At 36.0% G+C, this 57,671-nt stretch carries 48 protein-coding genes (2 of these 48 running past the window's edge); 13 read left to right on the top strand and 35 right to left on the bottom strand.

Annotated elements, in window-relative coordinates:
* From HFC68_RS01120 to HFC68_RS01095, 6 genes are all read left to right on the top strand, one after another.
* Positions 1-1,322, top strand: the 3' portion of a protein-coding gene (locus tag HFC68_RS01120; protein WP_011673357.1) for a formate--tetrahydrofolate ligase. 340 nt of this gene lie to the left of the window's left edge; only the last 1,322 of its 1,662 coding nucleotides appear in the window; its start codon lies beyond the left edge, outside the window; its stop codon occupies positions 1,320-1,322.
* Between the two features lie 13 nt (positions 1,323-1,335).
* Positions 1,336-1,788, top strand: coding sequence for a signal peptidase II (gene lspA / locus HFC68_RS01115; RefSeq protein ID WP_011673358.1), 453 nt, complete (start codon positions 1,336-1,338; stop codon positions 1,786-1,788).
* Between the two features lie 9 nt (positions 1,789-1,797).
* Positions 1,798-2,700, top strand: coding sequence for an RluA family pseudouridine synthase (locus HFC68_RS01110; protein ID WP_011673359.1), 903 nt, complete (start codon positions 1,798-1,800; stop codon positions 2,698-2,700).
* Between the two features lie 160 nt (positions 2,701-2,860).
* The gene (gene pyrR, locus HFC68_RS01105) at positions 2,861-3,394 is read left to right on the top strand and encodes a bifunctional pyr operon transcriptional regulator/uracil phosphoribosyltransferase PyrR (RefSeq protein ID WP_002833058.1); all 534 of its coding nucleotides are present in this window, start codon (positions 2,861-2,863) and stop codon (positions 3,392-3,394) included.
* A 27-nt stretch (positions 3,395-3,421) separates the two neighbouring features.
* Positions 3,422-4,501: a carbamoyl phosphate synthase small subunit gene (locus HFC68_RS01100; protein ID WP_002833059.1), complete on the top strand. Its 1,080-nt coding sequence runs from the start codon at positions 3,422-3,424 to the stop codon at positions 4,499-4,501.
* Position 4,502: 1 nt separating this feature from the next.
* Positions 4,503-6,959, top strand: a complete 2,457-nt coding sequence (locus tag HFC68_RS01095; RefSeq protein WP_011673360.1) for an ATP-grasp domain-containing protein — start codon at positions 4,503-4,505, stop codon at positions 6,957-6,959.
* A gap of 57 nt (positions 6,960-7,016) precedes the next feature.
* Here HFC68_RS01095 and HFC68_RS01090 read toward each other — a convergent pair whose 3' ends face one another.
* Positions 7,017-8,723 carry an NFACT RNA binding domain-containing protein gene (locus HFC68_RS01090; protein ID WP_167399573.1) on the bottom strand — a complete coding sequence of 569 codons (1,707 nt, stop codon included), beginning with the start codon at positions 8,721-8,723 and terminating at the stop codon, positions 7,017-7,019.
* A gap of 145 nt (positions 8,724-8,868) precedes the next feature.
* On the opposite strand from HFC68_RS01090, the gene HFC68_RS01085 reads away from it, so the two are divergent.
* Positions 8,869-9,279 (top strand): MarR family winged helix-turn-helix transcriptional regulator, encoded by a 411-nt coding sequence (locus HFC68_RS01085; protein ID WP_167399572.1) that lies wholly within the window; start codon positions 8,869-8,871, stop codon positions 9,277-9,279.
* A gap of 86 nt (positions 9,280-9,365) precedes the next feature.
* On the top strand, positions 9,366-10,229 hold the full coding sequence (locus HFC68_RS01080) for a DegV family protein (RefSeq protein WP_011673363.1): 864 nt from the start codon (positions 9,366-9,368) through the stop codon (positions 10,227-10,229).
* Here the strand turns inward: HFC68_RS01080 and HFC68_RS01075 are convergent.
* Together HFC68_RS01075 and HFC68_RS01070 are read right to left on the bottom strand one after the other, a co-directional pair.
* A complete protein-coding gene (locus tag HFC68_RS01075) occupies positions 10,214-10,576 on the bottom strand; it encodes a CrcB family protein (RefSeq protein ID WP_002833064.1) in 363 nt (120 codons plus the stop codon). The two genes, HFC68_RS01080 and HFC68_RS01075, sit on opposite strands and share 16 nt — an antisense overlap.
* Before the next feature lie 6 nt (positions 10,577-10,582).
* On the bottom strand, positions 10,583-10,981 hold the full coding sequence (locus tag HFC68_RS01070) for a CrcB family protein (RefSeq protein ID WP_023440359.1): 399 nt from the start codon (positions 10,979-10,981) through the stop codon (positions 10,583-10,585).
* Between the two features lie 173 nt (positions 10,982-11,154).
* Between HFC68_RS01070 and HFC68_RS01065 the strand changes: the two genes are divergently transcribed.
* The gene (locus HFC68_RS01065) at positions 11,155-11,511 is read left to right on the top strand and encodes a DUF1516 family protein (RefSeq protein WP_011673364.1); all 357 of its coding nucleotides are present in this window, start codon (positions 11,155-11,157) and stop codon (positions 11,509-11,511) included.
* Positions 11,512-11,859: 348 nt separating this feature from the next.
* On the opposite strand, the gene HFC68_RS01060 is transcribed toward HFC68_RS01065, so the two are convergent.
* On the bottom strand, positions 11,860-12,186 hold the full coding sequence (locus HFC68_RS01060; RefSeq protein WP_011673365.1) for a multidrug efflux SMR transporter: 327 nt from the start codon (positions 12,184-12,186) through the stop codon (positions 11,860-11,862).
* 523 nt (positions 12,187-12,709) lie between these two features.
* On the opposite strand from HFC68_RS01060, the gene yjeM reads away from it, so the two are divergent.
* Positions 12,710-14,212: a glutamate/gamma-aminobutyrate family transporter YjeM gene (gene yjeM / locus HFC68_RS01055; protein WP_011673366.1), complete on the top strand. Its 1,503-nt coding sequence runs from the start codon at positions 12,710-12,712 to the stop codon at positions 14,210-14,212.
* A 48-nt stretch (positions 14,213-14,260) separates the two neighbouring features.
* Here yjeM and msrA read toward each other — a convergent pair whose 3' ends face one another.
* The 7 genes from msrA to parE form a co-directional block, all read right to left on the bottom strand.
* A complete protein-coding gene (gene msrA, locus HFC68_RS01050) occupies positions 14,261-14,776 on the bottom strand; it encodes a peptide-methionine (S)-S-oxide reductase MsrA (protein ID WP_002833074.1) in 516 nt (171 codons plus the stop codon).
* Between the two features lie 15 nt (positions 14,777-14,791).
* The gene (gene msrB, locus HFC68_RS01045) at positions 14,792-15,235 is read right to left on the bottom strand and encodes a peptide-methionine (R)-S-oxide reductase MsrB (protein WP_011673367.1); all 444 of its coding nucleotides are present in this window, start codon (positions 15,233-15,235) and stop codon (positions 14,792-14,794) included.
* A gap of 85 nt (positions 15,236-15,320) precedes the next feature.
* Complete coding sequence (locus HFC68_RS01040; protein ID WP_011673368.1) at positions 15,321-16,460, bottom strand: glycerate kinase; 1,140 nt, start codon at positions 16,458-16,460, stop codon at positions 15,321-15,323.
* Between the two features lie 101 nt (positions 16,461-16,561).
* A complete protein-coding gene (locus HFC68_RS01035; protein WP_011673369.1) occupies positions 16,562-17,494 on the bottom strand; it encodes a manganese-dependent inorganic pyrophosphatase in 933 nt (310 codons plus the stop codon).
* Between the two features lie 15 nt (positions 17,495-17,509).
* Entirely contained in the window at positions 17,510-18,481 is a 972-nt protein-coding gene (locus HFC68_RS01030; protein ID WP_011673370.1) for a LysR family transcriptional regulator, read from the bottom strand.
* 98 nt (positions 18,482-18,579) lie between these two features.
* Positions 18,580-21,033, bottom strand: coding sequence for a DNA topoisomerase IV subunit A (parC, locus tag HFC68_RS01025; RefSeq protein ID WP_011673371.1), 2,454 nt, complete (start codon positions 21,031-21,033; stop codon positions 18,580-18,582).
* Positions 21,034-21,046: 13 nt separating this feature from the next.
* Positions 21,047-23,086 carry a DNA topoisomerase IV subunit B gene (gene parE / locus HFC68_RS01020; RefSeq protein WP_002833083.1) on the bottom strand — a complete coding sequence of 680 codons (2,040 nt, stop codon included), beginning with the start codon at positions 23,084-23,086 and terminating at the stop codon, positions 21,047-21,049.
* Between the two features lie 161 nt (positions 23,087-23,247).
* On the opposite strand from parE, the gene plsY reads away from it, so the two are divergent.
* Entirely contained in the window at positions 23,248-23,856 is a 609-nt protein-coding gene (plsY, locus tag HFC68_RS01015) for a glycerol-3-phosphate 1-O-acyltransferase PlsY (protein WP_011673372.1), read from the top strand.
* Between the two features lie 86 nt (positions 23,857-23,942).
* On the opposite strand, the gene HFC68_RS01010 is transcribed toward plsY, so the two are convergent.
* The 21 genes from HFC68_RS01010 to HFC68_RS00910 all read right to left on the bottom strand — a co-directional run bounded on the left by HFC68_RS01010 (position 23,943) and on the right by HFC68_RS00910 (position 51,657).
* On the bottom strand, positions 23,943-24,824 hold the full coding sequence (locus tag HFC68_RS01010) for an aldose 1-epimerase family protein (RefSeq protein WP_011673373.1): 882 nt from the start codon (positions 24,822-24,824) through the stop codon (positions 23,943-23,945).
* A 17-nt stretch (positions 24,825-24,841) separates the two neighbouring features.
* On the bottom strand, positions 24,842-26,254 hold the full coding sequence (hslU, locus tag HFC68_RS01005; RefSeq protein WP_011673374.1) for an ATP-dependent protease ATPase subunit HslU: 1,413 nt from the start codon (positions 26,252-26,254) through the stop codon (positions 24,842-24,844).
* A gap of 3 nt (positions 26,255-26,257) precedes the next feature.
* Positions 26,258-26,812 (bottom strand): ATP-dependent protease subunit HslV, encoded by a 555-nt coding sequence (gene hslV / locus HFC68_RS01000; RefSeq protein WP_002833088.1) that lies wholly within the window; start codon positions 26,810-26,812, stop codon positions 26,258-26,260.
* Between the two features lie 18 nt (positions 26,813-26,830).
* Positions 26,831-27,736, bottom strand: a complete 906-nt coding sequence (gene xerC / locus HFC68_RS00995; protein ID WP_002833090.1) for a tyrosine recombinase XerC — start codon at positions 27,734-27,736, stop codon at positions 26,831-26,833.
* 71 nt (positions 27,737-27,807) lie between these two features.
* Entirely contained in the window at positions 27,808-29,880 is a 2,073-nt protein-coding gene (topA, locus tag HFC68_RS00990) for a type I DNA topoisomerase (RefSeq protein WP_002833092.1), read from the bottom strand.
* A gap of 309 nt (positions 29,881-30,189) precedes the next feature.
* The gene (gene pgmB, locus HFC68_RS00985) at positions 30,190-30,849 is read right to left on the bottom strand and encodes a beta-phosphoglucomutase (protein WP_167399571.1); all 660 of its coding nucleotides are present in this window, start codon (positions 30,847-30,849) and stop codon (positions 30,190-30,192) included.
* A 15-nt stretch (positions 30,850-30,864) separates the two neighbouring features.
* On the bottom strand, positions 30,865-33,117 hold the full coding sequence (locus HFC68_RS00980) for a glycoside hydrolase family 65 protein (RefSeq protein ID WP_011673376.1): 2,253 nt from the start codon (positions 33,115-33,117) through the stop codon (positions 30,865-30,867).
* A gap of 25 nt (positions 33,118-33,142) precedes the next feature.
* Positions 33,143-34,429: an SLC45 family MFS transporter gene (locus HFC68_RS00975; RefSeq protein WP_195747522.1), complete on the bottom strand. Its 1,287-nt coding sequence runs from the start codon at positions 34,427-34,429 to the stop codon at positions 33,143-33,145.
* 200 nt (positions 34,430-34,629) lie between these two features.
* Positions 34,630-35,583, bottom strand: a complete 954-nt coding sequence (locus tag HFC68_RS00970; protein WP_011673378.1) for a LacI family DNA-binding transcriptional regulator — start codon at positions 35,581-35,583, stop codon at positions 34,630-34,632.
* A gap of 99 nt (positions 35,584-35,682) precedes the next feature.
* Positions 35,683-36,543, bottom strand: coding sequence for a DNA-processing protein DprA (gene dprA, locus HFC68_RS00965; RefSeq protein WP_011673379.1), 861 nt, complete (start codon positions 36,541-36,543; stop codon positions 35,683-35,685).
* A 40-nt stretch (positions 36,544-36,583) separates the two neighbouring features.
* Complete coding sequence (locus tag HFC68_RS00960; RefSeq protein ID WP_011673380.1) at positions 36,584-37,351, bottom strand: ribonuclease HII; 768 nt, start codon at positions 37,349-37,351, stop codon at positions 36,584-36,586.
* Positions 37,338-38,201, bottom strand: coding sequence for a ribosome biogenesis GTPase YlqF (gene ylqF, locus HFC68_RS00955; RefSeq protein WP_011673381.1), 864 nt, complete (start codon positions 38,199-38,201; stop codon positions 37,338-37,340). Before ylqF ends, HFC68_RS00960 begins: the two co-directional genes overlap by 14 nt.
* Positions 38,202-38,996: 795 nt before the next feature.
* Positions 38,997-40,331, bottom strand: coding sequence for a hypothetical protein (locus HFC68_RS00950; protein WP_011673382.1), 1,335 nt, complete (start codon positions 40,329-40,331; stop codon positions 38,997-38,999).
* A 201-nt stretch (positions 40,332-40,532) separates the two neighbouring features.
* Entirely contained in the window at positions 40,533-42,563 is a 2,031-nt protein-coding gene (locus tag HFC68_RS00945) for a hypothetical protein (RefSeq protein WP_011673383.1), read from the bottom strand.
* Positions 42,564-42,981: 418 nt separating this feature from the next.
* Positions 42,982-43,308 carry a hypothetical protein gene (locus tag HFC68_RS00940; RefSeq protein ID WP_011673384.1) on the bottom strand — a complete coding sequence of 109 codons (327 nt, stop codon included), beginning with the start codon at positions 43,306-43,308 and terminating at the stop codon, positions 42,982-42,984.
* A gap of 267 nt (positions 43,309-43,575) precedes the next feature.
* Positions 43,576-45,690: an ATP-dependent Clp protease ATP-binding subunit gene (locus HFC68_RS00935; RefSeq protein WP_002833100.1), complete on the bottom strand. Its 2,115-nt coding sequence runs from the start codon at positions 45,688-45,690 to the stop codon at positions 43,576-43,578.
* A 283-nt stretch (positions 45,691-45,973) separates the two neighbouring features.
* Positions 45,974-48,019, bottom strand: coding sequence for a hypothetical protein (locus tag HFC68_RS00930; RefSeq protein WP_011673385.1), 2,046 nt, complete (start codon positions 48,017-48,019; stop codon positions 45,974-45,976).
* Positions 48,006-48,344: a hypothetical protein gene (locus HFC68_RS00925; protein ID WP_011673386.1), complete on the bottom strand. Its 339-nt coding sequence runs from the start codon at positions 48,342-48,344 to the stop codon at positions 48,006-48,008. The genes HFC68_RS00930 and HFC68_RS00925 overlap by 14 nt, the downstream gene beginning before the upstream one ends.
* Position 48,345: 1 nt before the next feature.
* Entirely contained in the window at positions 48,346-49,404 is a 1,059-nt protein-coding gene (locus HFC68_RS00920) for a DUF916 and DUF3324 domain-containing protein (RefSeq protein ID WP_160211162.1), read from the bottom strand.
* Entirely contained in the window at positions 49,391-50,044 is a 654-nt protein-coding gene (locus tag HFC68_RS00915) for a WxL domain-containing protein (RefSeq protein WP_011673388.1), read from the bottom strand. The genes HFC68_RS00920 and HFC68_RS00915 overlap by 14 nt, the downstream gene beginning before the upstream one ends.
* Before the next feature lie 155 nt (positions 50,045-50,199).
* Positions 50,200-51,657, bottom strand: coding sequence for a helix-turn-helix domain-containing protein (locus HFC68_RS00910; protein ID WP_167399570.1), 1,458 nt, complete (start codon positions 51,655-51,657; stop codon positions 50,200-50,202).
* 243 nt (positions 51,658-51,900) lie between these two features.
* Here HFC68_RS00910 and HFC68_RS00905 point away from each other — a divergent pair, with 243 nt between their 5' ends.
* Positions 51,901-52,263, top strand: coding sequence for a TIGR02328 family protein (locus HFC68_RS00905; RefSeq protein ID WP_011673448.1), 363 nt, complete (start codon positions 51,901-51,903; stop codon positions 52,261-52,263).
* A 108-nt stretch (positions 52,264-52,371) separates the two neighbouring features.
* Here HFC68_RS00905 and HFC68_RS00900 read toward each other — a convergent pair whose 3' ends face one another.
* From HFC68_RS00900 to murQ, 3 genes are all read right to left on the bottom strand, one after another.
* A complete protein-coding gene (locus HFC68_RS00900; protein WP_011673449.1) occupies positions 52,372-53,214 on the bottom strand; it encodes a MurR/RpiR family transcriptional regulator in 843 nt (280 codons plus the stop codon).
* Positions 53,215-53,338: 124 nt separating this feature from the next.
* Positions 53,339-55,318, bottom strand: coding sequence for a glucose PTS transporter subunit IIA (locus HFC68_RS00895; RefSeq protein WP_167399569.1), 1,980 nt, complete (start codon positions 55,316-55,318; stop codon positions 53,339-53,341).
* 17 nt (positions 55,319-55,335) lie between these two features.
* Positions 55,336-56,226 (bottom strand): N-acetylmuramic acid 6-phosphate etherase, encoded by an 891-nt coding sequence (gene murQ, locus HFC68_RS00890; RefSeq protein WP_011673451.1) that lies wholly within the window; start codon positions 56,224-56,226, stop codon positions 55,336-55,338.
* 276 nt (positions 56,227-56,502) lie between these two features.
* Between murQ and HFC68_RS00885 the strand changes: the two genes are divergently transcribed.
* Positions 56,503-57,671 carry the 5' portion of a CocE/NonD family hydrolase gene (locus tag HFC68_RS00885; protein WP_011673452.1) on the top strand. The gene runs 592 nt beyond the window's last position, so only the first 1,169 of its 1,761 coding nucleotides appear in the window; the start codon lies at positions 56,503-56,505; its stop codon lies off the right edge, out of view.

Here is a 57,671-nt window from a genome sequence, read left to right as displayed (position 1 = left end):
TTCCGATGGACGACATCAATTTGCATTTTACTGGTGATATGCATGCTTTGACTGCAGCTAATAATACTTTAGCAGCTTTGATTGACAATCATCTTCAGCAAGGAAATGAACTCAATATCGATCCTCGAACCATCGTTTGGCGTCGCTGTTTAGACATTAATGACCGCGCACTACGTAATATAGTTATTGGATTGGGAGGGCGCTTTAGTGGTGTGCCTCGAGAAGATAAATTTGACATTACCGTAGCCAGCGAACTAATGGCTATCTTGTGCCTAGCCCAAGATTTAAAGGATTTAAAGGAACGGATTAACCGTATTTTGATTGCTAATAACTATGATGGTCAACCCATCTTTGTTAAAGACCTACACGTTGGTGGCGCCATTGCTACGTTGCTAAAAGATGCGATTAAGCCTAATTTAGTGCAAACCCTTGGTCATACTCCCGCCATAATTCATGGTGGACCTTTTGCTAATATTGCTCATGGGTGCAACAGTGTTTTAGCCACGAAAACTGCTTTACGACATGCAAAATATACTGTAACTGAAGCTGGTTTTGGAGCTGATTTGGGAGCTGAAAAATTCCTCGATATCAAAACCCCTGTCCTGGGAAAGCAACCTGATGCAATTGTAATTGTGGCAACGGTACGAGCCTTAAAATACAATGGCGGAGCTAAACTAGCTGATTTAAAAATTGAAGATGTGGAAGCTCTCCAGAAAGGTTACATTAATTTACAACGTCATATCAAAAATATGCAACGTTATAACATCCCTGTAACTGTTTCAATTAATCATTTTATTAGTGATACAGACCAAGAGGTTAACACGCTAGTTAAGTTGATTGAAGCGGAAGGTATATCTGCAATTGTTACCGATGCGTGGGCCAAGGGTGGTGCAGGTTCTAAAGATTTAGCCAATGAAGTGATTGCCTTGGCTGATACTAATCAGGGACCAATGACTAAGTTATACGATAACAATGGCCGAATCGAAGACAAAATTAAAACAATTGTTCAAAAAATATATGGTGGTAGTGATGTAGAATATTCACCACAAGCACTTAAGAAAATTAAAGAATGTGTAGCAAATGGTTGGGATCATCTCCCAATTTGTATGGCAAAATCCCAGTATTCATTTTCAGATGATCCTAAACAGTTAGGAGCACCAAGTGACTTTGTTATGCATGTTAACGATATTAACATTCGACTAGGAGCAGGATTCTTAGTCGTTCAAACTGGTAAGGTGCTTACTATGCCAGGACTTCCCAAGCATCCTGCCGCATTAGATATCGACATCGATAGTAAAGGAGAAATTACCGGATTATTCTAGTAATTAAAGTTTTATGAAATGGTTTAGTTATATAGTTGGTTTATTACTTTTAGTAATTGATCAGCTGGTAAAAAGCGCTGTTAGTAATCAGATTGCTTTAGGAACTGTTAAAAGTTTTATTCCAGGAGTATTGTCCTTAACCAATTTACGTAATGATGGTGCCGCTTGGAGTATTTTATCAGGAAATCAGATATTTTTTTATCTAATCACCGTAGTAGCTTTAGTCGTATTAATCTATTTACTAGTTACACAGCGCCAGCACTTATTATATCAATGGGGATTAACCCTCATGATTACAGGAACCTTGGGTAATTTTATTGACCGCATTCGTTTAAAATACGTTGTTGATATGTTTCAAATTGACTTTTTCAATTTTCCAATTTTTAACATTGCTGATATGTGCTTAACTTTTGGTGTCATCATATTATTCATTGCCATTATTCGCGACGAAAGAATTGAGGGGTAGTTAGAGTTTATGGAACAATTTTCATTTGTGGTTTCAGATCAAGAAAGTGGGCGTTTGGATAAAGTAGTTACCAATCATTATCCAGATTTAACACGGTCAAAAATCCAAAATTTAATTAAACAAGAGCAAATTTTAGTAAATCAAGCACCAACCACCAATCGGTATAAAGTTTCAGAAAATGATGTAATTGACGTTACTTTACCTGATCCAGTCGAAGTTAGTGTAAAACCCGAAAAAATGAATTTAGATATTGTGTTTGAAGATGATGACGTAATTGTCGTTAATAAGCCGCAAGGTATGGTAGTACATCCTGCTCCGGGACATGAAAATGGCACATTAGTAAATGGTTTATTAGACCATGCACCATTAGCAACGGTTAACGGAGAGCTACGCCCAGGAATTGTTCATCGTATCGATAAAGACACTTCGGGCCTATTGATGGTTGCTAAAAATGATCAAGCAATGCTGAGCTTAAGTGCGCAGTTGAAAGCTAAAACGAACCAACGAAAGTATTTAGCAATCGTACATGGCAATTTCAAGGAAGAAGCTGGCACAATCAATGCTCCAATCGGTAGGTCTAAAAAAGATCGCAAAAAAATGGCTATTGTTGAAGATGGTCGTCCAGCCGTAACTCATTTTAAGGTTTTAGAACGTTTTACGGACTATACTTTAATTGAATGTGAGTTGGAAACCGGGCGCACTCATCAAATTAGAGTTCATCTTAAATATATTGGTCATCCGGTAGCGGGGGACCCACTTTATGGCCCTCGAAATACCTTAAAAGGTAATGGTCAATTCTTACATGCCAAGTTATTAGGATTTAAACATCCTCGTACAGGTGAAGAACTAGTATTTGAAGTTGATCCACCACAAATTTTTCAAGATACACTTAGTAAGCTTAGAGGAATTTAAAAAAGAGTTATAACAAAGATTGATATTTACCAATGTGTCTTTTGTTATAACTCTTTTTTCTATATACTTATAAAATAATGTTAGATTAAGGTTAGGAGTTCCAATTACTGATATAATTGAATTAGTGAGTTTTTGAAAGAAGAAGGAGGACTTGGCGAGTATGGAAAAAGAAATTATGGATGCCATGGCAATGAAAAGGGCTTTAACAAGAATTACTTATGAAATTATCGAACGTAATAAAGGGGTCGAAGACATCGTATTGATTGGTATAAAAACGCGTGGTGTTTTTATTGCTAAGCGAATTGCTGAACGTCTGAAACAACTTGAAAATTTTGACATTCCAGTTGGTGAATTGGATATAGCTGAATACCGTGATGATCAACGTAATTCAGCTGAACCACGTTCAACTAAAGCTAATTCTAGTCTTGCTAAACTTGATTTAAAGGATCGAAAAGTGATTTTGATTGATGATGTTCTCTATACTGGACGAACAATCCGCGCTGCTATGGACGCAATTATGGATATTAACCGTCCAGCTCAAATTAGTTTAGCGGTTCTTGTCGATCGTGGACATCGGGAATTACCAATTCGTGCTGATTTTGTGGGTAAGAATATTCCAACAGCACAAAACGAGAAAATTAACGTTTTTGTCCGCGAAATTGATGATGAAGACGTTGTTCTCTTAGAAAATTAACATGATTTAACTGTGGAGGTGGCTATTATGGCAGACCGATATTTAATATTAGAAGACGGTTCCGTTTTTAAGGGTAAAGCATTCGGATCGCGAGCAACCACCTTTGGCGAAGTTGTTTTTACTACCGTAATGACTGGATATCAACAAGTCATTACCAATCAAATTTATCATAATCAGATTATTGTTTTCTCTGAACCCACAATTGGTGCTGTAGGAATTGATCGGGCGAGCTATGAATCGGTTGATCCCACTTGTAAAGGCGTCATTGTTAGAGATGTAGCTGCGGTTTCCATTAATCGACGTCGCCGCTTATCTTTAGATGAATACTTAAAACGGCAAAACATTCCAGGAATTTCTGGAATTGACACCCGTGCTCTGATTAAAAAATTACGTTCAACCGGAACCATTAAAGGCAGTATTATAGATCCTGTTAAGGATTTGGAACATGCTTTCGATCAGCTAAGAGCTATTGTTTTAACTAATCAACAGGTTAATCAAGTATCTACTCCCAAAGCCTTTCCAAATCCAGGAAATGGCAAAAATGTGGTAGTCGTTGATTTAGGGCTTAAATACGGAATTCTTCGGCAACTCAGCCAGCGGGATTGTAATGTAACAGTTCTGGGGTATTCAGCTACTGCAGATAGTATTTTTAGTTTAGATCCTGATGGTGTTATTATTTCGACCGGTCCGGGGAATCCGCGCGATTTGCCCCCAGAAGTGATTGAGATGATTCAGATTGTTGAGCGTAATATCCCGTTATTTGCGATTGGATTGGGACATGAAGCTTTTGCAATTGCGAATGGCTGTGAAATTATGGAATTATCATCTGAACACCATGGTTCTAATCATCCAATTCTATCTGTTATCACAGATGAAATTATGTACGCCTCACATGGACAAGGATTTACGGTAGACCCTAATTCTGTAGATCGTAATGATTTAATCGTAACGCATTACGATTTAATTGATCACTCCGTGCAAGGACTACGTCACCGAGATTTTCCAGCTTTCAGTGTTCAATTCTTTCCAGATAGTTCTCCTGGTCCAACGGAAGCTACCGAATTGTTTGATGAATTTATGGAAATGATGACAAGAGGGGGTCGTTGATTTGGCAAGATCGCGTGCTAAAAATATTTTGATTATTGGAGCAGGGCCAACACAAATCGGACGTGATACCGAAAGTGAAGCGGCCGCCGTTCAAATAATCAAAAATTTTGCTGAAACTGATCGTAATTTATTTTATGTCACTAGTGATGCAAATTCAGTGATTCCTCGTTTAGATGTTGATGTTAAATTTATTGAAGCCGAATTAACGGTTAACAGCCTGATCCAAATTTTACGAGAAAATGAAATAGATGTTATTTTGCCAGTGGCTGGAAATACAGTTGCTTTGCAGCTTTCTGAACAACTAAATGAATCAGGTATTTTAAAAGAACTCAACGTCCGTACCATGGGGGTAACAACCACTACTATTCATAATATTAACAACCCTGAGTTGATGAACCGCGTTCTTAAACATATTAAAGAACCAACTATTCCTACTACGGTTGTTGAAAATGTGACAGATGCGTTAAGATTTGCGAAAAGGGTTGGATTCCCGGTTTTGATTAAGCCCATTGCATCTTTAACTAAAACTAACCGGATTAAGTGTGATAATGAACATCAACTAATGGAGATGCTTGAATCGGCATTCAAGGTTTCTATTACTAATCAAGTTGCTGTTGAAAAAAGTGTAGTTGGCTATAAAGAAATTGAAATGATTGTCATTCGTGACGCTGAAGGATCAAAGCTTTTAATTAACGGGGGCGAAAACTTTAATCCAATTGGCGTTCACTCTGGAGATTCCATTATTTTTAGTCCCACCCAAACACTAACTGACGTCGAATTTCAATCGCTGCGGACGGCTGCTCTAAAGATAGCTGAAATCTTGAAAATAAAGGGAGTTTGCCACGTTCAATTTGCCTTGGATCCAACGGATGGCAAGCATTTTATCACCCGGATCAATCCCTTTTTCGATCGATCATCGGCATTTGCTGCTAGGGCAACTGGTTATCCCATTGCCAATGTAGTTGCCAAGATCTTAATGGGACAAAACTTACGTGAAATTAAACTTTCGGGAGTTCAACGCCATGATTCATTAGCATTGATTGAACCCGTGATGGATCACATTGCAGTCCGCTTTCCAACTTGGTCTTTTGCCAGCTTTAAAAATGCTAACCAACAACTTAATACCCGAATGAAATCGACGGGTTCGGTAATGGCCTTTGGGCGTAGTGCAGAAGAAGCTTTACAAAAGGCGATTCGTTCAGTTGATTCAACTACGGCAGCCGAACAAGCAGCCTTAGATGAATCCCAGCTAAGTGAAGCGCAATTAATTAACGTTTTGATACATCCTCGTGCTGGAGAAGTTTATTACTTGTTAGAAGCAATCCGTCGGGGATACACCGTTGATGAGCTGGCTAAGATGACGCATATTGACGCTTTCTATTTCTATAAGTTACGTCATTTAGTTAAACTAGAGCGACGACTTAGAGATAATCGTTTTGACATGGCAGCCTTACAAGAAGCCAAGTATTTCGGCTTTGGTGATACGCAAATTGCCCATCTTTGGCAGGTGAGATCTGATGAAGTCCGCGATTTTCGTATTAAAAAAGCTCATGTATTTGCGACCTATAAGGGTGTGGAACCAACTGCTGGAGAATTTCCTTACCTAACTAATACTTACTATTCTACTTTTGAGGATGAGGATGAAGCTGTTCGAACAACTGGTAAAAAGATTCTTGTTCTCGGAACAGCTAACAGCCAAGTTGGTACTAATAGTGCAGCTGAATATACAACTTTTCAGACAATTCAACGTTGTCAGAAATTAGGGTACAAGGTTATTTTGATTAACAATAATCCGAATGCGTTAACTTTAATTCCTGATTTAGCGGATAAAATCTATTTAGAACCACTAACCGTTGAGAATTGCCTGAATATTATTCATCAAGAAAAACCTGATAAAATCATCGCCCAAGGAAAATGGGAAATTGTTACCCAATTAGTCTTGCGGAATGTTCAGGTGGAACAGCTTCCTGTTAGTCGAACTACTCGATCAGAAAATATCGAGGCCGATTACATGGGTGTTATCAGTTCCATCAATGGTTCTATCAACTTATTTGGCGTTGTTGGTATTGATGAAGATAATATGTTTATTCCAATTGAAGTTTCGGAAGCATTAAAAGTTAAAGTAGATCCGTTAATTAAAAATGCAAACCAGCATATTACTAATAATGGTATTTATTCAGTTATTATTAAGGAAAATATGCATCAGCTTCAAATTGTAAGTGTTGTGCCTTTAGCGGTGCAAGATTTACCATTCTTATCATTTGCTTTTGATCAAGATTTTGCTGGTATAATCACGGAGATTACCTTGAATGGATCAAGTAAAATCGAAAATCATCCGATAATCCAAGGTGATTATCGCTATTCACATGTTTATCCTTACACTCAATTTGGTCTTAAGAAACCGCAAAATCCACCATTCTCCTTAGCAATTGGTGCTGAATTTCAGTCTATAAAATAAAAAAACCACTTTATGAAAATTTTATTTCATAAAGTGGTTTTCGCGTTTTAAAAGTACCTAAATCATAAATGGACGAATCGCCTCTAAACTAGGTGTAACTTTGATAGTTTTTTGTCCTTCGTAAATTACAAAACCAGGTTTAGAACCATTAGGTTTACGAATATTACGGACTTGAACGTAGTCAACAGCTACATTAGCAGAACTACGAGCCTTAGAATAGTAGGCGGCGATTGTGGCAGCTTCCTCGATGGTTTTTTCTGAAGGTTGATTACTTTCAATGATTACGTGAGAACCTGGAATATCTTTTGCATGTAACCAGTAGAAATCTTTTTTAGCCGTCTTCATGGTTAACCGATCATTTTGAGTATCATTTTTACCGACTAGAATGGTTGTATGGTCACTAGCTTCAAATCGTTCCGGCTTACTCTTAGTTGGTTTAATCCGTTTTTTAGGGTTAACTTGCTTTTTAAGGTAACCTTCATTTTCCAATTCTAATTTAATATCATCTAAGTCTTCCGGCTTGGCTAAGTCAATTTGAGTTTCAATGTTATCTAAGAAATTAATTTCACTTTCAGTTTTAGCAATTTGCTCAGAAACGTACTTCACTGCATTCTTCTCTTTTTGATACTTCGTAAAGTATTTTTGAGCGTTTTTGGAAGGGGACAATTGATTTGATAAACTGATTTTAATTAACTTATTTTCATCATAGAAGTTAGGTAACTCAATCTCAGTCATACCTCGTTCAATCTGGTGTAAATAGGTTGTTAGAATTTCACCTTTAACACGATAAGTATCTGCAAGCTTGGTTTGATTCATAGTTTGTTGTAATTTTTTTAGCTTTTTTCGATTCTTTTTCAGCTCATTACGAACTACTCGAATTAAAACGTGCCCCCGTTGTTGAACACGATCGCGTTGAACCTTTTCATAATAATATTGATCTAATGTTTCTGAAAGACTAGCATATTGGTGAACGTCATTTTCGTTAACATCTAATTGAGGTTTAACGGCTGCAAAAGTAAGCTTTCCGGCTTTGTTATCATAAATAAAACCAGTAGGTTGATCAAACTTGGCTAAGTAATCCTGAATGGTTTTTAAGGAATCTTTAGCGTTAACCATCTCATAGGCGAGTTCTAAGGCTGTTTCCTTACCAAAGCCCTGGAAGGTTGTTCGAATAGCTTGTGCAAGTACCTCATAATTAGGGTATTTATTTTGTAATTCCATCATCTTTTCAGCGTCAGCTACAAAAGGGTTGAGTAAATCTTGGGCTGGTGGAGTCAGATATTGGGCTCCTGGTACCAACATTCGATAACGATTTTGATCAGAAGAAATATGTTTAATCGTGTCAATAATCTTGCCAGTTGTTGACGAGTGGAGAACAATATTGCTTCGTCGTCCCATAATTTCAACGGATAAAATCAAATCTTCTTCATCACCAATATCGTTACGGTGAGCAAAATGAAGATTAATGATTCGATCATTTTCAACTTGTGTGATGTCCTTTAGAATAGCGCCATCAAGATGTTTTCTAAGACTCATAACAAAGTTACTAGGCGTAGAAGGGTTGGTTAAGGTTTGTTCCGTAATTTGCGCTCTGGCGTAATTAGGGTGAGAAGATAATAATAATGCTTTGTTCTTACGATTTACTCGAATCGTAAGAACAAGTTCGCCTTGATAAGGTTGGTAGATTTTAGCTACCCGACCAGTTTTTAGTGTGTTCACTAATTCTTTTACCATGGCATGGGTAAATAATCCGTCAAAAGCCATATTTTATCAGTCCATTCTATATTAAAGTGAGATACCTAAGTATAACGTTAAAAAATAATTGTTGCAAAAATACTTATATTTGTACCATACAAGTATTTTTGTTGTATAATACAAATATAGGTTTGATTAAAGGAGTGTTATTAAAATGATTGGTAATTTAGAAGCTTTGGAGGTCATCAATCGACAAAGATATAACTTTTTGAAGAGCACTTGTATGGAAAATGGTGGGACGATTGCAGACTGGAAAATTACTAATTTTTTAAAAGATGATCTATTATCGGTTCAAGATTTTGTTGATAAAAGTGGTTTAGATATCTCAACACTCAGTCGCCAAGTAAAGCGTGCCGTAGAGAAAAAATTAATATCTCGAAATAAAATTGAAGCGGATCATCGTCGAACGCTGTTTAAAATTACCGAAAAAGGTTGTCTTTTAAAAGATGAGGTTAATCGCCAATTAGATATTTATGATCAAAAACTATTTGAAAATTGGTCAAAAGAAGAGTTGTCGATGTTCAATATTTTGATTAATCGAGTTTTGAAAAATGCCTTAAAATAGTAGTAATTAGTCCGTTATAGACGAGAAATTGAGACTGATTTATGTTATAGTATTTGTTATTGATTTAAAATGAAGTGGGTGTACTAATGAAAACAGCTATTGTTACTGATAGTACTTGTTATTTAACTGATCAAGAAATTGCAGACAACAATATAACCGTTGTACCAATACCAGTAATTATCGACGGCAAAATCTATAAAGAAGGCGTTGATATTACTACAGAGGAGTTTTATGAACGTTTACGGACTTCTCAATCCTTTCCAAGTACTTCTCAACCACCATTGGGTGAAATGATTGAATTATATGAAAATTTAGCTAAGGCTGGATACGATACGATTATCAGTATTCATCTGTCCAGCACGATTTCAGGCTTCGTTTCAAGTCTAAAGAGTCTTGAGGGTACCATCGAAGGCGTTAATCTGGTTGTTTATGATTCACAAATCACTATTCGCTTAATGGGAATTCTAGCCTTAGAGGCTGCTAGATTAGCTCGTGAAGGAAAAGATGTTGATACCATTTTAGAACGTTTGGACTATGTCCGTTCGACCTTCGGAGAATATTTTGTTGTTGATGATTTACAAAATCTCGTTCGTGGTGGTCGACTTTCTAATGCTTCTGCTTTTGTTGGAAGTTTATTGAAAATCAAACCAATTCTAACTTTTAATGATGCGCATGAAATTGTGGCCTTTGAAAAAGTACGTTCTCGTAAAAAAGCGATCGCCCGCGTTGAAAAACTTTTTGATGAAGCTTACCGCTCGGCTGAGTATCCTCTACGGGCATTTGTTATTCATGGTAATGATGAAAAATCAGCCTTGAAATGGAAGGCTAGCTTAGAGGAAAAATATCCTCAATTGCCAATTGATATTTCTTATTTTGGTCCTGTGATTGGAACCCATTTGGGTGAAAAAGCGATCGCTCTAATTTGGGTAATTGATTATACAAAGGCATAAATCTGCATTCCTAGATAAACAAGTATGATTCCAAATCCTAAACTTGCACAACTGTAAAGTAGTGCAAGTTTTTTTGTTGTCTTATCTTGTCCTAGAGTGACTATTTCGTTAGCAAAGGTAGAGAACGTCGAAAGCCCTCCGAGAAAACCACTTATTAATAACAATTTAAGCTTAGAATCGTGAATAGTAACGGTTAAGAAGCCAATCAAAAAACAAGCAATCATATTTACAATAAAAGTTGACCAAGGAAAGGCGTGTTTTTTAAATGTTTGGTTTAAGTGCGTAGTTATAAAAAGACGAGCAACAGCACCAAGGGCCGTACCCATACCAACATAAACTAGAATCATGAAATATCACCAATCCTTTCGATAATGTTTGAGTAGTTTACCACCCAGAAATTGTCCGAAATTGGCTAAAATTAAGGATAGAATAACGGATGTAAGCAAAAAAATAATCATCGTCCTAAAATGTGCTACAGTAAGTTGATTTAATAGTGCTAATTCAAAAGTGGAGAAGGTCGTGAAGCCACCCATCAATCCCGTAGTTAATCCTACGTTAATAGTATCTGAGGTATCTAACAAGGTTAATAGCCCGCCTGTTAGTATTCCTAGGAGCAAGGCTCCAAGAACATTAATAAGAATTAGTGATAATGGAAAAGAGGGGAATCGAGCATCAAAATATAACTGGAGTAGATACCGTAAGATTCCTCCAATCGCGCCAAAAATTGCAACGCTTAATGATCTATTTAACAATGGTTATCAGCCTTTCTAATTTAATTTTTGATTTTCCATCTAAATTTAATAAGTTATCCATAATTATCTTGTTTAAGATTTCAGTATTATTACATTTAGGAAGTGACGTTAATATAGTGTTTGCAGTTATGCTAAACTGTTTTTAGCAGTTTAAATTAAAAGGAGCTACTTTAATGTCAACATTAATGTTTGTACATGTTATATTATGGATTTTAATTGGATTAATTTGTACATATGGAATTACAATTGATCAATTTCACCAAACACTGATTGCACAGTATTGTGCAAGAATATTGGATATCGCACTTATTATAACGGGATTAGTGAATGTTGTTCATACAGTTGCAATGTCACCATTGCTAGTCTGGATTCAATTTATTCTAGAAATTATCACAATCGGACTACTTGATTTTACACTTATTAGCAAAAGAAATAAAAAGAATGTTAAACCTAAGTCTATAATGCTATTTGTTTTAGTTTTTGCTGTTACTACTATTTTAGGTACTGTAATTCAATATTTGTTTGGTTAATCTAAAATAAAAGCCTTCTTAAACCAGTTTTAAATCTGGTTTAAGAAGGCTTTTTTGATAAATAAGATATAAAACTACCTAAGAAATATGTTGGTGATTAATTAACAAATGAGAGGAGGAGAGATATAAAAATGGTTACTTTGTATTTTTCTTATTCTAGTTTACATAATATATATTATACAAAGTAGTTAGATTTATTAATCATAGCTGTACAGCTTCAGTTTGGGATCAAGCTTATCCAACAATCATGTGTCTATCATTAATATCTTAACTTTTAACAAAGTTTGCTCAAATAAAATTAAAAAAGCTTTTAGTTTTTTTTCACTAAAAGCTTTTTTAAAGTATCAATTAATGTGAAACGCCAAATAAATTAACTAAAATAACACCCAGAGTTATAAATAATATTCCAAGTACTGTTGGTACATTAATGGGATTATGAAATACAAAAACAGATATAACTGTCATTAATATAATTCCCACTCCGCTCCAAATTGCATAAGCTATGTTTATTGGTATATTTTTAACGACCAAAGATAAAAAATAAAATGCAAAACCATACGATAGCAAAGAAATCAGTGTTGGCAATAGTTTAGTAAAACCGTTGGTAAGTTTCAAAAAATTAGTACCTAATAATTCAGCGACAATCGCTACTAACAAATAAACATATCCATTCATAATAAAAACTCCTTTTCAAATAGGTTGCTAGTAACATTCAAACTAACAACTTATCATTACCAAAGAGTCTCCCAGGCTGCTATAAAAAAAGAAGTCGTATCCATATATACAAAGTCCTCTTAAAAAGATTATTAAATCTAACTAATTTCTAACTAATTATAGTAACAAACAAAAATTTTTTCAAATGATGAAACAACGACTAAAAATTCCATTGAGGCTACTAATTAAAATATTCATTTTCTAGTATTTATTCATTGTTTAATGAATAAATACATTTTAGAGTTCGATTAAAGGATTACTTAACATCGTTTCTAAAAATTTGCCTATGTAAATTGTCAATTAAAACCTAGTCTTTAGCATATCTAAGTCCTTATTTCAGTACAAAACACCCTATATAATTAAATTATGATTTAAGTACAATTAGATTTTAATGATACATAAATGATTCACCTATACTTCTGCTATAATATTATTCATATGTAATTTGTTTTTATTCATAAATATAGTTAGGGGTAGATTCACTATGGGTGAACAAAAGAAAAAACTATCGCTTGGCGCTTTAGTTTTGATGATTTTTACAACCATTTTTGGTTTTGGTAATACTCCAACAGCCTTCCAACAAATGGGTTACGGAGCTATCTTTTGGTACATTGTCGGTGCTATTTTATTCTTTATTCCAGCAGGTTTGATGTTTGCTGAATATGGTTCCACTTTCAAGGAAGCAAAAGGTGGGATTTATTCTTGGTTAGAAGGTTCAATTGGTGAAAAATGGGCCTTTATCGCAACCTTCATGTGGTTAGCTTCATGGCTAATCTGGATGGTTATGATTGCTCAAAAGATTTGGATTACACTAGCCACAATCATTTCTGGTCATGACACAACTGGTAGTTGGTCATTTCTTGGACTTAACTCAACTTTAACAGTTGGACTGCTTGCCATTCTATGGATGGTGTTTGTTACTTGGGCAACAACTCGTGGAATCAATACTTTGGCTAAAGTGTCTTCCCTTGGTGGTATTGCTGTAATGGTTATGAATGTTATCTTGCTTCTCGCAAGTGCCTTCATTTTAATCGCTAACCATGGTCACCTTGCCCAACCTATTCACCATTTGAGTGATTTTGCTACTTCGCCTAGCGCACAGTTCCAATCACCAATCGCTTTAATTTCATTTGTTATCTATGCAATCTTTGCTTATGGTGGTTTGGAATCCATTGGTGGTGTTACTGATAGTTTGGATAAGCCAGAAAAAACTTTCCCTAAAGGAATTATGATCGGTGGTGTGGTTATCGCCGTGGGTTATTCTTTAGCAATCTTCCTTTGGGGCGTTTCTGCTAACTGGAACACAGTTATTCTTGCTCAAAAAGCTAACCTGGGTAACATTACTTATGTGATGATGCAAAACCTTGGTTTGGAATTAGGTAAAGCCATGGGTATGAGCCCAGCTGCTGCTGCAATCATGGGAACTACCTTCTCAAGATTTGCGGGTGTTGGGATGTTATTTGCTTATGTTGGTTCATTCTTCGTTCTTAGTTACTCACCATTGAAGTCCTTTATCATGGGTTCTCCTAAAGAACTATGGCCAAAGAAGATGACTGAGTTAAACAAGAATGGTATGCCTGCCAATTCAATGTGGCTACAAGCTATCGTTGTTATTGTATTTATCGCAGGTATTTCAATTTTAGCTTCAATTACTCACAAAGAAGCTACTTTCTTCTACAACGTACTTACTTCAATGAGTAACGTATCTACAACTTTACCTTACTTATTCTTAGTTGGTGCCTTTCCATTCTTCAAGGCTAGAGAAGGACTTGATCGACCTTTCGAAGTTTATCGTAGTCGTCCTTGGATGTTAACGATTGTTACAGTTGTACTTCTAACTGTCGGAATTGGTGTGGTATTTACTGCTATCTCACCATTCATTTCTGGTGATTTGTTCACAGGTTTCTGGACAGTTGCTGGTCCTGTATTCTTTGCTATTATTGCTTGGATCTTCTTGGTTAGAAGAGAAAAAAATAAAAATATTTAATTAAAAACTAAAAGATGAGAGTTCATTTAAAATGAACCCTCATCTTTTTTATTTCCAATATTTTTTCTGAAATTCTGATCGTCCACCCGCTTCTTGAATTTGGTAACGAAGGGGATTTTTCTTATAAAATTCTTGGTGTTCTTCTTCAGCTGGATAAAATGGTTGAGCATCTTCAATTTTAGTAACAATAGGGTCATCAAACATTTCAGATTTGGCTAATTGTTCCCTAGATTTTTCAGCAATTTCACGCTGTTCAGCACTATTCACAAAAATTACTGGTCGGTAATTATCGCCACGGTCCTGGAACTGCCCCATTGCATCAGTTGGATCAGTTTGTTGCCAGTAGATTTGGACTAATTGGCGATACGAAATAATTTCCGGATCATACGTGATTTTAACGGCTTCTGTATGTCCTGTAGTATGACTAGTAACTTGTTCATAGGTCGGGTTGGCGACATGCCCTCCTGTATAACCTGAAACAACGTTGATAATACCAGGTTGAGTTTCAAAAGGTTCTACCATGCACCAAAAACACCCACCGGCAAAAATAGCAGTTTCTTCCATAAGTAAATCACGCTCCTAATTAAATAGTTTCTTTAAATAACCTAGATTATGCGCTTCTAAATCGTCATATGCAATGAATTTCAGGGCAGCCGAATTGATACAATAACGATTTCCACCTTGATCGAGAGGCCCATCATCAAATACGTGTCCTAAGTGAGAGTTAGCATCCTTGCTGCGGACTTCCACTCGTTCCATGCCATAAGAAGAATCTCGATGATTAACCACTAATTTAGGGTCAATAGGTTTGGTAAAAGAAGGCCAACCACAGTGAGCGTCATATTTATCGGTGGAACTAAAAAGTGGCTCACCACTGACGACATCAACGTAAATCCCCTTTTGGTAAAAATTATCGTATTTACCGGTGAAAGGATGTTCAGTAGCAGCATTTTGTGTAACCTCATATTCTTCAGGAGACAGTTTCTTTTTTAGCTCTGCTTTGGACCAGTTATTTGAATTCATTTAAATTCCCCCTTACCTATAACATCGATTATAAAACATTCATGTCTTTTAGGGGATTAAGATGCTTACAAAATAAAAGCTCAAGTTAAAACTTATTAATTAATCGGGCAATATTCTCAGCAACTTGGGCAATATCATGCGGAGCATCGATCAATGCTTGCTCTAAAGTTTTAACACCTGACACACTTGAAAACACCGCATCGATTGCTTTATCTGAATACAATTCATCGATACCTTCACCAATATTACCAGTGATTACAATTACTGGAGCGCTTGCAGCAACAGATTTAGTTGCCAATGCCACTCCATAAGGCGTTTTACCAAACTTCGTTTGATAATCAACACCACCTTCACCGGTAAAAACAAAATCAGCTCCTTGAGCTTGTTCCTTAAGTCCGCTATATTCTGTAACAATATCAATTCCCTTTTTGATAGATGCGTTGGTAAAAGCTAGTAAGCCCGTACCTAGCCCCCCAGCTGCACCTGCTCCAGGATAATTAGCTAAGTCTTGATTTAAATCGCGTTTAATAATTTCAGCATAATGCGTGAGACTTTCATCTAAAATTCGGATCATTGCCGGCGTCGCGCCTTTTTGGGGTCCAAAAACTACGGATGCTCCCTTTGGGCCAACTAAAGGATTCGTCACGTCTGAAGCGATTAAAAGTTGGACTTTAGCTAAACGCGGATCAATGTCAGTCATGTCAATTTGAGCTAAATGCTTTAGTGCTTCACCTCCACGACCAATTTCATGATGCTTATTATCCAATAAATGGACCCCGATGGCTTGAGCCATTCCAGCCCCTCCATCATTAGTGGCACTTCCTCCGATTCCAATAATCAGCTTTGAAATATGATAATCTAAAGCCTTTAAAATTAATTCTCCGGTTCCATAGGTTGTAGTTATTAAAGGATTTTGTGTATTTTGATTAATAAATTGAATACCACTTGCTTGGGACATCTCAATTACCGCGGTTTTATGATCACCTAAGATACCAAATGTAGCTTCTACTGGATCTCCTAATGGACCAGTCACTTTTTCGGTAATTAATTTTCCATTAGTAGCATCAACCAGTGCTTGCACGGTTCCTTCTCCCCCATCTGCCATAGGGACTAACGTGTAATCAGCCTTCGGATAAACCCGAGCAATACCATTTTGGATTGCGATGGCTGCTTGTTTGGCAGTTAATCCACCCTTAAATGAATCTGGTGCAATAACAAATTTCATATTATATATTTACTCCTAGGTTATGAATTTTAGTATATCTAATCCTATTTCAGTGGAAATAAAAAACAGATGACCTTAAGCCATCTGTTTTAGTATTCGTCTTATGCAAATGCATCCATTAAAGGAGGTACAACTTGTTTTTTACGTGATACAACGCCAGGAAGGTCTGCTGTGTTGTGATCTGATAATTCAGTGTTAAATGCTTTTTCAACGATATCCTTTGGTTCACCAACTACTAGTAAGCGTGAATCACTTGAAAGAATGTTAGTTGCAAGTAATAAGAACATGTCGTAGCCGTTCTTTTGGTTTTCTTCTTCCATTGTCTTAACTAGTGCAGCTTCACGGCTAAATACGTCATCAAGGTCAACTGTATTCACTTGACCAATACGGATTGTCTTTCCACCCATATCAAAGCTCTTAGCGTCACCGTCAACCAATTCTAATTCAGACTTGCTAGAAAGGTCCGTTCCGGCCTTAAGCATTTCTAAACCGTAAGTTTCTACGTCGATATTAGCAATTTTAGCTAGTTCTTCAAGGGCTTTACGGTCATCATCAGTTGTAGTTGGTGACTTAAGGAGTAGCGTATCAGAAACAATGGCTGAAAGCATCAATCCAGCTAATTTAGCAGGAATTTCAACATTATTTTCATGGAATAATTTAGTTAAAATTGTACTTGTACAACCTACTGGTTCAGCACGGTAGAACAAAGGTTGTGAAGTTTCAAAGTTAGCAATCCGATGATGATCAACGACTGCAGTAACTGTTACTTGATCAAGATCGGAAACACTTTGTTGGCTTTCATTATGGTCAACAAGCATAACTGAATCTACTTCGTTGGCAGCTGTTTCGATTACTCGTGGAGTTGCTTCATCAAAGTGTGCTAAAACAAAAGCTGTTTCAGGGTTAGGATTGCCTAAAGCAACGGCTTCTGCATCTGCTACTCCCAATTGATTTTGTAAATATGCAAAGGCCTTCGCAGCAACGATTGCGTCTGTATCTGGATTAGAATGTCCGAAAACAAGTTGTTTATTCATTATAAAAAGTCTCCTTTAATCATCTTTTTTTGTAGTTAGGTTACGTACCTTATCAATATACTTCTCGCCGTCCATATATTCAAAGAAGGCACTCAAAAAGGCGTTCATCCGTGGAATTTTGTCTTTGTCTTTTCTGTAAACAAACCCAATTTCATAGCTAATCTTAGGGTCAAACTTAGTTATATAAGCATCAGTTGCTTCGTCTTGATGGGCTACCACAAAAGATTCCGGTAATGCCGTAGCGATCCCCGTGCTATTCGAAAAACTCAAAATTTGAGCGGGGGTTGTAAAGTAAGCAACACTCTTAGGTTTAGTTACCATCGCATCCTTAAATACTTCTGTAATAAGGTCATCCAAATAATAACCTTCTGGATAAGATACCCAATCAAAAGCTGCTGCACGTTTTAAACTTACGCCCCGTGCTTTTGATAAACGTTCATCATGATGAACAAAAACTAAACGTTCTGTTCCAATCTTACGTGCTCGGTAAGGCTTCCAACTACGGATATTAGCATCCGGAAGATATGTAATTGCAAAGTCTAATCGGTTACTTTCTAAACCTTCCCAAATTTCAAAACGCGTGAGCATATGAACAGTTACATTAATTTCAGGAACATTATTGTAATAGTTAGCGATAAAATCTTCAAAAATACGAGTTTCAAGCGAAGCTAAAATCCCAACCGAAATATCACCACGTCCGCTACTTGTTGCTTGTTGAATCTCATCAGTCGCATGGTTCAAAATACGATTGATTTCATGAGTAGCATTCAACATTGTGTATCCAGCGTCAGTTAAACGAAGTTTTTTGCCGAGGGTGTAGAATAATGGCGCACCTACGGCATGTTCAAGTTTTTTAATCTGCTGTGTTAAGGCGGGCTGTGTAATTCCTAAAAGTTGGGCGCTTTGTGTGTAGCTCATCGTATCCGTGAGTCTTAAAAAATATGACAAAGTTTTAGATGAAAAAATCTTTTCTGTTTTTGTCTGCATACTAGAGCACTCCTTTCAGTTAGCCTAAACGAACTAACAATCTCCAATAATAAGTCTAATATTAGTATTCATAAAGGGCAAGTAATAATCTGCTTAATTTATTTATTATTTAAAATTTCAGAATCTAATTCCTTTAAATTCATCGATACTGGTACACCTTCTGAATCTACATCGACCAAAAAGCTTCCATTGGAGTAACGTTCATTTAGTGGATGCTCTAGTGGAATAATATCATGAATTAATCCTCGTGAAGTTCGGACTTCAAAAGCTTCACCTGGTTCGACCACTTCAATATCTGCAACTCGATGTGGTTCTTTTTTAAGTTCTCTTAGAATTTGAACACCGCGGCGAGCACGGCTAGTCACACTAATTTCACTAACCTTCATCTTCTTAAACGAACCTCGATTAGTAATTAAACCAATCTGATCATGATCGTTTACCAGTACAAAATTAGCGATTTCATCTTCACGAAGATCCATTGATTTAACACCGGCTGCGCGAGGACCAACTTCTGGAACTTCAATTAAATCATACCGTAATCCATAACCATTACGAGTGGCCAAAAGAATGGTTTCTTTAGTCGATTGACTAGTTAGCTTAGCCACATTGACCACTTTAGCATCAGCTGCTTTTAATTTAATATAAACGGCGGCTTTTTTACGATACGTGCGTCCTGGTTTGAAATCTTTGAGACTCGTACGCTTAATGTAACCATCACTTGTGGCGATCAAGAATGACACTGGTTCATCAAAGTTCTTAACGTCAAAGGCCTTTAGAATGATTTCATCGTCTGCTAAACCGATTGCTTGAGAAATATGCTCCCCAGTATCCTTCCAGCGAGTTTCCATGATTTCATGTACCGGACGATAAATCAGATTTCCTTTATTAGTTAACATGATTAGATGATCCAAAGTATTTAGTTCCTTTTTGAAGACAGTAAAATCGCCCTCCTTGAGACCATCCTCTTCTGCGGAAGCCTTGTAGGAACGTAAACTACTACGTTTCAAATAACCCGATTGACTAACTAAAACCATAACTTGTTCTTCTGGTACTGTAATGGTTCGGTCAACCACTAACTCTTCAATATGTTCCTGAATTTCAGACAAACGTGGTGTGGCATATCGTTTTTTAACTTGACGTAATTCCGCCGACAAGACTTTTGATAATTCATTAGGATTATTAAGAATGTTATTGAACTCATCGATTGAATCATTAAGTGCCTTAGCTTCGCTTTTAAGCTCCGTTACATCGGTATTGGTTAAGCGGTAAAGTTGTAAGGACACGATGGCTTCTGCTTGTCGTTCAGAAAAGTCAAAACTAGTAATCAAGTTTTGCTTAGCATCCTTCTTGTCTTTACTACCTCGAATGGTTTTAATAACTTGATCCAAAATCGAAAGAGCTTTGATTAAACCAGCAACAATGTGTAAACGGTCTTCAGCCTTCTTCAAGTTGAATTTTGTTCGTTTGGTAATGACTTCTTTTTGGAAATCAACATATGCTTGAATAATTTCTTTAAGACCCATGCGTTCAGGTCTTAGTTTATTAATCGCTACCATGTTGAAGTTATAAGAAACCTGTAAATCAGTGTTCTTAAACAAGTAATTTAGAATTCCACGAGCGTCGACATCTTTCTTTAATTCAATGGCAATTGAGAGTCCATCACGGTCAGATTCATCGCGAATTTCAGCAATTCCATCGACTTTTTTCATAACGCGGATTTCATCGATTTTTTTAACTAACAAAGCTTTATTAACTTCGTAGGGAATTTCAGAAACAATGATTTGTTTTTTATTACCACGAATTTCTTCAACGGAAGTCTTAGACCGCACTACTACTCGTCCTTTTCCGGTACGGTAAGCTTGCTTCAATCCATTAATTCCTTGGATAATCCCTCCAGTTGGAAAATCAGGACCCTTCACAAATTCCATTAATTTTTCTAAAGAAGGATTAGGGTGTTTGATTGTATAAAGGACTGCGTCAATAACTTCACCCAGATTATGTGGTGGAATTTCAGTAGCGTAACCTGCTGAAATTCCGGTTGCTCCGTTAACTAGGAGGTTAGGAAAACGTGCTGGTAAAACGGTTGGTTCATACTCTGTATCATCGAAATTTAAAACCATATCAACAGTCTCTTTATCAATGTCATTTAGCATCTCTTCAGCAGCTTCACTTAAACGCGCTTCCGTATAACGCATTGCAGCAGGAGGATCATTATCAATTGATCCATTATTCCCATGCATTTCAATTAATGGAACTCGTAGTTTCCAGTCCTGACTCATCCGAACTAAAGCTTCGTAAATTGAACTATCACCGTGGGGGTGAAAATTACCCATTACATTACCGACTGATTTTGCCGATTTTCTAAAAGCTTTATCATGCGTGTTACCGTCTTTATTCATTGCAAAGAGGATTCGACGCTGAACGGGTTTTAACCCATCTCGGACGTCAGGCAGAGCCCGTTCTTGAATGATATATTTTGAATATCGTCCAAAACGATCGCCCATAATATCTTCAAGAGCCAGTTCTTGAATTTTAGATTGATTATCAGCCATTCATATTCCCCTTCTAATTGTTTTCTATATCAAGTTTAATTTCTTCAAAAGTTTCATTTGAAGTATTGGTTGGATCTCCAGCTTCATGCTCATGTTTCACAGCTTCGTTGTCTAGGATACTACCATCTTCTTCAAGCGTGAAAGCCACGTTGCTTTCAATCCATTTCCGGCGAGGTTCAACTTTATCGCCCATCAGGGTGGTTACTCGACGTTCAGCTAAAGTGTCATCATCAATACGAACTCGAACTAAGGTTCTAGTTTCAGGATTCATCGTAGTTTCCCAAAGTTGGTCTGCATTCATTTCACCAAGTCCCTTAAAACGTTGGAGGGAGAATCCTCGACCCATCTGTTTGCTGACACTTTCGAGTTCTTCATCTGTCCAAGCATATGCAATTTTAACCTTCTTATTGAGTCCTTTTTGTAACTTATAAAGCGGTGGCAAAGCGATGTAAATTTTTCCGGCATCAATCATTGGCCGCATATATTTATAGAAGAAAGTTAAAAGCAACGTTTGAATATGAGCTCCATCAGTATCGGCATCGGTCATAATGATTACTTTATCGTAATTGCTGTCTTGAACATTGAATTCCGTTCCAACTCCAGCTCCAATAGTATAAATAATGGTATTAATTTCTTCATTTTTAACGATATCTTGTAGTTTAGCCTTTTCCGTATTCAAAACCTTTCCCCGTAATGGCAAGATGGCTTGAAATTTACGGTTTCGTCCCTGTTTAGCACTACCACCAGCAGAATCCCCTTCGACTAAGAATAATTCATTTTTCTTAGAGTTTTTAGATTGTGCTGGAGTTAATTTACCAGATAAAATACGTTCTTGTTTCTTTTTCCGTTTTCCGGTCCGCGACTCATCGCGAGCTTTTCGCGCCGCTACTCGAGCTTCACGGGCATTGATCGCTTTACGAACTAACTGTTGGGCAAATTCACCATTTTCCATCAAGAAAAAGCCAAGTTGCTCACTAACAATGGCATCCACAATCGGACGAGCTTCAGGAGTACCTAATTTTTCTTTGGTTTGGCCTTCGAATTCCAATAATTCTTCTGGGATGCGAACTGAAATAACTGCAGACAAACCTTCTCGCACATCCGAGCCTTCTAAATTTTTATCTTTTTCTTTTAACAGTCCCATTTTACGGGCAAATTCATTGAAGGCTTTGGTCCAACCGGAACGCATCCCGACCTCATGGGTCCCTCCATCACGAGTACGTACATTATTCACAAAGGAGAGGATCGTTTCAGAATAGCCATCATTGTACTGACCAGCTACTTCTACTTCGATTCCCTTTTTTGTACCATCGAAATACATGATATTACCAAGGGTATCTTTATCTTCATTAAGATAGTCAACGAATTGCTTAATTCCCTCATCGTAAAGGTATTCTTCGTGTTGTTCGTGTCCTTCACGCCGATCCGTTAAAGTAATTTTAACCCCACGGAGTAAGAACGCCGATTCGCGTAATCGTACTGCTAACGTATTGAAGTTAAACACAGTTGTTGTGAAGATTTCTTTGTCAGGTTTGAATGTGACAGTTGTACCGTTTTTGTTAGTTGTTTTACCAACTTTTTTTAGGGTTCCAACTGGGTGCCCCCCGTTAACGAAAGTTTCTTCATATTTAACTTTGTCTCGCACAATCTCAACGGTTAATTTTTCAGATAGAGCATTAACAACACTAGCACCCACACCATGAAGTCCGCCGGATGTCTTATAACCACCCTGTCCAAATTTTCCACCTGCATGTAAAACGGTAAAAATAACTTCAGGTGTAGGTTTGCCAGATTTATGCATCCCTACCGGCATTCCGCGCCCGTGATCGACCACAGTAATGCTGTTATCTGCTTGGATTGTTACGTTAATTTCTTTTCCATATCCACCGAGAGCTTCATCTACGGCGTTATCGACGATTTCGTAAACTAAATGATGTAGTCCACGGCCATCGGTCGAACCAATATACATACCAGGACGCTTCCGAACTGCTTCAAGTCCTTCTAAGACCTGGATGGATGAATCATCATACGATGTTTTACTTGTTTTTGCCATTCATGTTACTCCTTTAAGGTCAGTACTATTATCATAACTTATTTTTAAACTGATGAAAACATTTCGATAAATGTTATAATACTGCATTGTTACTGTAATTTATTACAATTAAGTCAAATGTATAAAATATGCAGGATTTTTTATAGAAAAGAGGAAAGAACATGATAGAAATTATTATCATGCTACTTGTAGCTTATCTCCTAGGCTCCATCCCTTCTGGAGTACTGGTTGCCAAACATTTTAATAAAGATTTACACCAAGAAGGAAGTGGTAACACTGGGACCACTAATACCTTCCGCGTTCTAGGCGTAAAGGCTGGCGTTTTGGTGTTGTGCATGGATCTTTTAAAAGGAACGCTCGCCACTCTGCAACCGATTGTCTTCCACGTACAGGGAATTAATCCTTTAATTATTGGTTTAGGAGCTATCTTAGGTCATACTTTTTCCGTTTTCGATCATTTTCGTGGCGGAAAAGCGGTAGCTACAAGTGCTGGAATGTTGCTAGCCTATAATCCTAGTTATTTTTTAATTGCCTGCTGTCTTTTTATTTTCTTCATTTACGTATCCAGCATGGTTAGTTTTTCGAGCATCGTGTCCTCTCCACTACTGGTTATTATCTCTCTTTTTTACCACGATTGGATTTTAACCATCGTAGCGGTAGCATTGACGACCTTTATCATATATCGTCATCGCACAAATATCCAACGTATTCTGGCTGGAAATGAAAATTTAGTTCCATTTGGACTCTATTATCGAAAGAAAAATAAGTAGCTGCGGTTTGAATTACATACAAAACCCCTAAAAGATTAGGTTTCGCCTTACTAACTCGCGAACCTGACCCTTTAGGGGTTTTCTTTTTAGAAGAATGACATTGAAAATTCTTGATTAAATGTTTCTTGTGCAGCTAAACGATTTACACCAAGCTTATCTTTTAATTCACCATTGAAATTGACAGTATCAGCAATTCCCCACCACGGTTCTAAACAAACAAAATTAGCAGTGGCTGGATATGGTGACCAAATACCAAGGTATGGAGCGTTAGCAACCGTAAACGCAATACCGTGATTATTCACTTCATTTTCGGTCATTAAGGTGATTTGTTCTCCCTTAAGGTCCAAGATGATGGCGTCATCTTTAAAGAGCGCATGCGTTAAATCAAGCGGAGTTGTAGCATCAAACTTGATAGGGTTTTTAGGATCCGTGTAAGGTGCCTTAAGTGGAATTTGATTATACACTTGTTTAGGCGCGATTCGAATATGAGTATCTTCCATCTGAATTTGGTTATCTCCAAGATTTAGATTAAATCCAGGGTGCCCGCCAATCGAAAATAATAAATCTTTTTTAGAATCAGGATTAACTACTTCGTAATGCTCGATCAATTCATGATCCTTTAATGTGAAGTGCAAACGTAGTTTAAACTCAAATGGAAATTTTTGAAGAGTTTCTGTATCGCTATTTAATTCCATAATTACGTGTTGATCATCTTGTTCAACTGCTTCAAAATCCATATCCCGCGCAAATCCATGTTGACCCATAGGATAAGTTTGATCCTCCACTTGGAATTGGTCATCCTTTAGACGTCCAACAAAGGGAAATAACACTGGGGCATGTCGGCCCCATACTGCAGGGTCGGCTTGCCAAATGTATTCAATCCCATCATTAGCCTTAACACTGGATAACTCGGCCCCTTTTTCGTTAATTTGGACTGTTAAATAGTCATTTTTTAAAGTAACCGTCATCGGTCAAAATCCTCCTACTATAAGATAAACTCGCTCAGATCTTTATTTTGTGCAATGCTACCGATTTTGTCATCAACATATTTTTCAGTAATCGTTACTTCGCCCATTTCCATTGAAGGACCTTCAAAAAGGATGTCTTCTAGAAGATGTTCCAAAATGGTATGCAAACGACGAGCACCAATATTTTCGGTTTCATGGTTTACTTGTTCAGCGATAGCTGCAATGCGTTCAATGGCTTCGATCGTGAACGTAATCTTCACATTATCAGTTCCAATCAATGCAATATACTGTTTAACTAGCGCATTCTTAGGTTCAGTAAGAATCTTAACAAAGTCTTCTTTAGTTAAGTCGTTTAGTTCAACGCGGATCGGAAAACGTCCTTGTAGTTCTGCGATTAAATCACTAGGTTTACTTTCATGGAAAGCACCTGAACCAATGAATAGAATATGACTGGTGTCTACTAAACCATACTTCGTACTTACTTGGGAGCCTTCAACGATTGGTAGAATATCTCGTTGAACTCCTTGACGAGAAACATCACTAGATGAATTTTGACCAGAACCGGTAATTTTATCAATTTCATCGATAAAGATAATTCCAGTATTTTCGGCTCGTTGAATAGCAGCGTGATACAAGTCTCCATGATTAACCAACTTGTCAGATTCTTCGCGGATTAAAATTTCACGAGCTTCTCGAACAGCTACCGTTCTTGTAATCTTTTTCTTAGGCATTAAGCCATTCAAAGATTCACCTAAGTCGATCCCCATTTGGTTCATCATATTGCCACTGTTATTTTGCTTAGGATCGTCCATTTCAATGGTAACCATATCATTCTCTAGGAGACCCTTAGCTAACTTACTAGCAACATTCATCCGTTTTTCTTTGATATCATCCGGCACTTTTTGAGAACTTTGGTTTAAGTTATCCGGTGTACGTCCTTGCTGTAATTGATTAAGCATGTTCATCATGTTTTGAATATCAGCAGCATTGTTTTTATTTTGAGTATCCGTTGAAACAGGAACGAGGAGTTCTACAATGCGACGGTCCGCATTCTTAGAAGCTTCTGCTCGTACATCTTTAAAAGAGTTTTCTTCTTCGATGTGCACCGCATTTTCGACTAGATCACGTACCATTGATTCAACATCTCGGCCCACGTAACCTACTTCAGTAAACTTAGTGGCTTCTACTTTTACAAAAGGAGCATTAACGATTTTAGCTAAACGCCGTGCAATTTCAGTTTTTCCGACCCCGGTAGGTCCAATCATTAATAAATTTTTAGGTGTAATATCTTCTTGCATATCACCAGAAAGTTGTAAGCGACGGTAACGATTCCGTAATGCCACTGCTACTGCGCGCTTAGCACTTTTTTGACCAATTACAAATTGATCTAATTCTTGAACGATTTCTTGTGGTGTTAAATTATATTGCATGATTTAGTCTTCCTCCTTGAAATCCAATGCAATAACGTTGTGGTTCGTAAAGATATCAATATCACCCGCAACGTTAATCGCAGTTTTAGCCATTTCTTTCGCACTAACTTGCGTAGCATGCTTCTTGAGGGCTTTAGCTGCGGCCAGCGCAAAGTTACCGCCTGAACCAATCGCTAAGATTCCGTCATCAGGAGCGATAACTTCTCCACTTCCAGAAACAAGATACATCTCTTTTTCGTCCATAACAATTAACATAGCTTCTAATTTTTGAAGTTGTTGATCACCACGCCAAATTTTGGCTAGTTCAACAGAAGCTCTTTGTAAATTCCCACTATATTCAGAAAGCTTCTTTTCAAATTTTTCTTCAAGGTTAAAAGCGTCAGCAACACTTCCGGCAAAACCAACAATGACCTTTCCATCATAAATTCGACGAACCTTGCGGGCAGTCCCTTTCATAATAAATTTTTCACCCATTGTTACTTGGCCATCTCCGGCCATGGCATTTTCACCATTATGACTAATCGCAATAATGGTTGTCGCATCAAATTTTACTGGCATTTGTATTCTCCTTTTTAATTAAGCATCAGTCGAGCGTGGAAAATATTTTCGGTAGCTCTCTTGTAGTTTTTCTTTAGTAACATGCGTGTAGATTTGAGTAGTCGATAAACTGGAATGACCCAGAAGTTCTTGAACAGTCCGCAAATCTGCACCGTTGTTTAATAACGCCGTTGCAAAGCTGTGGCGTAGCATATGGGGATGAATTTTCCCATTTAAGCTGCTGGCGGTAATGACTTGGTTCAAAATGTATTCAATCCCGGTTGTGGTAATTGGCTTAGCATAATGGTTAATAAAAACAAAATTATGGGTTTGTTTATATTTACTCAAAAAAGGCTCCCATTCATTTTTTCGGTAATTTTGGAGCGCTTCTTTGGCATACCGCCCGAAGGGAACATAACGTTCTTTATTTCCCTTTCCTAGAACTAGGATAGTTTGCATTGAAAAGTCAATATCTGACCATTGTAACGCTGCACATTCACTTACTCGCATCCCCGTACCATAAAGCACTTCTAAAATCGCAATATTGCGTAGCTTTTGCGCACCTTCCGCTTGGTAAACCGCTTCAAAGAGCATGTTCATTTCCTTTTCATAAAAGAAATGTGGCAGCTTGTCAGATTGTTTCTTCAGTTGGACTAATTCAAACGGATTCTTATCCACTAAATCATTCTTAACTAAAAAACGATAAAAAGAGCGCAAAGCAGATACTTTTCGCGAAATCGAAGTTCGAGCTAAATGTCGATCGAATAAATAACTCATATAAACATTCACATCGAAACGATCCACTAAAAGTAGGTCCGTTTTATCACCCGTATCAGTTAAAAATTTTTGGAATGCGTCAATATCTTCTAAGTACGCAGTAACCGTTTTCTCTGAATATTGACGTTCAACCGTAAGATACTGTTTGAACAGTGAAATTAATTCCATAAAAAACCTCCAACACTTGTCACTGTAGCAAATGTTAGAGGTAAACGTCAATTAATATTTTGTTTTTTAAACTATTTTTGAGGTGTTTCTTCGTAGTCACCATTTGGACAAACAATTTGTTTGCCGCCTTTAATTTTCTTTTCAATCAAGTAGCTATGACAAACAGGACATTCACGAGCAATTGGTTTATCCCATGACACAAAGTCACAGTCCGGATACCTAGAGCAACCATAGAACAATCGACCGCGTTTAGATTTACGTTCAATAATTTGTCCCTGATGACACTTAGGACAGGTTACGCCAATTTCTTTAACAATTGCTTGGGTATTACGACAGTCTGGGAAACGGCTGCAAGCGAAGAACTTACCGTAACGTCCCATTTTGACTACCATGGGTGAACCGCAGATTTCACAATTAAAACCAGCTAGTTCGTCTTTAATCTGAACTTTTTCGATTTGTTCCTGTGCTTTGGCTAGTTCCTTAGCAAAAGGTTTGTAATAACGGTCAACGACTTTCACCCAGTCTTCCTTGTCTTCTTCAATCGAATCCAAGTCTTTTTCCAAGCCAGCCGTAAAATCGATATTAACGATATCTGGGAAGAAGTCATAAATAATTTCATTGACGATTTCACCCAGTTCAGTAGGTTCAAAATGTTTAGACTCTAACTTAACATAGTAACGCCTTTGAATCGTGTCTAAGGTTGGAGCGTACGTAGAAGGACGACCTACCCCATTTTCTTCCAAAGCTTTAATTAAAGTAGCTTCACTATAGCGAGCTGGTGGCTGAGTGAAATGTTGGTTCGGGTTGTTGGTAACCAGTTGGACTTGGTCGCCCTCTTCTAGATTTGGAAGAACGTTATCTTTGTCCTTATTGGTCTTGTAAACTTTTGTGAAACCTTCAAATTTGGTCTTTGATCCGTTAGCTCGGAATTGAACTCCATTTTGTTCAATCTTAACCGTCATGGTATCCGAAACTTCTGGTGTCATTTGACTAGCAACAAAACGGGACCAAATTAAATTATAAAGTCTAAATTGATCTTTATTAAGGTATTCTTTAATACTTTCAGGAGTCCGCAATACGGACGAAGGGCGGATTGCTTCATGGGCATCCTGAGCACCCTCGGGCATTTTACCCTTCCGAGGCTTAGTAGCAGCATATTCTGCGCCAAACTCATCATGAATAAATAATGAAGTTTCGTGCTTAGCAACCTCAGAAATACGAGTCGAGTCGGTTCGCATATAGGTAATCAAACCGACAGTGCCTTCTTTACCAATGTTAATTCCTTCATAAAGTTGTTGGGCAGCCATCATCGTTTTACGAGTTCTGAAATTCAACGTCTTGTTGGCTTCTTGTTGCATAGAACTAGTTGTAAAAGCTGGAGCTGGATAACGTTTGCGTTCTCGGCGTTTAACTTCCGTAATATCAAAATCAGCCTTAGGGTCGATTTTCTTTAATACTTCCTGAACCTTATCATTATTAGGCAGCTTCATCTTTTTATTATTCACGCCATAAAAGGCAGCCTTAAATTTAGAGCGTCCTTTTTTAAATTCAGAATCAATTGACCAATATTCTTCAGGTTCAAACGCCTTGATTTCTTGTTCACGTTTAATAATTAAACTTAAGGCAATTGATTGAACTCGACCAGCACTAAGGCCTTTTTTAACTTTTTGCCATAGTAATGGAGAAATCGAATACCCGACTAAACGATCCAAAATCCGACGAGCTTGTTGAGCATCAACGAGCGTCATATCAATGCTACGCGGAGTTTTGAACGCATTTTTAACGGCATCTTTAGTAATTTCATTAAAAACCACTCGATTTTGATCTTTGGGATCCAACCCTAATAGATATGAAAGGTGCCACGCAATGGCTTCTCCTTCCCGATCGGGATCAGATGCCAGATAAACTTTTTTAGCTTTTTTAGCTTCTTTACGTAAATTTTTAATGGTATCGCCCTTACCACGAATAGAGATGTAATGGGGTTCGTAATCATTTTCCAGATCCACGCCCATCTTACTCTTTGGTAGATCACGAATATGTCCAAGACTCGCAACTACTTTATAGGTACGGCCTAAATATTTTTCAATGGTTTTAGCCTTGGATGGTGATTCCACAATCACAAGGTTTTTTTTCGCTGCTGGCATTTGTTGCTCCTTTGCCTTGTTATATTTAAAATTTTATAGACACCATGTTATTGCATAATATTCGATATTGTCAAATAACTATCATTAATCCAGTTATAATTTCAATCGAATTTATCCCTAAATGATGGTAATAATGATACTAAATCCGCTTAATTATTAATAAAATTTCTAATAACCGTCAGAATCCAGCTAATTATACCCCAATTTAAAAAGATGGACTACCCGTTTTGTAGCTTCTACAGGGCTTCACTCAAAATAAGAGATGACATTTTAGTTAACCTAAAAAATGCCATCTCTTATTCTAAACCATTAGTCTAATTGTGCTCGAATGCCAGCTAAGCTAACTTCATTTGTAGTATCAAACTGGATCTGAGCTTCGGGTAAATCACCAATTCCAATTGAAAGTTCACCAGCAGCATTAATTGATTGAATGCCCGCCGCTGAATCTTCAATCCCCGCTACATGATTGGTAGGTAAATGTAATGCTTGAGCAGCCTTTTCAAAAATTTCGGGATCAGGTTTTCCCGCTTTCAACAAGCCAGGGTCTACGATTGCTGCAAAATACTCTGTAACTTTTAGATTTTCAAGAATTCCAGGAGCATTTTTAGAAGCTGATGCTAGTACCAAACGATAATCATGCTGTCTTAATTCGTCTAAAAAAGCTTGGATTCCAGGTAAAATATCGTTAGGTGTTAGTTTAGCTATTAAAAGTTGATACTCATTATTTTTTTGTTCAGCTAGGGCTTGTTTTTCAGCTAAGCTAAAGTCGGCTTGACGGTTGACAGACTCGAGGATTAATTCCAATGAATCCATGCGGCTAACTCCTTTAAGACTCGCTGCTAACGTTGGTGTCCAGGGCACTTTAATTTGATCTGCAATATTATGCCAAGCCTGACTGTGAAACTTCGCAGTATCTGCAATAACCCCATCAAGGTCAAAAGCGAATCCCTTTATATCTGAAAATTTCATTCCTAATTCCTCCACTCAGCTTAATTCAACTTTCTTACCATTTAAATCAACGCTTAGTGGGCTACCACTAATCAATTTAAGATTTGTTGCACTTTTATCGACACTAACTTCAATTACTCTTCCGCGGAATTGTTGTCTAAATCGGTAAGATGTCCAATTTTTCGGTAAGAATGGGGCATAATGCAGCTGATCATTACGGACCCGCATTCCTGCAAAACCTTGAACAATCGCTAACCATCCACCCGTCATGGACGTAATATGCAGACCATCCGCAGTATCATTATTATAATTATCTAAATCTAGGCGGGCGGTACGTTCATACATCTCAACGGCTTGAGCCTCTTTGTGTAAGTCAGCCGCAAGAACCGAGTGAATAGCAGCCGATAAACTAGATTCATGCACAGTTAGTGGTTCATAAAAATCAAAATTCCGCTGTTTTTCTTCCATTGAAAAATCGTCAATGAAATCCCAAATTCCTTGAAGAACATCCCCTTGTTTAATATATGGTGAACGTAAAATTTTATCCCAAGACCAATTTTGGTTTAGCGGTAATTGTTCCTTTGGCAATGAACTAACTGGCTTCAAATCCTTATTTAAGAAACCATCATTTTCGACAAAGATTCCGCGCTTAGAATCTTCTGGTAAATACATATTATCGATAATTTCTTGCCAGTGTTGACGTTCTGCTGACGATACATTAACTTTTTTGGCAACATCCTCTTCGATTTGATCCAAAATTTCCAAGGTATAACGGAGTGTCCACCGCGCCAATAAATTGGTATACCAATTGTTATCAACGTTATTTTGATATTCGTCAGGACCAGTTACTCCAGCAATCATATATTGTCCATTTTCTGCTGAAAAATGGACGCGATCAGCCCAAAAACGAGCAATTTCGGTTAAAACTTCGGCCCCTTCGTTAAGGACGTAGGATTGATCACCTGTATAACGGGTGTAATTGTAGATAGCAAACGCAATATCACCATTACGATGAATTTCTTCGAAAGTGATTTCCCATTCGTTATGGCATTCTATCCCGTTAAAAGTCACCATGGGATATAAAGCTCCTTTAAGCCCCTGTTCCCTAGCATTTACAAAGGCGCCATCCAGCTGATTGTAACGGTACTTTAACAAGTTACGAACGACCTTAGACTCCGATACACCTAGGTATACCGGTACGGCAAATGCTTCAGTATCCCAGTAGGTTGCACCACCGTATTTTTCACCAGTAAAACCTTTAGGACCAATATTTAAGCGCGCATCGTTACCATAATAGGTAGAAAAGAGCTGGAATAAATTAAACCGAATTCCTTGTTGGGCTTCTGCATCACCATTGATTTCAATGTCTGATTTTTGCCATCTTTGTTCCCATTCTTGAACATGCTGTTCTAACAGTTGCTCGAAACTTTGCGTCTTAATCGTATGCGTTAATTCCTGCATCCGTTCGTTTATTTCATCGACTGTACCAAAATCTCTAGATGAGACAAAAATGGTTCTTTTCTCCATTATGCTAGTTGTAGCAGGTTGTAAAGCTATGTGATACTTTTGACCGATCGATTGATCGTTTTCTACATCACCGACATAGTCCATATCCGTCTTGATGGTCGTATCAAAACCTACCGTAAAACGTTCAGTGCCAAAATCATTTTCCTTGGTTTTGGCAAGCATTTTCACTTCGTTTTGCTGATTACTTTTAGCAAGTACGTCCCAAAATTGTTCACCGTAATTTGAATCTTCGTTGTAAACATCAGCATCAATAGCACTAATAACTTCAATATCAGCTTTGCTATCAGATAAATTTTTAATCGTCAGACGTTGTCCAACTAATTCTTTAAGTGCGGCACTCACGAAACGTTCAAAAATAAATTTCAGTTTTACGCCACCAATTTCAACCTTAAAACTCCGAGTTAAAATAGCTTTTTGCATATCTAAGTCTAGGCTAAAGTCTTGCGGTACTTGATGGTTCAAATCTAATTGTTCACCGTTTACCGTGATTAAAAGTTTCATAAAATTGACCGAGTTGATTACCTTACCAAAATACTTCGGATAACCATTTTTCCACCAACCAACACGAGTTTTATCTGGATACCAAACTCCTCCGAGATAAATTCCTTCTAAAGTGTCTCCGGAGTAACCCTCTTCATAAAATCCTCGCATACCCAGATTTTCATTGCCTAGGCTGGTGATTGATTCTTGAATTCTTTTATTTTCGGGATCCCATTGATTAGTTTCAATGTGCCAAGGTGCTATATTAAATGTTCGAATCATGATTGTTCTCCTTGTCTATATTTAATTATTCAGCAAAAGTTTCTTTGATTGTTCCTACGGCGAAGGCTCCTAAAAGCATTACTGCACCAGCAAGTAGGAACATATTAGCTTGTGAGCTACCGAGAAGTGGGAATAAGCCAAAGCTAAGTAGGGATGCCACAATCTGTGGTAAACAAATTGAACCGTTGAATAATCCTAAGTAAGTTCCCATATGATTTCCAGATAAAGCATTTGTCACGATGGTTAATGGGTAAGTATTCATTCCAGCCCAAGCAATTCCAACTAGGATATAAGAAACAATTAAAATGTATTGATTATGAACAAAGAAAACGGATACAAAACCGAGTGCACCAAGAATTAAACTAACTGCATAACCTGATTTATGGAATCGATTGGGTAATTTAGCCAAAACGTATGAACATGCTACCGCTGCAATAGATTGAACCGCTGCTAAAACGCCGTACCAGTTCCCCGCTGCTTGATATGCGGCCGAAGATGCATTAGCAGTGTGCCAAACGTTTTGAGCAATTGCACCTGCTGAATATGTCCAGAGGTATTGGAAAGCGAACCAACAGAAGAATTGTACTAACGTGACGGTCCAAAATGCTTTAGGTGCATTCTTTAAAAGCGTAATCCAATTGCCACCTTCACTATTCTCTTTTTCACTAATTCCGTGATACATCGCATAGGTCGCTGGGTCATATTCTTTTACTCTAAATACTGTAAATAAACTAGTTATAATTAATAAAATTGCACCTGCATAGAATGAAATAACAACTGATTGAGGAACGACGCCCTTATTCGCAGTGTTAGCAATTCCCAACCAAGTTAAAAGGAAAGGAAAAATAGCTGCTAAAACTGCACCAGTATTAGATAAAAAACTTTGAATCCCGTAAGCATAACTTTTTTGTTTATCGTTTACCATGTCGCCAATCATCATCTTAAATGGTTGCATAGCAACGTTGGAAGATAGGTCTAGAAAAGCCACCGTAATCGCCCCAAACCAAAGTGCCATTAATGAACCATAACCAAATCCAAAACTACCTGAATTCGGTAGCAGTAGCATCACAATAACAGCAATTAAGGTTCCTAGAATTAGATAAGGTAACCTTCTACCACCTAAACGTGGTTTCCAAGTTCGATCGGAGTAGTAACCTACAATAGGCTGTACAATCAAACCTGCCAAAGGTGGAAGAATGAAAAACCACCCTAAGTTATTTGGATCCGCTCCAATCGTTTGAAAAATACGCGACATTTGAGAACTCTGTAATGTAAATGCAGTTTGAACACCAAGAAAACCAAAATTAATCATCCAAATCAAATTTTTGGAAAGCGTCGGAAGACCCTTCCCACTTGTCTTATCTGCCAATGATAACAACCCCTTTTAATTTTTATGAAGCGCTTTCATGTTATTAATTTAACATAGAGATTTAAATTGTGCAAGCGTTTGCACTTATTTTGTGCAAACGCTTGCTTTTTTTAACCAAATAAAAAAGAGGAATCCCTCTTTTCTTAAATAATATCAAACCCGACTGTCGCTTTTCTTAATTCGGAATCGAATAGTAGTTCAACCGCTTTTTTACCTAGTTCCCGTGGTCTTAAATCAACTTTATTAACGGTGGGGCCGGCTAGACTAATCAACCTACTATTATTAAAACAAATCGCGGGGATGTTTTTAATATGCTGGTTATCTTTTAATAGATGATAAAAGCTTAGTAATTCAATATCATCCGCTCCAATAATGGCATCAATCTCAAAATGGTGTTTCATATATTTATCGATAGCTACTTTATTATCGTTTTTTTCAAGCTTATATATTAAGGGGCTTGAACCGCTTTTAGTGCTCATCACTTGCTGATATCCTAACTCACGCTTTTTTTCATATTCCCAATTATAAGTAGATCTGAGAAAAAGTGGATGTTTAGCATTATACTGGTTAAACATAAATTCAGTAACTTCACGTCCCGCTAAAATATTGTCATTATCAATAAAACGGTCATTTTCATTCGTTGGTTCACCGATAATAACAAAGTTTAACTCTTGCTTCCTAAGATAATTGGTTACTACATCGTCTGCTTTAGAATACAGTAACAAGAAATCGTGAATTTGGCTTTGTTCCACCATTCTTTTCACATTGTTTAATAACGCTTCTTCAGTTTGACAAATTGCGACAGATAAAACAAAGTTTTTGAGTTGTAACGCTGTGTTAATTCCTCGCATTAAGTCAATATGAAACGGATTAGCAGGATCTTCGTCAGCGGTTACTGGGTAAATCACTCCAATTTCATTAGCTTTGCCTAAGGACAAAGTTTTGGCGCTGGCATTGGGCTTATAGTCTAATTCTTTAGCAATTTTCTTAACTTTTTCAATGGTTGTTGCACTAATTCTAGGATTATTATTTAGTGCTCGAGAAGCTGTCGAAACTGATACTCCAGCCTCTTTAGCTACATCTTTGATTGTAATCATGCATATACCTCAAAATTTAATATTTACATATACAAGTATAACTTCCTAGACGATGAAATTCTACATAGCGCCCTCTGCGCCCTAAAAATACAATTTTCCTTACAAAACTTCTTCTAGAACGTCATCCAATTCGATTAATGGCCGAGCACCAGATGCAATTAACTGGTTGGTTCCTTGGCTATTACCACTGAAAATACTCCCCGGAATTGCTAAAACATTTCGATTTTCCGTGAGTGCCAGACTAGCCGTGATTAAGCTCCCAGAATTCTTTCTTGCTTCCACTACGCATGTTGCGGTGGTCAATCCGGCAATAATTCGGTTACGTTCTACAAAATGATGTCTTAATGGTCGAGCACCTTGGGGATATTCACTCAGAATTAAACCTTCTTTTTGAATTTGATTTTGAAGCTGAGCATTTTGCTTAGGATAGGTAATATCGAGCCCATTTCCAATTACGGCAATGGTAGACCCTGCATTTGCTAAAGTTGCTTCGTGAACCAACGCATCAACTCCTTTAGCTAAACCACTAACGGTGGTTAATTGATTAGCCACTACGCCCGGAATTAAACATTTAATGGCTTGTTCACCATAACTCGTCATCATCCTGGCGCCTACAATTGCAATAGTACGTTGATGGCTTAGTAGCGATAGATTTCCATTGTAAAACAAAACTGTAGGTGGGCAATATATCTCCCGCAATAGCTTAGGGTACATTTCATCTAGAATGGTTAGAATTCCCCCACTTTGTTCATTAATTTGAATTTCGTGGGTTAGTTGTTCACTTTGTAATGTGGCAGTTAATTCATCTTTTTGACTTTCCTTAATTAGTTTCGTTGTTCCAATCCACTCTGCAATGGATAATTCGGGGCTTTTACGAATTTCTTGGTAAATTTGATACTGCTTTTTAATGCCTAAATTCGTCCCCACTTTTACTCTAATCAAAAAATCACGTATTTCCATTTGATCACCTCAAATGTACTTTACGTGTTTTTAGGTTAATTTATTTTATTAAAAATTCAGGTACCGGTTCAAAAGTCTGACGATGGATGGGGGTTACTCCATAAGTTTTTAACCCCTCAATATGTTGCTTAGTACCATAACCCACGTTTTTATCAAATCCGTAGCCTGGATAGAGTGCAGCATAAGAACGCATTAAATGGTCACGATATACCTTAGCAACAATTGAAGCGGCTGCAATACTGATACTTTTAGAATCACCCTTAAACATCACAGTTTTTGGGATTTCTATCGGCGCATTGACTGCATCAATCAACAAATGTTGTGGAGTAACATTTAAGTTACCCACTGCTTCTCGCATCGCAAGTTTTGTAGCATTTAAAATATTAACTTCATCAATTTTTTGGTTAGAACAGACGCCAATACCGACGCTCACAGCCTCTGTAAGGATTTTGGCATATAATTCCTCTCGCAATTCACTACTGAGCTGCTTAGAGTCATTAACGTCGATTAAATCGAAAGTTTCATCCAAGACTACACTGGCAGTGACGACCGGACCCGCTAAACATCCCCGACCCACTTCATCAATCCCGGCTACTAAGTCAATTCCATTTGACCATAATTCTCGTTCTAACGTAAATCGTGCCTGAAATGCTTCTTCTTTTAATCTTAATTGGTTAATTTCCTTTTGTTTATGTTTAATTAAGCGTTGAACACCAGTTCGTGGATCTTCTGAAAGTTCAACTAATAACGGGTCATCTAGTGTATAAACACTTAAAAGCTGCGTCTTAATTTCCTTAATCGTCGCCAAGGTCTTCAAACTCCTCTACAAAGTCTAAAGTGAAACGACCCAGTTTTCCTTTACGTGCGTCTAACAAGATTCGCTGACTAGCACGATCGTAGTCGTCACGCATCCCTAATTTTTGAGTAATTAGTAGTAACAATTCAGGTAATTCCATTTCTAAATCGTCTTCTGTTAAATGATAACGCCCCATCAATCCTTCACGATAATGGTTGATGAATATATTTAGACCATAGATTACAACATCGTCGTTAGCGAATAAATTATCTTTAATCGCTCCAGTAAAGGCCAATTTATTTCCTACATTTTGGTCTTCAAATTTAGGCCATAAAATTCCGGGAGTATCTAAAAGATATAGTCCGCGACGTGAACGCAACCATTGTTGTTTTTTCGTTACCCCGGGGCGGTCACCTGTAATCGCCACCTTCTTATTAACTAAGTGGTTAAGCAACGTAGATTTACCAACGTTGGGGATTCCAATACACATGGACCGAATTTCAGCATTTTTAATTCCACGATCAGCCTTGTTAGCTAGCTTGTCGGCTAAAATTTCTTGCGTTTTCTTCAAAATGATATTTTCAGTTGAGGGCTCTTTAGAATTCAATGCGATGGCGTATTCGTTCCGTGATTTATAATAATCTAGCCATTTTTTAGTTTCTTTAGGATCTGCTAAATCAGCCTTCGTTAAGATTAAAAGATGAGGTTTGCTTTTGATAACGTCTTCAATCATTGGATTTCGTGACGACACTGGGATCCGTGCGTCTACTAGTTCAAATACGATATCAACTAGTTTTAATTTTTCTTCGACCTGACGAATTGCCTTCGCCATATGGCCAGGGTACCATTGGATAATTGCCATGTTTGTTTAACTCCTATTTCGTTGGGCTTTTTATGCCATTTTTTTGATTGATTAGACTAGTTTAATATTAACTAGTAATCTCTATTTTAGCATTATTTACAGTAATTTGGTTTCCGATAAATAATCCGTTAAAAATAATCGTAATAAAAAGCCTTTATCGTCCGTAAAAATTGAAGACGGATTATAGAGGCTCCTTTAGTTTGATAAGTTTTAAGATGATTATAGTTTTTGATTAATTACTGTTAAACAGAAAGTTTCCAACTAAGAAATAAATACCCTATCATGATAAGTAGCGATCCAAATGAAACAATCATCACAACCAAAATTGTTAAATCTGCACCTCTAGAGGCATAGTCCTCGACAATACTGAGAGGAATAACAAATACACAGGTGTTTAATATAATACATTGAAAAGCACTAACAAATTTTAGTAAAACTCATCTTTCTACTTACTCTACGAAATAAAAATGCGTATATGTAATGAAATAAAGCAATTAGTATTAATGATGTAACTATTATTACTAAGTTCATAAAATTTGCTCCCTTGTTGTGAGTTACAAAATAACTACGCATATTATACATCTGTTATGTACCTAGATATAATCTAGTTTAAATTAGTGTGTGTAGAAAAATTGTAAACTAACTATAAAACTCAAAAAATTTTAGATTTAAAGTAAAAAAGAAAAACAATTCGTAAATGAATTGTTTTTCTTCAATTGTCTTCATCAATATTTATTGACTTAGCTGTCATATTAACCGTTAACATTCAAAAAATTATTCGTAGTCTTTTCTAATTTAGTACATACTATCATTTAAATTAAAATACGTATTATTATTCCTAACCTTATTAAGAACAATTTCTTTATATTTTATATAATTAACGTGGTGAAGATCAAATTCAGGTATTATTTCATACAAATCATTATTTTCTATTAATTCTTTTTCTAATAAACATTCAATATTTTCTCTACATCTATCGACAATTTCAGAATCATTAGACTCTATCAATATTACAGAAATATTGAAAATATTATACGCATTTTTACTATTCAATTCTAAATTAAAAAAACTCGATTTCAAAGCACTACCTAGCTTGTCTATCTTTATCTTTTTGGGATTTTGAAGATATCTTATGTAAACACTTTCCCAAGTTATTACATGTTTTTTCTCATTCAGTATGTCCATATCATCAATGGATATTATCTCATATTTACTAGGTTTTTTTATAAATTCACAAATATTTTTAACAGATGGTCGTAGATATTTTATCGCAAATTCATTATATTCATTATCCCAAATATTAATTCCAAAAAAATTTCCGATTAATTTTTTTGTTAAGCAACGTAATATATCTACATCTATAAAACTTTCTGAAATATTAAAAAAAGGAGCTAAAGGCCAGTTGACTACAGGTTGAAATACAACTCTATCATGTGCTATAGCATTTCTACATTTTATTGCTACTCCAACAAAGTCAAATTCCTCTTCCGAGGTTATTCCTTCTTTTGAAAGTAGATATTTAATTTTAGTACTAAAATTTGGGCTATTCGCACCTAAACTCTGGACAATAATCTTCGTATTATCGTCAACATATATATCACTAAGCAAATCTAAAATATGAAATATTCCAAGTAATTCTTCATCACGATAAAGTTTTTCAAACATATCCTCCTTTCTAAAATCGAGAACTTTTCGCCATCTATCAAGGACTGAAACCGCTAAATTTTTATTTTTAGGATCTTCTATTCTTTCTAAAACTAACTCCAGCTCATTCGAATAATCCTTTTTCTCAATTTTAAAAGTAGATTTTTTGAATTTATTTTCAACAAAATTTTCAATATCAGTAAAGGATTGAATTTGACTTGTAATGTCATAAACAGTAATAGGAAAATCAATGAAAAGTGAAATTACTCCCTGTATTATTAATAATTCGGGCCTAATTAATCTTCTTAAATCTAAATTTGAATATATAGGATTAAAATCTAAAATTCCTCTAATCTCAATTTCTTTTGTTCCATGTTTCTCATTATATTTTGACTCTACGACTATATCTCCAAGACTAAAATATATGTCGATTTCCCCTATATCTATTTTCGTAATATCATGTACCGTTTTAAAATAAGCCTTCATGATAAGTGAACTCTCCTTAAATCAAACTCGTAATCCACATTGTTGTTTTATCAATCTAAAAAACAAACTAATTACTATATTAATTAGATGCTTTGATAGCACAATAATAACTGTTATTTAACCAGCTTGAAGATTATTAAAATTTTATCCACTTTTTGTAATTCAAAACAAGAAACCCTATATTTTTGATAGTAAACAGTCTTATTTATCCTTGTTATCATAATGTTTATTAAGTATCAATTCTTCATTAATTTTAATGACATAGATAGTCAATATAATTAACGCATATAACAAATCTTCAACATTATCTTCAAAGACTGAACCATGTAAATATTTATTTCTTATACCTAATGCGTTATCAAATTCTGAATCATTCAGTAAATAATTTAAATAGTCAGATTCTGGTTTTGAAAATAAAGTATCTTTATAGATCAAGAGTCCTTCTTCCAAGATTTCATCTATTTCATTTTGTTGTTGTTTTAAATCGACTTTTCTAGATATTTTTGTTAATCCGTTATAGTAATTGATAACCCCATAATTGAAGATCATTGAAAAAATTCTTATTCTTCTCATTTGTTTTTTATTTACATAAATAACGTCATCTTTTCTTTTGGTAATGATATTATTTTCAATTAAATAATTTATATCTTGTCGCTGATAGTTCTCAAAAAAAGAATAATTAATATTATGCTTTTCCAAAAGCTGTATGAAGCTATTTTCATGTAAATATCCATCAGTAACTTTTACCGTATTTAAATGGGACTGATCAGAAAACAGAAGTTCTAAAACTTTTTTTATGTCTTTATTTTCTTCATTTAAATAAATATATTTCTTATGCAAGAAACTGCCCAAATCATATATCCTAGGTGTAGATTCAAGTGCAAATAAATCCTTATCTATTTCTCCTTCATCAATTAATAGGTTCCACTGTTTTCTTATTTGTTCCTCAATGGTAAATAAGTTCTTTGTTTGAATATTTATCTTTTCCTTTTCGCCAGCAAATCTAATTGGTAACCATTCTATCTCAAAGTTATTTTCGCAGTACTTTTCAAAAAAATAATTAATTAAATCTTCAATCCTTAACCCTAGATTTTCGTCTAAAATATGTTGAAAGCCCTTAAATGCTTGCTTTACCAATAAATCTTTATTGTGAAAATAAAAACTTGTTTCGTAATTTTTCCTCGTCTTTGGTCCGTAAAAGAGCCTTGTTAAAGTTGAACTCTCAAAATTTGGAAAACTACCCAAATTTAGAATCCAATTCTCATTAAAAAAATAATCCATATACATTAAATAATTAAGCAACGATTCAAAAGAAGAGTGTGTTTTTATATCATCGACATCAATTAAAATTTTTAATTCACTTTTTTCAGAAGTTAGATATTTTTTTCGATCTGTATAGATAGCTACACTCTGTAAAAAACCATTACTATTTTTCTTGCTCTGACTATTTAAAAATACTTTTTCTAATTGTTCAATTTTCCTCTGTGCTTTTAATTTTAATTTAGCATCAATGACTAGCCTTTGAATATCTTTAATTCCTTGGTTAATTAGTCTAAGGTAATTTAAATTTGAAGATTCATCTATATACCATTCACAAAGATTGTATAGTTCAGCTGTACTAATATTATCAGGAATAACATAATTATCATTATTCACAATATAATTACTTAGAAACAGCTCAAAATTTTCAGTATTCGATAAAAAAAACGTCTTTATCAACTTAGGATATCTAATTGAAAAATAATCCGATTTTAAAAAGTACCAAATTGGTATTGAAAATCTATTAATAATATTTTTTAAATCAGATTCGGTAATTTTTTTATCTAATTGAAATTTTTCAAAGCACTCTAAAAAATCAGCTCTAAAAAATGTGCTATTACTATCTATATCAGTATTTTTAGCATCTTTCGGATTATGATAATTTTCTATACTTGTATTTGAAGTTACTGAAAATAAACATTCTAAGTAATAGATAATATTTTCTTTAGTTAAAGATGAAAAAAATATATTTATTTTTTTATTAAAAGAACCTCTTATTTTCTTGATTTGCTCTTTTGAAAATTCACTTAAGTATATATCGTTTTTTAGAATTTTATTTATATTGTAAAATTCTAATACATCTAAAAAAATAGGATGGTCGTTTGATTCAACATTTTTCATTACTTTTTTTATTCTACCCCAGTAAAAATCTATAGATGCATCATTGATACTGTAAAACTTAAATCGTTCCATCGACTTACCTCGCATACAATTATTCCAACCAATATTAAAAATAATATTTCAAATAATAATTTTTAACCATCTAACCCTAGTCATTGATTAATATATGTTAATTGAACGAATATAATTATATCGATTACCAATTTACTTTATTAAATTTAATCTTTTATTTAAACTAGGTTGATACCTAAAATAGTCATATTTCATCAAATTAGTTTCTCATTTTGCCGTACTCTGTCCTTCATTACCGGAATGACCATTAACATTTATTTCCACGCTTTTCTAGTAATACAATATCGATAAATCTCCGTTTTACGTTGAAAGTAGCTCTATGTGCTAAAATAAACAAAGACAAAGCGGCTACATTCATGTGGTTGTATAGTATAAGCCATCTCTATTACTTTGACGAGTGAAGTATATAACTTTTTGTCTATTGTTTTTTAATTTTTCCGTTATTTTCTAGCTTTCCTTGGTAAGCAATATAGTATATTACAGTGTCATCATTATTTGATTTTAACTGTACAGAATGTTTATATTTACCGAGCTTATCATCAACATAATCTGACGATTGTTTCATCTTATTCAATAGTTTATCTAAATCAGGTGTATTTCCATTAGAATCGTTAATCTTTTTATCTAAGTCGTTTAATATTCTTTTATCATAGACTCTAATTTCAAAAGACTTAGTATATTTATTATATGTAACATCTACGCTTTTTTTATAATCATCGTGATAACTATTTTTTAAATCTACCAAAACAGTGCCTTCTTTTGAAAGATGGAAAGTCGCAGTTTTTTAGAATCGTTACTAGACGGTGTTATTGAAACACCAACCACAAAAAATACTATTCCTACTCCAACCAATACTAACGGTTTTCGTGTTTTTTTATACCAACTATTATAAATTCTGTGGATACGGCTCCATAACTATGGCCTAAAACCAAAATAAAAAGCGAGGATGACAGAAATTAATCTGTCATCCTCGCTTTTCGTAAATAAAGTCCAAAGTAAACTACCTGCTAAGTTAGGCTTGCTCAATCACGATTTGATCATCCTTCAAGTCAGCTTTTAAATGCTTAATATCCAAATGATCTAAATAGAAATCTGTTACCTTATCACGAATTTGTTGTTCAATCACCCTTCTTAATGGACGAGCTCCCATTGCTTCGTCATATCCTTGTTCCATCAACCAATCCTTAGCTGCATCGGTTACTTTCAAAGTCAAATCTTTTTTCGCTAGTGTTTTTTGAACATCAGAAATCATTAAATCAACAATCTGACTTAAATCTTTCTTAGTTAGATGTGAGAATTCAACGATTCCATTGAACCGGTTTAGGAATTCTGGACGGAAGAATGGAGCCAACTTATCCATTAAAGTTTGATCTTTGTCTGCATCGCCAGTTAACTTTTCATTACCAAATCCAGCATTGGATGTAGCAATAATAATGGTATTCTTGAAGTTAATTACATTACCTTGACCATCCGTCAAACGACCGTCATCCATTACCTGAAGCAAAAGCGTCAATACTTGCGGATCGGCTTTTTCAATTTCATCTAGTAATACGATTGAATAAGGATTTCGACGTACTCGTTCCGTTAAGGTATTAGAGTTATCATCATAGCCTACATAACCAGCTGATGTACCAATTAATTTTGAAACAGCGGTCCGATCTGAATACTCACTCATATCCAATCGAATGATTGCATCCTTATCACCAAACATGTCTAATGCTAATTGTTTAGCTAGTTCAGTTTTACCAACCCCGGTTGGACCAACAAATAGGAAACTACCGATAGGCTGTTCACCTTCTGAGAAGCCAGCTCGATTCCGACGAATAGCTCTAGCAACCATTGCTACCGCTTCATCTTGACCGATAACTTTACTCTTTAAGCGACTATCCAAATCTTTTAACCGTTCAATATCATTAGCACCCATATCTGAGACTGGAATTCCCGTTAATCGTTCTACTGATTGAGCAACATCATCGACGGTAGCCACTACTTCTTCCTTCTTACCTACATTATCAATTTGCTTATTAGTAGCCTCGATTTGTTGCTTCAAATCCGCAGCCCGCTTAAAGTCTTCTTTTTCCACCGCTTGATCTTTTTCTTTTTGCAATTGATTGAGCTTTTCCTTTAAAGCTGTTTCATCATTTTCAGGCTGATGTGCTGCCAAATGAGCCGCTGTCATATCAATCAAATCAATTGCTTTATCTGGTAGCGTTCTTTGTGGAATATATTGGATGGAGTAATCTACCGTTGCCTTCAAAACATCATCTGGCAATTTTACATGGTGATGTTCCTCATACAAGTTTTTGATACCCTTTAGAATTTCAAGCGTGTCTTCAGCATTAGGTTCATTGACTACAACATCATTGAATCGACGAGCCAAAGCTGCGTTTTTCAAAATTGTATTTCGATATTCATCTTGGGTAGTGGCGCCAATAACGGTTAGTTCACCACGAGACAATGCTGGCTTGATAATATCAGCTAAGCCTTTACCACCGTCTTCACCACCTGTTGAACCAGTACCAATTATCTGGTGAATTTCATCAAAGAATAGAATAATATTGCCAGCAGCCTTAACTTCCTTGACTAAGTCTTTGATATTCTCTTCAAAAGAACCGCGATATTGAGTTCCAGCTTCTAAGGAGGACAAGTCAATAGAGTAAATTTCTTTGTCCCGAATTGCTTCTGGAACTTTACCATTTACAATTGCTTGTGCCAATCCTTCAACGATGGCTGTTTTACCAACACCTGCATCCCCAACTAAAATTGGATTATTTTTGGTTCGACGGCTTAAAATTTCCGCTGTTTCTTGAATTTCATTTTCACGTCCAATAACTGAATCTAGTAATCCATCGCGTGCTTGTTCTGTTAAGTTGGTGCCTAGTTTTTCTAAAATACCACCCTTTTTAAGAGCTTGTTGTCCATCTTTAGATACTTCAATTGTTTTTGCTTGTTCTGGTAATTTACCAGTTGCTCGATATTGAGCAAACTCGTCTGGAGTTAACGATTGACCATTAACCAAGTAGCGAGCAGAATCTGAGTTAGGATTCCCCATACGTTTAAATACTTGATTAAAAATATCATCCATATCATTGTTGAAAAAAGGATCATTTCCGTAAAAATTGGCCATATAACAACACCTCCGTTAATTAAATAAAGTAAAATTGTGTCTTAAAACTAAGTAAAAACACTCTTTTTTACTTACAACTGTATTATAACTCCTTTTTAGCACTCTGTTAAGTAAAGTGCTAATCGAATCACAACGTTAACTATTTTCAGACGATTATAACTGAAATTTATGTTTACCATTGCAATATAATCTCTGGGAACTAAAAAACTAGCTAACCAAAACTAAAGGATTGGTTAACTAGTCTCATGAAGTTTCTGATTCAGCTTGCTTGAAAAAATATCAATCAGTTGGGGGCATCTTCCAATGTCCATCTTAATTCACCATGGTAACTACCAATTTGATCCGTAGGTTCTAGCACCAGTTGGAGATACTGGCTTAAATCTAAATTTAAGTTCCCAGTATCTTGCCCAATCGTCTGATTTTCTCCGTTGATTACGTTACCCTTAAAATAAAGCCTTGATATAAGCTTCTGGTCGTTTTGGTTAGTTAGTGGATGTTCTTCTCGAACCTTTAAAATCCACGGGTAGTGGTCAAGCTCACTACGATCTTTAACATGTACCCACTCTGCTCTAGTTAGTGAACAGACCGTAATTTCCAGCGGAATTTCGTGCGAACCAAAGTCGATTTTACTAGGTAATGACAGCTCCGGTCCGCGTTCTTGTTTAATTATCCGAGTTTCTTTATTCGACATTTGATGTTGGTCATCTTCGAGGTAAAAATCTACCTTCTTATTAATCCATGACTTTGGAAATTGGCATATAATTTCATCATCAACCTGATGAGCAGCGTTGGAATACTCTTTTAGTATTCGCTTTTCTCCCGCGCAGTTTCCTACCAATCTAACTTTTGCTCCATCTTCGTGCGTAAAGGAAACTGTAAGTTTGCTTTGATTAGAAAATCGTGAACTATAGAGTGTATCTCCTAGATTTTTTAGTTTAAAACTAAGTTTTTCGCCTTTACGGTACCGGTGAATGATTGTTTTATTTCCTGGTAAGAATGTACCAGTATCTTGAACTGCATCATTCTTGATGGGAATGTAACCTGCAATTTCAGGATATATATCAGTCACGTCAAATTTCGTGGTTAAAATGCCACTTTTAACTTCTCGAGCGCGAAGTACCTCGAAACCATTGTCCGCTAAAAAAACAACATTCACCCTACCAACATAGTCTACAGTCGAAACTGCGCTACTTTTACCTACAGCTTGCCCATTGATGTTCGTTGATACGTCAAACGGTAAATCTAATTTTCCGTTAACAACCCGAGTTGGATCTACAGTTTTTTTAGCTTCAAGCCACTTTAAATATACTTTATAATGCAACGTAGTATCGGTTATTGCTCTAGTAGCAGCTGGCCTAGTCTTGATGTAGACTTTCTGATTCTCAATTCGCCAATCAAAGTATTGCGTTACATCTTTCCCATCAAAATTAGTAACTTTAATCCGTTCTGGAATATATTGTTCACTATTATAAACATGTTCCAAATTAAAACTAACCTCAGATGTGAAACTATTAGTACTAGGTACCGTCTGTTGAGCTGCCAAATAGACGCCATTATTAGCTTGGTTAAAATCGCTACTTTCCGCATAAGCTGGCGCAGACTCAGGCCTTGCTAAAAATTCAGTTAAATAAACTAACGATGAAGGTGTACTGTCATTATTGTGTACCACAAAAGTAACTTGGAAAATGGGTTTAGTAACTACTTCAAAACTTTGGCGCGGATCTCGCCACGGAAGCCCAACTGTAGTATTTTTTAAATACATCCATTGATCTTCTGATTCATACCTAATATTAGTCGGGTTATTAGCGTAAACTGCACTAATCACAGAATTGCAATCTTGGTATCCAATGTACTTGTTAGAATTAAGGCCGAAGTAATTAAATGCTGTTTTAATCGTCAGAGGATTTTGATTGGCGTCAACAAATTGATAAGTAACCATTACCTCACCAGCAATATCAATTCCAAAAAAATAATCCTTAGCAAAGCTTAGTGATCCACCCTTTAAATTACTTTTATTTCGTTTCAACGTTACCAGCAAATTTACAGATTTACCTTGATAAAACCCAACATTTTCTACGAGGGCCTGACTCACATTTATTTTCTGATCAACTGATAGCCGATTCGTGGTAGCATCGCCCTTTAAAGGAGTCACCTTCGTTCGAGCACCACTATGCATTATAAAGGTATTTTCAGCTGGCGTAACTGCTTGATTGGCCCACTGAAAATTTTCAAGATTAGATAATGGCTTCAAGCTAGCCTTTACGTCAGTGGCTATCCAGCAGAAACTTACGAGAAAAGCCACTAATAACAAATCTTTAACTTTTTTCATTAGTCGTCCTCTTACCTACAAGAATTTTTTTAATTCCATTTTTGATCAGTGTATAGCAAATCAAACCTAACCCAATCCAAACCATCCCCATCGCAATATCTTCACTAGTTTGTGGTAAATATTGTGGTCTGGTACTTGGAGTAGCGGTTTGTTTTGGACTTTTCTTAGTGGGTTGAGCGACTTTTTGCATTGGTACGACTTGGCTAGCAGCGTCATTTTGATAAAAAGTAATCCCGATTTTACTATTAGTAGGTTCGTTAGCTAACGCAATTCCATTAATGTTAAGTATTAATGTAAATAATATTATTCCTCCCCTAAATTTCATCTTACTTCTCCGTTTTATTATTTTTCTGTTTCACGTAATAAATATAACCGCTCAAAATTACAATTATTCCAATCAAAAGTCCTATTATTAAATAAAACAATTTATTATCTGTTTTTTTAAGTTCAACGGCCTTTTGATTTAATTTGGCATCGTCTCCTGTAATTTTAAATTCCCGACTAAGTTGCCATTTCTTACCCGTAGAACTACTTAAAGCGATGGTTAACACATATCTTCCATTTTTTAAGGGTTCATCATTCCAACTAATGGGCAGTCGAAAACGTGTTCGAGGTGCAATCGAGATCTTCTTATGTGTTCTTTTTAAAATTTCATGGTGATTTTTCTGGGTTACGGTGGCCCGCATGTCTAATTTACTCAACAATACAGGAGCTGCATTTTGTAAAGTAGCAAAAATTGATAAATAGCCGTTATCTAATCCTGGTGTAGCCTTTATCAAACTTAACTTAGGTTGTATTTTGGAGCTTGTACACTCTAACTTTGCGCCAATGGTATAAGCAAAATTATTGGTCAAACTTAAACCTGATGTACTAGTGGCAGCCTTAACTGGTTTTGTGTAACAATAAAATCCTCCTAAAACCGTTCCTTTAAAACCTTTTGGTGGAATCTTCAACTGAAAGCTAACTCTTCGAACTTCCTTAGGCTTAAGTAAGACCGTTTGTGGTCCTGAAATAAGCTGTTTAAAAGTGGGACCGCCTAGTAATGGGGCGTTTGATTTAGAATAATCAATAGCTCCATTCTGATTAGTTATCGCATTATTAGTTTTAACCATAATGGTTTGCTTTGCATTGGTTAAGTTACGAAGTCGAATAAATAACTTTTGCGTAGCTCCTGGACGTACCCGTAAGTCGTAGTAACTAACTTCGGAATGCTGATTTTTCGGTAAAATTGCTTCAGCATTAAACGTTACTTGATTATTTACTTTTCCACTCGCATTAATTGAATTTGGAAAAATAAGTGTTAGCAACAACGTCATTATATAAATTAGAATAATACTAAGTAATCTACTTTTAATGTACTGATTATTTATACTAAGATGGCGCATCGGTCAATACCCATGTTAACTCGGCTGAATAACTTTGCGCTTCAACTCCTGCACGTGGTACATGGAGTTTAACATTTTCGTTATTACCATTTTTACCTTCAAAAACAGCTGCAAAAGCCCCCGCTCCTTCGCCTTCCTTAGCAGTCATTACCACTTGATATGCTCGATTTAATTTAAAGCTATCTTGAGTGATTTTTGGCATGGCCGATTTATTATTCTTAGTTACCACCTTCCCATTAGATAAGGACATCTGAGCGCCTACGAGTTCTTTTCCATTAGCACCTACAAAAGGTGTAATTGCAACCCCTAAAGACCAACCTTTTGCACCACCACGAGTGTCATTAACTTGAACATGTGGTTTTTGGTTTAAGGCGTAGTAATTCGCGTCTGCTTGCTTAATTTCATGTTCTCCGAATGTAATGTTTGAAGCATACGGGATTGTTAGTGACCCCATGTCTCCTGTTCCCGAGTCATCGTCATGGGTATCATCGGGCACAACAGGATAAACATCCTTTCCAGAACCAGCTGTTAAAGTTACATCCGTGTGATTCGTTACTTCTGATATTTGTGAAGCCATTGCTGTATTGGTGTTTATCGCAAACACACCAATTGCAATTGTCGTTAGCATCATTTTATTCATTGCATACTTCCCCCTTAAATCTAATTAATCATTTGATTTAAAATTATTCTCGCATGTCATCTGAGGGACTTACTAGTCTAATTTTTTTCTTAATTCTGAAAAAAATTAAAGTATTTTGGGCAATAAAAAAGATGCAATTAACCTAATTACATCTTTTATTTGGTTAAGTGGTAAAGCATTGCGCCTAACTGCCGCCAATTACGTTCTGTAGGTAAGTTTTTCATTAAAATAAGTGGACAATCTTTAGTATCAATATAGTAATTAGAAATTACCAAATCTACTTTTGAAACTGGTGTTTTATAGTCGTAAAATTCAAAAGCAAAAGAATGACCAAAGTAAGCACGAATTTTGTTCATCAACCATAGTCGATGCGTATGATGTAAGTCGTCTTGTACTAGAATTTTAACTGGTGTAACTTTTTTTGCGAACAGATCATAGTAATCTAAGATGAAGTAATAATTCAAAAATAATTGTTCCCAATTAGCTAATAAGTTAGTAACTGATTGGTTAGAATGTTTAACTAACTGTTCCTTTAATTTTTGCATAATTTGATATTTCCTAGGATGCTCTTCTCTCAACTCCGTTATGTAGGAACGGTTGAAAAACACGTCAGAATTTCCATAAAAAAAAGTACTACGTTCATGAAATGCTATAAAATTAAACATTAGTTCTAAATCCGTGGTTGCTAACTGGAAGTTAAATGTTTTTTTAATGACCAATGCCAAATTCATTACAGCCTGATAGGCATGCGTTTGATTTTTCTGGTGTGCTAATCCATATCTATTCTCATAATTTGGATTACCATCGATAATTCCAAATACATATATAACTTGATACAAAAAATATAGCTCATCTTGATTTAAGGTGAGTTCTCCTTTTTTGTTCCATTGCCACATTAAATCAAAATTAGGATCGTTATCAATGATTTGCTTCTTGGCGATCTTCATATTTAGTGGTGCAATCTGGCTTCGTTCTAAGGTAATTGCTAGCCAATAAGCAAATTTTTTACGCTGAAGAGGATCTAAACTAATGCCGTATATCTCTTCAAAATTAGCAATATACTCATCGAGTTTTGCTAATTCAGTATTAAATGGCCAATTATTCCGCATTTCCCGTGTGGAGTTCCAATAAAAGTAATAATAAAAACTACGAATATTGATTTCATCTCCTTTTAATTCCAACTTATACGGTAAAAATTGAATTTTATAACGTTTAAAATACGATTTTAGTAATTTAGCGTATCTAAAAACTGTTGATATACTCGTAAACTGACTATCTGCATAGTCAGCCAATCGTTGGTGAGGGTTATGGTACATAAAATCAATTAATTTGTAATTGTAAGAGGCTTGATAGAATTTCAAATAAATTGTATAGATAGGAAAATCTTCTTCTTTTATAATTCGAAAATTTTTATTATGGTCGTTGAATAATCTGATTTTCTGATCGGTCGACTTGAATAACTGCTTAAATTCTTCCAAATAATTTAAAATTGATTTACCCGTTACACCGATTACTTTTGCTAATTCTTTAGTAGAACACCATGCCCCGCTTTCTAGTAGATAATCTAATAAAACCACTTTTTTTAAAGATGTGGCTGTTAAAAACGTTTTCATTTTATACCTCACATAAGATTTAAATTTACTACAAATAAGCTAAACTTTGTCAGCTAAAAAGTTTTTAAGTAGATTTCTTTAAATATTTCCAAAAAAAACTATTTTGTAGCTATTTATATCATATCCGTTCTAAAAAATACATATTTAACTCAGAGGTATGTTAGTGAGAATTCATCAGTCAAGTTAGTGTTAATTATCTTTAAATTACGCTATGCTTAAATTAAAAAACGGGGGGTCGTCTGTATGCGATTATGGCATGAAAAGTTAATTTCTAAACTACCACGTGCCCAGCTTTTAGGACAGCATCGAGAAATTGCAGCCTTACGAGGTAACGGTTGGGGTAAAAAACATGCAACCGTTGATTATGTTTTTACTCATTCTCCTTACAAACTTTATCAATTTCATCGATTAGTATTAGCTGAGATGCAGTCACGAGGTTATCATCCTAACCCTAAATGGTTTGAACCAACTTTCCGTGGTTTCCATTGTCCGCCTTATTTAGAATTATGTGCTTGCCCACTAACTTCCCCAATCTATCCAGAACATGATCAACAGTATTTAATTGAATGTCTGGAAAATTTAGAGTCTAAAGGAGTTCGATTATAAGCCAAACACCCGACGGGTTCTAATAATATATTTATAATAAAAGGCCAATTCTTACGAATTGGTCTTTTTAAGAATTATCTTTTAATTACATATTCGTTCTCTAATCCCTTACTTACCAAAATTTTCAGCAATAATCGTCTTGGACTTAACTAAACGGGCCTTATTATTACTAAAATCTTGGGTTAAATATGCATAATAGAGTAAATCAACCACGTACAATTGAGCTAACAATGACGTGGTTGCAGCAGTCCGTAACACTCCACTTTCACCACCGTCATCGTGCGTTAACGTAACAGTACTATTTTTTGCGATAGTACTGTTACGTTCATGCGTAATAGCGATTATTGGTATGTTTAGCGAACTAGCTACTCTGGTTATGTGGCAACTTTCCTTAGTCTCACCTGAATCTGAAACAACAATTAATACTGAATTAGGTTTGGCTAATCCGACCGCCATTAGATGTGTATCTAACGTTTGGATGACAGACTTTCCAATTCGAATAAATTTTTGTTGAAAATCCTCTGCCACTAAATTAGATGCGCCCATCCCAAATACGTAGATATCATCTGCTTGCTCAACAATATCGGTTGCTTTTTTTACATCATTTTTAAGTAATATTTGGTTGGTTTGTCCGATTGCATGACTTATTCGAAACTCCAGCTTATGTTTCATAACATCCAAGTCATCCGATGGATTAACTTCGGTATACAAGGAATCATCTACCTTTATTTCTGACGCAACTTGAATCTTTAAACCTGGCAAACCACTCTTACAAATTTTTTTTGCTAACCTAACTACAGTCGCCGGACTTACTTGAGTTCGATCAGAAATTTCTTCGGCGTTCATCTGAATCACCTCTCGCGGATAATCGATCATAAATCGGGCTACTTTCTGCTCAGATCTTGAAAATTTTTCAAAATCGTTACTCAATGTAAATAAAATATTTTTCATAAAACTTTGAACTCCCACATATTTGTCAGATTTAACATTAGCTCCTAATTATAAATTATAGTAATATATCCAAAAAGACCGGAAAATATCCGATCTTCTAAATTTGAATACTTAGTTAATATAGTTATTTTATCCTACTATCCATTAATACGGTATTATCTTTAGTCTGTATATTTGATTCAATTTCGTCAATCTTAAAATCGGATGTGTTAGTAACAATCGTCATTGTAACTGGATCAAAATCAGCGTCAATAATTTTTTGCCAATCAACTGTACCCAATACATCTCCATGTTTAACAGTATCGCCCACTTGAATATTTAAATTAAAATACTTGCCATTTAACTTAACAGTATCGACCCCCATATGAACTAGGACTTCTTCACCAATTTTATCCATAAAACCGATTGCATGTTTTGTGTCTGCTATCATAGTAACTTTCCCACCTACCGGGGCATAGATTTTAGAATTAATATCAGGTATTATAGCTACTGTTTTTCCCATTACTTCCTGGGCCATCATTGGATCACTTACTGTATCGATTGCAACTTTCTTACCAATAACAGGAGCCGTTATCGTAGTCATTGCAACATTTGGATCAATTACCTTCTTATTTCCATTTTGGGATAAAGCATCTGTCTCAACAGTTGTTGCTTCTCCAAGAATTGCATCCTTTGGAATTCCAAAGAAATATGTTGCTACAAATCCACCAACGTATCCTGCTAATAACCCCAGCACATAAGACATCATATGTCCATTCGTAATCAAAGGAACTAACGCTAATCCTGATGGGCCTATGGCAATGGCACCAACATGGCCTAATCCACCAACGACAGCTCCCCCAATTCCGCCACCAATACAAGCTGTGATAAACGGACGACCTAATGGTAAAGTAACACCATATATTAATGGTTCTCCGATACCTAAAATACCAACTGGAAGAGCACCTTTAATCATATTTGTAAGCTGTTTATTTTTACGACATCTGAGCCAAAGTGCAATCGCAGCTCCAACTTGTCCAGCACCTGCCATAGCTAAAATTGGTAATAATGGGGTCGAACCAGTTTTATTAATCATTTCAATATGAATCGGCGTTAAGATTTGATGAAGCCCAAACATAACCATCGGCAAGAATAGTGCTCCTAAAACGAATCCAGAAAATGCTCCGCCGACATTTAGAATCCAATTAATAGCTCCAACTAACGAACTTGAAATAACACCAGCTATAGGCATAATAATAAAAATTGTAAATACTCCAATTATAAGTAAAGAGAGTGCTGGAGTTACTATAATGTCAATTGCATCCGGAACCCATTTATGTAACTTTTTTTCAATTAAAGAAAGTAACCAAACGGCAAATATTACACCGATAATTCCTCCTTGACCAGCGCTCATTGGTTGACCATTAAAAATATTATGCAAAGGTGCATTAATATCCATTCCAGGTAATAACGTTACCGCACCTATGACACCGCCTAATCCAGCTGTTGCACCAAATTCAGTTGCCGCGTTAATTCCGACATAAATTGCTAAATATGAAAATACACCATTTTGAATGAATTTCAAAATTGCGACAAAATCAGTATAGCTTTTACTTATATCTCCAGCAACAATTAAATTAGACATTACCGCAGCTACGCCACCAATTAATCCAGCTCCGACAAACGCTGGAATTAACGGTATAAAAATATTCGAAATGGATTTTAAAATTTGCTTAATTGGAGTTTGTTTTTGCTTAGCTTTTTGTGCAGCTTTTACTTTAGCAGCCTTAGCCTCAACGATTTCTTTATCAGTCATACCGGTTGTATCTATTTCTATATTAGGAAATGGTTCACCCAATTTAACGCCAGCTTCTTTCACCATTTCATCAGCTACTTTATTTACAGTTCCTGGTCCGACAATTACTTGGAGGGTGTCTTCTTCAACGACTCCTAATACCCCATTAATATTTTTCAGTTTTTCGATATCTACTTTGTCATCATTTCTAATGGTCATTCGGACACGAGTCATACAATGAATTAATTTTTCAACATTTTCGATACCACCAACTGCGCCGTAAATTTCACGTGCAATTCTTTTAATTTTTTCTTCAGATGTTTCTGACATAAGTTCTCATCCCCACTTTATATTGTCTTTCTAACAAAACCTTTTGCTACCTGCAGCCTCTTTTTTGCTTCATTCAAATCGACATCAGTTAAGATCATAACAATGGCCAACTTCACATCTTTACCTGCCTTTTCAAACATATCATTCGCTACTGTATAACTTACATCCGTTGCTTCCATAATAATACGTTTTGAACGTTCCACTAATTTGGCATTGGTGGGTTTCACATCTACCATTAAGTTCTTATAAACCTTTCCAATCCCGATCATTGAGGCTGTAGATAGCATGTTTAACACAAGTTTTTGGGCTGTCCCCGATTTTAAACGCGTTGAACCAGTTAAAACCTCAGGGCCCACTGATATTTCAATGTTAATATCAGCATGTTTACTAATTTTAGCGTGATCATTACAAGCAAGACTAATTGTTGCTGCACCAACTTTTTTGGCATAGTCTAATCCACCAATGACATATGGTGTTCGTCCACTTGCAGCAATTCCAACGACAATATCTTTATTAGTTAAGTTTTGAGATTGCAAATCCTTAGCACCTAGCTCTGGCGAATCTTCAGCTCCTTCTACAGCAATTGTCATAGCTTTCATTCCACCTGCAATCAAGCCTTGAACCATCTTAGGGTCTGTTCCAAAAGTTGGTACACACTCTGCAGCATCTAGAACACCTAGTCGACCACTTGTCCCAGCACCAATGTAGAATAAACGCCCTTTTTTGTTAAAACTAAGGATAATCTGTTTGACAGCTTGTGTAATATCAGGTAGCACCTTACCAACTCTTTGAGCTACCTTTTGATCTTCAGAATTCATTATTTTTAATATTTCTGCTGTAGATAGCTCGTCTAAATTCATAGTTTCCTCATTACGAGTTTCCGTTGTTAAATCACTTAAATCAATCATGCTGCTCCTCCTTGTATGCGCTTTCATTTACAGTTACATTTTATAATAAAAGAAATAACATTTCAAATAAATATTTTATTATTCTATTTTTAAGAAATTTAATTTCTTAAAACTGTTAAAAGTACTAACATATTAATTAATCTTGATATTCATTTTTTAAATATCACAACCTACCCCCTTCTAAACTTGCAAATATGATAGTGTACAGAAGTTCTCCCCCCTCATATACTTTAGTTTGTTAAATCAAACTTACTAAAAATATTTGGAGGTAAAGTTATGACTGTTGATGTTACGAAAGAAATGCAATTTAGTGATGCTTTTGCATATATTGATGATGGTGTAGAACATGGTGTCCTTAGCCCATTTGAAACCAAAGAATTAATCCTAAAGAAAGGCGAAAAAATCGCCGATGGATTTAAACCACTTGATACTGATATTAAAATGTTAAAAGATATCCCTGTTAAATTACGAGATGGAGTAACCATTTATACCGATATTTATTTACCAATTACAAATGACAAAGTTCCTACCTTAATTGCTTGGAGCCCTTATGGTAAAAGCGCTGGAACTGCACCAAGATATAAAAATCTTTTTAACATGCTTGGAATGGGTAATCAATGGAATTCTGGATTGACTAAATTTGAGGCACCTGATCCAGCCTACTGGACTCGTCATGGATATGCAGTGGCTAACCCCGATATGCGTGGAATCGCTCATAGCGAAGGAAATACAACGATGCTTGGTTCACAAGAAGCTCAGGATGGTTATGATTTAATTGAATGGATTGCCCAACAAGATTGGTCCAACGGTAAGACGGCCCTAACTGGTACTTCCTATTTAGCTTGGTCACAATGGTTTATTGCTGCTGAAAGACCACCACATTTAACTGCAATTAATCCTACCGAAGGTTTGTCAGATGCATATCGTGACTTGGCCTTTATCGGAGGAATTCCTGACAAAAACTTTATTGAACGCTTAGCCGTAAATCATGTCAGTGCAAATGATGCCAAACGTGAGGATTTAGCTAAAGAAATGGATGCTGATCCGTTAGTTACGGCTCCCGTTTGGCAAGACAAAATTGCAGATACCAGCAAAATTGAAGTTCCCGCTTTTGTGATTGGCAGTTATTCCAACACATTGCATACCATGGGAACATTCCGAGCTTGGCGCACCTTAGGATCTAAAGATAAATGGCTCAGAATTCATGATCGTCAAGAATGGCCTTATTACTACGATAAAAATAATACGGAAGAACTTCGTCGTTTCTTTGACCACTATTTACTTGGCAAAGAAAATGGATGGGAAAATACAGCTCCTGTTCGCTACACTACCATTGGTTTTCAAGGCAAAAATGAGACAGATATTCCAGCAACTAGCTTTCCACCAGCTGGTGTGAATAACCAACCATTTTATCTCAACCCCTTAACTCGGACTTTGCAAGAAAA

The organism is Pediococcus sp. EKM201D (assembly GCF_011800215.1).
GTDB lineage: Bacteria > Bacillota > Bacilli > Lactobacillales > Lactobacillaceae > Pediococcus > Pediococcus pentosaceus.
Note: the sequence above shows the minus strand (reverse complement) of the source record. Positions and strands in the feature narration are given on the sequence as shown.

What these genes read in the sequence shown, in the direction of transcription:
- lspA (WP_011673358.1), top strand. Translation starts at nt 1,336, where the DNA reads ATGAAATGGTTTAGTTATATAGTTGGTTTATTACTTTTAGTAATTGAT.
- HFC68_RS01110 (WP_011673359.1), top strand. Translation starts at nt 1,798, where the DNA reads ATGGAACAATTTTCATTTGTGGTTTCAGATCAAGAAAGTGGGCGTTTG.
- pyrR (WP_002833058.1), top strand. Translation starts at nt 2,861, where the DNA reads ATGGAAAAAGAAATTATGGATGCCATGGCAATGAAAAGGGCTTTAACA.
- HFC68_RS01100 (WP_002833059.1), top strand. Translation starts at nt 3,422, where the DNA reads ATGGCAGACCGATATTTAATATTAGAAGACGGTTCCGTTTTTAAGGGT.
- HFC68_RS01090 (WP_167399573.1), bottom strand. Translation starts at nt 8,723, where the DNA reads ATGGCTTTTGACGGATTATTTACCCATGCCATGGTAAAAGAATTAGTG.
- HFC68_RS01085 (WP_167399572.1), top strand. Translation starts at nt 8,869, where the DNA reads ATGATTGGTAATTTAGAAGCTTTGGAGGTCATCAATCGACAAAGATAT.
- HFC68_RS01080 (WP_011673363.1), top strand. Translation starts at nt 9,366, where the DNA reads ATGAAAACAGCTATTGTTACTGATAGTACTTGTTATTTAACTGATCAA.
- HFC68_RS01075 (WP_002833064.1), bottom strand. Translation starts at nt 10,576, where the DNA reads ATGATTCTAGTTTATGTTGGTATGGGTACGGCCCTTGGTGCTGTTGCT.
- HFC68_RS01065 (WP_011673364.1), top strand. Translation starts at nt 11,155, where the DNA reads ATGTCAACATTAATGTTTGTACATGTTATATTATGGATTTTAATTGGA.
- HFC68_RS01060 (WP_011673365.1), bottom strand. Translation starts at nt 12,186, where the DNA reads ATGAATGGATATGTTTATTTGTTAGTAGCGATTGTCGCTGAATTATTA.
- yjeM (WP_011673366.1), top strand. Translation starts at nt 12,710, where the DNA reads ATGGGTGAACAAAAGAAAAAACTATCGCTTGGCGCTTTAGTTTTGATG.
- msrA (WP_002833074.1), bottom strand. Translation starts at nt 14,776, where the DNA reads ATGGAAGAAACTGCTATTTTTGCCGGTGGGTGTTTTTGGTGCATGGTA.
- msrB (WP_011673367.1), bottom strand. Translation starts at nt 15,235, where the DNA reads ATGAATTCAAATAACTGGTCCAAAGCAGAGCTAAAAAAGAAACTGTCT.
- HFC68_RS01040 (WP_011673368.1), bottom strand. Translation starts at nt 16,460, where the DNA reads ATGAAATTTGTTATTGCACCAGATTCATTTAAGGGTGGATTAACTGCC.
- HFC68_RS01035 (WP_011673369.1), bottom strand. Translation starts at nt 17,494, where the DNA reads ATGAATAAACAACTTGTTTTCGGACATTCTAATCCAGATACAGACGCA.
- HFC68_RS01030 (WP_011673370.1), bottom strand. Translation starts at nt 18,481, where the DNA reads ATGCAGACAAAAACAGAAAAGATTTTTTCATCTAAAACTTTGTCATAT.
- parC (WP_011673371.1), bottom strand. Translation starts at nt 21,033, where the DNA reads ATGGCTGATAATCAATCTAAAATTCAAGAACTGGCTCTTGAAGATATT.
- parE (WP_002833083.1), bottom strand. Translation starts at nt 23,086, where the DNA reads ATGGCAAAAACAAGTAAAACATCGTATGATGATTCATCCATCCAGGTC.
- plsY (WP_011673372.1), top strand. Translation starts at nt 23,248, where the DNA reads ATGATAGAAATTATTATCATGCTACTTGTAGCTTATCTCCTAGGCTCC.
- HFC68_RS01010 (WP_011673373.1), bottom strand. Translation starts at nt 24,824, where the DNA reads ATGACGGTTACTTTAAAAAATGACTATTTAACAGTCCAAATTAACGAA.
- hslU (WP_011673374.1), bottom strand. Translation starts at nt 26,254, where the DNA reads ATGCAATATAATTTAACACCACAAGAAATCGTTCAAGAATTAGATCAA.
- hslV (WP_002833088.1), bottom strand. Translation starts at nt 26,812, where the DNA reads ATGCCAGTAAAATTTGATGCGACAACCATTATTGCGATTAGTCATAAT.
- xerC (WP_002833090.1), bottom strand. Translation starts at nt 27,736, where the DNA reads ATGGAATTAATTTCACTGTTCAAACAGTATCTTACGGTTGAACGTCAA.
- topA (WP_002833092.1), bottom strand. Translation starts at nt 29,880, where the DNA reads ATGCCAGCAGCGAAAAAAAACCTTGTGATTGTGGAATCACCATCCAAG.
- pgmB (WP_167399571.1), bottom strand. Translation starts at nt 30,849, where the DNA reads ATGAAATTTTCAGATATAAAGGGATTCGCTTTTGACCTTGATGGGGTT.
- HFC68_RS00980 (WP_011673376.1), bottom strand. Translation starts at nt 33,117, where the DNA reads ATGATTCGAACATTTAATATAGCACCTTGGCACATTGAAACTAATCAA.
- HFC68_RS00975 (WP_195747522.1), bottom strand. Translation starts at nt 34,429, where the DNA reads ATGATTAATTTTGGTTTTCTTGGTGTTCAAACTGCATTTACATTACAG.
- HFC68_RS00970 (WP_011673378.1), bottom strand. Translation starts at nt 35,583, where the DNA reads ATGATTACAATCAAAGATGTAGCTAAAGAGGCTGGAGTATCAGTTTCG.
- dprA (WP_011673379.1), bottom strand. Translation starts at nt 36,543, where the DNA reads ATGGAAATACGTGATTTTTTGATTAGAGTAAAAGTGGGGACGAATTTA.
- ylqF (WP_011673381.1), bottom strand. Translation starts at nt 38,201, where the DNA reads ATGGCAATTATCCAATGGTACCCTGGCCATATGGCGAAGGCAATTCGT.
- HFC68_RS00950 (WP_011673382.1), bottom strand. Translation starts at nt 40,331, where the DNA reads ATGAAGGCTTATTTTAAAACGGTACATGATATTACGAAAATAGATATA.
- HFC68_RS00945 (WP_011673383.1), bottom strand. Translation starts at nt 42,563, where the DNA reads ATGGAACGATTTAAGTTTTACAGTATCAATGATGCATCTATAGATTTT.
- HFC68_RS00935 (WP_002833100.1), bottom strand. Translation starts at nt 45,690, where the DNA reads ATGGCCAATTTTTACGGAAATGATCCTTTTTTCAACAATGATATGGAT.
- HFC68_RS00930 (WP_011673385.1), bottom strand. Translation starts at nt 48,019, where the DNA reads ATGAAAAAAGTTAAAGATTTGTTATTAGTGGCTTTTCTCGTAAGTTTC.
- HFC68_RS00925 (WP_011673386.1), bottom strand. Translation starts at nt 48,344, where the DNA reads ATGAAATTTAGGGGAGGAATAATATTATTTACATTAATACTTAACATT.
- HFC68_RS00920 (WP_160211162.1), bottom strand. Translation starts at nt 49,404, where the DNA reads ATGCGCCATCTTAGTATAAATAATCAGTACATTAAAAGTAGATTACTT.
- HFC68_RS00915 (WP_011673388.1), bottom strand. Translation starts at nt 50,044, where the DNA reads ATGAATAAAATGATGCTAACGACAATTGCAATTGGTGTGTTTGCGATA.
- HFC68_RS00910 (WP_167399570.1), bottom strand. Translation starts at nt 51,657, where the DNA reads ATGAAAACGTTTTTAACAGCCACATCTTTAAAAAAAGTGGTTTTATTA.
- HFC68_RS00905 (WP_011673448.1), top strand. Translation starts at nt 51,901, where the DNA reads ATGCGATTATGGCATGAAAAGTTAATTTCTAAACTACCACGTGCCCAG.
- HFC68_RS00900 (WP_011673449.1), bottom strand. Translation starts at nt 53,214, where the DNA reads ATGAAAAATATTTTATTTACATTGAGTAACGATTTTGAAAAATTTTCA.
- HFC68_RS00895 (WP_167399569.1), bottom strand. Translation starts at nt 55,318, where the DNA reads ATGTCAGAAACATCTGAAGAAAAAATTAAAAGAATTGCACGTGAAATT.
- murQ (WP_011673451.1), bottom strand. Translation starts at nt 56,226, where the DNA reads ATGATTGATTTAAGTGATTTAACAACGGAAACTCGTAATGAGGAAACT.